This is a genomic window from Aeromonas sp. s3 (assembly GCF_040907805.1).
GTDB lineage: Bacteria > Pseudomonadota > Gammaproteobacteria > Enterobacterales > Aeromonadaceae > Aeromonas > Aeromonas dhakensis.
Window position 1 is genome coordinate 1 of the sequence record NZ_JBFOCQ010000027.1, and the last position, 54959, is coordinate 54959.

The 54959-nt window shown below is 61.6% G+C and carries 55 protein-coding genes (1 of these 55 running past the window's edge); 26 read left to right on the forward strand and 29 right to left on the reverse strand.

Annotated features, from left to right (window positions below):
• Window positions 1-411: 411 nt before the first annotated feature.
• The 3 genes from AB5Y98_RS12925 to AB5Y98_RS12935 form a co-directional block, all read right to left on the reverse strand.
• Window positions 412-1470 (reverse strand): NAD(P)H-dependent flavin oxidoreductase, encoded by a 1059-nt coding sequence (locus AB5Y98_RS12925; RefSeq protein WP_368232032.1) that lies wholly within the window; start codon window positions 1468-1470, stop codon window positions 412-414.
• Window positions 1467-1751, reverse strand: coding sequence for a Pathogenicity locus (locus AB5Y98_RS12930; protein WP_017764063.1), 285 nt, complete (start codon window positions 1749-1751; stop codon window positions 1467-1469). The genes AB5Y98_RS12925 and AB5Y98_RS12930 overlap by 4 nt, the downstream gene beginning before the upstream one ends.
• Window positions 1752-1819: 68 nt before the next feature.
• Window positions 1820-2467 (reverse strand): ribonuclease, encoded by a 648-nt coding sequence (locus AB5Y98_RS12935; RefSeq protein ID WP_368232033.1) that lies wholly within the window; start codon window positions 2465-2467, stop codon window positions 1820-1822.
• Window positions 2468-2697: 230 nt separating this feature from the next.
• On the opposite strand from AB5Y98_RS12935, the gene AB5Y98_RS12940 reads away from it, so the two are divergent.
• Both AB5Y98_RS12940 and AB5Y98_RS12945 read left to right on the forward strand, forming a co-directional pair.
• Complete coding sequence (locus AB5Y98_RS12940) at window positions 2698-3258, forward strand: carbonic anhydrase (protein ID WP_005309014.1); 561 nt, start codon at window positions 2698-2700, stop codon at window positions 3256-3258.
• A 144-nt stretch (window positions 3259-3402) separates the two neighbouring features.
• The gene (locus AB5Y98_RS12945) at window positions 3403-3696 is read left to right on the forward strand and encodes a hypothetical protein (RefSeq protein ID WP_042051319.1); all 294 of its coding nucleotides are present in this window, start codon (window positions 3403-3405) and stop codon (window positions 3694-3696) included.
• Between the two features lie 69 nt (window positions 3697-3765).
• Here AB5Y98_RS12945 and AB5Y98_RS12950 read toward each other — a convergent pair whose 3' ends face one another.
• Window positions 3766-4674 carry an S-adenosyl-l-methionine hydroxide adenosyltransferase family protein gene (locus tag AB5Y98_RS12950; RefSeq protein WP_017783810.1) on the reverse strand — a complete coding sequence of 303 codons (909 nt, stop codon included), beginning with the start codon at window positions 4672-4674 and terminating at the stop codon, window positions 3766-3768.
• A 170-nt stretch (window positions 4675-4844) separates the two neighbouring features.
• Here AB5Y98_RS12950 and AB5Y98_RS12955 point away from each other — a divergent pair, with 170 nt between their 5' ends.
• A complete protein-coding gene (locus AB5Y98_RS12955) occupies window positions 4845-5300 on the forward strand; it encodes a hypothetical protein (RefSeq protein WP_226009009.1) in 456 nt (151 codons plus the stop codon).
• 110 nt (window positions 5301-5410) lie between these two features.
• On the opposite strand, the gene AB5Y98_RS12960 is transcribed toward AB5Y98_RS12955, so the two are convergent.
• On the reverse strand, window positions 5411-6643 hold the full coding sequence (locus AB5Y98_RS12960; protein ID WP_213344588.1) for an MFS transporter: 1233 nt from the start codon (window positions 6641-6643) through the stop codon (window positions 5411-5413).
• Window positions 6644-6862: 219 nt separating this feature from the next.
• On the opposite strand from AB5Y98_RS12960, the gene AB5Y98_RS12965 reads away from it, so the two are divergent.
• The 5 genes from AB5Y98_RS12965 to AB5Y98_RS12985 all read left to right on the forward strand — a co-directional run bounded on the left by AB5Y98_RS12965 (window position 6863) and on the right by AB5Y98_RS12985 (window position 10709).
• Window positions 6863-7732, forward strand: a complete 870-nt coding sequence (locus tag AB5Y98_RS12965; protein WP_017764057.1) for a LysR family transcriptional regulator — start codon at window positions 6863-6865, stop codon at window positions 7730-7732.
• A gap of 102 nt (window positions 7733-7834) precedes the next feature.
• Window positions 7835-9082: a DEAD/DEAH box helicase gene (locus AB5Y98_RS12970; RefSeq protein ID WP_368232034.1), complete on the forward strand. Its 1248-nt coding sequence runs from the start codon at window positions 7835-7837 to the stop codon at window positions 9080-9082.
• A gap of 126 nt (window positions 9083-9208) precedes the next feature.
• Window positions 9209-9643: an N-acetyltransferase family protein gene (locus AB5Y98_RS12975; protein WP_368232035.1), complete on the forward strand. Its 435-nt coding sequence runs from the start codon at window positions 9209-9211 to the stop codon at window positions 9641-9643.
• Complete coding sequence (locus tag AB5Y98_RS12980) at window positions 9640-10281, forward strand: FMN-dependent NADH-azoreductase (protein WP_368232036.1); 642 nt, start codon at window positions 9640-9642, stop codon at window positions 10279-10281. Before AB5Y98_RS12975 ends, AB5Y98_RS12980 begins: the two co-directional genes overlap by 4 nt.
• Window positions 10278-10709 carry a carboxymuconolactone decarboxylase family protein gene (locus tag AB5Y98_RS12985; protein ID WP_211049699.1) on the forward strand — a complete coding sequence of 144 codons (432 nt, stop codon included), beginning with the start codon at window positions 10278-10280 and terminating at the stop codon, window positions 10707-10709. The genes AB5Y98_RS12980 and AB5Y98_RS12985 overlap by 4 nt, the downstream gene beginning before the upstream one ends.
• Before the next feature lie 79 nt (window positions 10710-10788).
• Here AB5Y98_RS12985 and AB5Y98_RS12990 read toward each other — a convergent pair whose 3' ends face one another.
• Together AB5Y98_RS12990 and AB5Y98_RS12995 are read right to left on the reverse strand one after the other, a co-directional pair.
• Entirely contained in the window at window positions 10789-12081 is a 1293-nt protein-coding gene (locus tag AB5Y98_RS12990; protein ID WP_206866413.1) for a lipopolysaccharide biosynthesis protein, read from the reverse strand.
• A gap of 163 nt (window positions 12082-12244) precedes the next feature.
• Window positions 12245-13006, reverse strand: a complete 762-nt coding sequence (locus AB5Y98_RS12995) for a CphA family subclass B2 metallo-beta-lactamase (RefSeq protein ID WP_017780219.1) — start codon at window positions 13004-13006, stop codon at window positions 12245-12247.
• A gap of 401 nt (window positions 13007-13407) precedes the next feature.
• Between AB5Y98_RS12995 and AB5Y98_RS13000 the strand changes: the two genes are divergently transcribed.
• A complete protein-coding gene (locus AB5Y98_RS13000) occupies window positions 13408-13983 on the forward strand; it encodes a hypothetical protein (RefSeq protein ID WP_201899685.1) in 576 nt (191 codons plus the stop codon).
• A gap of 116 nt (window positions 13984-14099) precedes the next feature.
• On the opposite strand, the gene AB5Y98_RS13005 is transcribed toward AB5Y98_RS13000, so the two are convergent.
• Together AB5Y98_RS13005 and aguA are read right to left on the reverse strand one after the other, a co-directional pair.
• Window positions 14100-15803: an amidase gene (locus tag AB5Y98_RS13005; protein WP_368232037.1), complete on the reverse strand. Its 1704-nt coding sequence runs from the start codon at window positions 15801-15803 to the stop codon at window positions 14100-14102.
• A 268-nt stretch (window positions 15804-16071) separates the two neighbouring features.
• Window positions 16072-17169, reverse strand: a complete 1098-nt coding sequence (gene aguA / locus AB5Y98_RS13010; RefSeq protein ID WP_029302001.1) for an agmatine deiminase — start codon at window positions 17167-17169, stop codon at window positions 16072-16074.
• Between the two features lie 153 nt (window positions 17170-17322).
• Between aguA and AB5Y98_RS13015 the strand changes: the two genes are divergently transcribed.
• Together AB5Y98_RS13015 and AB5Y98_RS13020 are read left to right on the forward strand one after the other, a co-directional pair.
• Complete coding sequence (locus tag AB5Y98_RS13015) at window positions 17323-18276, forward strand: LysR family transcriptional regulator (RefSeq protein WP_368232186.1); 954 nt, start codon at window positions 17323-17325, stop codon at window positions 18274-18276.
• Between the two features lie 536 nt (window positions 18277-18812).
• The gene (locus AB5Y98_RS13020) at window positions 18813-19148 is read left to right on the forward strand and encodes an endonuclease domain-containing protein (RefSeq protein WP_252602091.1); all 336 of its coding nucleotides are present in this window, start codon (window positions 18813-18815) and stop codon (window positions 19146-19148) included.
• Between the two features lie 144 nt (window positions 19149-19292).
• Here AB5Y98_RS13020 and AB5Y98_RS13025 read toward each other — a convergent pair whose 3' ends face one another.
• Window positions 19293-19859, reverse strand: coding sequence for a TetR/AcrR family transcriptional regulator (locus AB5Y98_RS13025; protein ID WP_005308958.1), 567 nt, complete (start codon window positions 19857-19859; stop codon window positions 19293-19295).
• A 188-nt stretch (window positions 19860-20047) separates the two neighbouring features.
• Between AB5Y98_RS13025 and AB5Y98_RS13030 the strand changes: the two genes are divergently transcribed.
• Together AB5Y98_RS13030 and AB5Y98_RS13035 are read left to right on the forward strand one after the other, a co-directional pair.
• The gene (locus tag AB5Y98_RS13030) at window positions 20048-21085 is read left to right on the forward strand and encodes an alkene reductase (protein ID WP_368232038.1); all 1038 of its coding nucleotides are present in this window, start codon (window positions 20048-20050) and stop codon (window positions 21083-21085) included.
• A gap of 204 nt (window positions 21086-21289) precedes the next feature.
• Window positions 21290-22213, forward strand: coding sequence for a GNAT family N-acetyltransferase (locus AB5Y98_RS13035; protein ID WP_368232039.1), 924 nt, complete (start codon window positions 21290-21292; stop codon window positions 22211-22213).
• A 94-nt stretch (window positions 22214-22307) separates the two neighbouring features.
• Here AB5Y98_RS13035 and AB5Y98_RS13040 read toward each other — a convergent pair whose 3' ends face one another.
• The 4 genes from AB5Y98_RS13040 to AB5Y98_RS13055 form a co-directional block, all read right to left on the reverse strand.
• The gene (locus tag AB5Y98_RS13040; RefSeq protein WP_336291976.1) at window positions 22308-22751 is read right to left on the reverse strand and encodes a GNAT family N-acetyltransferase; all 444 of its coding nucleotides are present in this window, start codon (window positions 22749-22751) and stop codon (window positions 22308-22310) included.
• 90 nt (window positions 22752-22841) lie between these two features.
• On the reverse strand, window positions 22842-23180 hold the full coding sequence (locus AB5Y98_RS13045) for a nuclear transport factor 2 family protein (protein WP_368232040.1): 339 nt from the start codon (window positions 23178-23180) through the stop codon (window positions 22842-22844).
• A 167-nt stretch (window positions 23181-23347) separates the two neighbouring features.
• The gene (gene prfC / locus AB5Y98_RS13050) at window positions 23348-24937 is read right to left on the reverse strand and encodes a peptide chain release factor 3 (RefSeq protein WP_368232187.1); all 1590 of its coding nucleotides are present in this window, start codon (window positions 24935-24937) and stop codon (window positions 23348-23350) included.
• Window positions 24938-25178: 241 nt separating this feature from the next.
• Window positions 25179-27041: a diguanylate cyclase gene (locus AB5Y98_RS13055; protein ID WP_368232188.1), complete on the reverse strand. Its 1863-nt coding sequence runs from the start codon at window positions 27039-27041 to the stop codon at window positions 25179-25181.
• Between the two features lie 1180 nt (window positions 27042-28221).
• Here AB5Y98_RS13055 and AB5Y98_RS13060 point away from each other — a divergent pair.
• A complete protein-coding gene (locus AB5Y98_RS13060; RefSeq protein ID WP_368232041.1) occupies window positions 28222-28422 on the forward strand; it encodes a hypothetical protein in 201 nt (66 codons plus the stop codon).
• Between the two features lie 340 nt (window positions 28423-28762).
• Here the strand turns inward: AB5Y98_RS13060 and viaA are convergent, their stop codons facing one another.
• Both viaA and AB5Y98_RS13070 read right to left on the reverse strand, forming a co-directional pair.
• Window positions 28763-30217 carry an ATPase RavA stimulator ViaA gene (gene viaA, locus AB5Y98_RS13065; RefSeq protein WP_017782180.1) on the reverse strand — a complete coding sequence of 485 codons (1455 nt, stop codon included), beginning with the start codon at window positions 30215-30217 and terminating at the stop codon, window positions 28763-28765.
• Between the two features lie 52 nt (window positions 30218-30269).
• Window positions 30270-31877 carry an ATPase RavA domain-containing protein gene (locus tag AB5Y98_RS13070; RefSeq protein WP_026140972.1) on the reverse strand — a complete coding sequence of 536 codons (1608 nt, stop codon included), beginning with the start codon at window positions 31875-31877 and terminating at the stop codon, window positions 30270-30272.
• A gap of 238 nt (window positions 31878-32115) precedes the next feature.
• Between AB5Y98_RS13070 and AB5Y98_RS13075 the strand changes: the two genes are divergently transcribed.
• Window positions 32116-32595, forward strand: a complete 480-nt coding sequence (locus AB5Y98_RS13075; RefSeq protein ID WP_368232042.1) for a DNA polymerase III subunit psi — start codon at window positions 32116-32118, stop codon at window positions 32593-32595.
• Between the two features lie 54 nt (window positions 32596-32649).
• On the forward strand, window positions 32650-33099 hold the full coding sequence (rimI, locus tag AB5Y98_RS13080) for a ribosomal protein S18-alanine N-acetyltransferase (protein ID WP_011704681.1): 450 nt from the start codon (window positions 32650-32652) through the stop codon (window positions 33097-33099).
• A 23-nt stretch (window positions 33100-33122) separates the two neighbouring features.
• Here the strand turns inward: rimI and AB5Y98_RS13085 are convergent, their stop codons facing one another.
• Window positions 33123-33668, reverse strand: a complete 546-nt coding sequence (locus AB5Y98_RS13085) for a hypothetical protein (protein ID WP_010635100.1) — start codon at window positions 33666-33668, stop codon at window positions 33123-33125.
• 186 nt (window positions 33669-33854) lie between these two features.
• On the opposite strand from AB5Y98_RS13085, the gene AB5Y98_RS13090 reads away from it, so the two are divergent.
• Window positions 33855-35645, forward strand: a complete 1791-nt coding sequence (locus AB5Y98_RS13090; RefSeq protein ID WP_368232043.1) for a long-chain fatty acid--CoA ligase — start codon at window positions 33855-33857, stop codon at window positions 35643-35645.
• 110 nt (window positions 35646-35755) lie between these two features.
• Here AB5Y98_RS13090 and AB5Y98_RS13095 read toward each other — a convergent pair whose 3' ends face one another.
• From AB5Y98_RS13095 to AB5Y98_RS13115, 5 genes are read right to left on the reverse strand one after another with little or no spacing between them, the layout of a single operon-like run.
• Complete coding sequence (locus tag AB5Y98_RS13095) at window positions 35756-37399, reverse strand: HEPN domain-containing protein (RefSeq protein ID WP_368232044.1); 1644 nt, start codon at window positions 37397-37399, stop codon at window positions 35756-35758.
• Between the two features lie 48 nt (window positions 37400-37447).
• The gene (gene gshA / locus AB5Y98_RS13100; protein WP_368232046.1) at window positions 37448-39049 is read right to left on the reverse strand and encodes a glutamate--cysteine ligase; all 1602 of its coding nucleotides are present in this window, start codon (window positions 39047-39049) and stop codon (window positions 37448-37450) included.
• Window positions 39050-39108: 59 nt separating this feature from the next.
• On the reverse strand, window positions 39109-41922 hold the full coding sequence (locus tag AB5Y98_RS13105) for a M16 family metallopeptidase (RefSeq protein WP_368232047.1): 2814 nt from the start codon (window positions 41920-41922) through the stop codon (window positions 39109-39111).
• Between the two features lie 19 nt (window positions 41923-41941).
• A complete protein-coding gene (locus AB5Y98_RS13110) occupies window positions 41942-42379 on the reverse strand; it encodes a YqaA family protein (RefSeq protein WP_017785611.1) in 438 nt (145 codons plus the stop codon).
• Window positions 42376-43350: an NADP-dependent oxidoreductase gene (locus AB5Y98_RS13115; protein ID WP_026141414.1), complete on the reverse strand. Its 975-nt coding sequence runs from the start codon at window positions 43348-43350 to the stop codon at window positions 42376-42378. Before AB5Y98_RS13115 ends, AB5Y98_RS13110 begins: the two co-directional genes overlap by 4 nt.
• Window positions 43351-43406: 56 nt before the next feature.
• On the opposite strand from AB5Y98_RS13115, the gene AB5Y98_RS13120 reads away from it, so the two are divergent.
• Window positions 43407-43574 (forward strand): hypothetical protein, encoded by a 168-nt coding sequence (locus tag AB5Y98_RS13120; protein ID WP_005308905.1) that lies wholly within the window; start codon window positions 43407-43409, stop codon window positions 43572-43574.
• Window positions 43575-43622: 48 nt separating this feature from the next.
• Here the strand turns inward: AB5Y98_RS13120 and AB5Y98_RS13125 are convergent, their stop codons facing one another.
• The gene (locus AB5Y98_RS13125; protein ID WP_026141415.1) at window positions 43623-44627 is read right to left on the reverse strand and encodes a hypothetical protein; all 1005 of its coding nucleotides are present in this window, start codon (window positions 44625-44627) and stop codon (window positions 43623-43625) included.
• A 274-nt stretch (window positions 44628-44901) separates the two neighbouring features.
• Here AB5Y98_RS13125 and AB5Y98_RS13130 point away from each other — a divergent pair, with 274 nt between their 5' ends.
• Entirely contained in the window at window positions 44902-45180 is a 279-nt protein-coding gene (locus AB5Y98_RS13130) for a hypothetical protein (RefSeq protein ID WP_017780241.1), read from the forward strand.
• Window positions 45181-45198: 18 nt separating this feature from the next.
• Window positions 45199-45546 (forward strand): hypothetical protein, encoded by a 348-nt coding sequence (locus tag AB5Y98_RS13135; protein WP_043169215.1) that lies wholly within the window; start codon window positions 45199-45201, stop codon window positions 45544-45546.
• Window positions 45547-45599: 53 nt separating this feature from the next.
• Here the strand turns inward: AB5Y98_RS13135 and AB5Y98_RS13140 are convergent, their stop codons facing one another.
• The 4 genes from AB5Y98_RS13140 to rpsF form a co-directional block, all read right to left on the reverse strand.
• The gene (locus tag AB5Y98_RS13140; protein WP_043169216.1) at window positions 45600-46340 is read right to left on the reverse strand and encodes a ferredoxin--NADP reductase; all 741 of its coding nucleotides are present in this window, start codon (window positions 46338-46340) and stop codon (window positions 45600-45602) included.
• 101 nt (window positions 46341-46441) lie between these two features.
• Window positions 46442-46888 (reverse strand): 50S ribosomal protein L9, encoded by a 447-nt coding sequence (rplI, locus tag AB5Y98_RS13145; RefSeq protein WP_005308892.1) that lies wholly within the window; start codon window positions 46886-46888, stop codon window positions 46442-46444.
• 52 nt (window positions 46889-46940) lie between these two features.
• Window positions 46941-47171: a 30S ribosomal protein S18 gene (rpsR, locus tag AB5Y98_RS13150; protein ID WP_005308890.1), complete on the reverse strand. Its 231-nt coding sequence runs from the start codon at window positions 47169-47171 to the stop codon at window positions 46941-46943.
• 30 nt (window positions 47172-47201) lie between these two features.
• On the reverse strand, window positions 47202-47588 hold the full coding sequence (rpsF, locus tag AB5Y98_RS13155) for a 30S ribosomal protein S6 (RefSeq protein WP_005308887.1): 387 nt from the start codon (window positions 47586-47588) through the stop codon (window positions 47202-47204).
• Window positions 47589-47825: 237 nt separating this feature from the next.
• Here rpsF and AB5Y98_RS13160 point away from each other — a divergent pair, with 237 nt between their 5' ends.
• Both AB5Y98_RS13160 and AB5Y98_RS13165 read left to right on the forward strand, forming a co-directional pair.
• On the forward strand, window positions 47826-49049 hold the full coding sequence (locus AB5Y98_RS13160; protein WP_026141721.1) for an Nramp family divalent metal transporter: 1224 nt from the start codon (window positions 47826-47828) through the stop codon (window positions 49047-49049).
• Between the two features lie 67 nt (window positions 49050-49116).
• Window positions 49117-50007 carry a hypothetical protein gene (locus tag AB5Y98_RS13165; protein WP_279484862.1) on the forward strand — a complete coding sequence of 297 codons (891 nt, stop codon included), beginning with the start codon at window positions 49117-49119 and terminating at the stop codon, window positions 50005-50007.
• On the opposite strand, the gene AB5Y98_RS13170 is transcribed toward AB5Y98_RS13165, so the two are convergent.
• On the reverse strand, window positions 49998-50888 hold the full coding sequence (locus AB5Y98_RS13170; protein ID WP_042008753.1) for a LysR family transcriptional regulator: 891 nt from the start codon (window positions 50886-50888) through the stop codon (window positions 49998-50000). The genes AB5Y98_RS13165 and AB5Y98_RS13170 overlap by 10 nt on opposite strands.
• Window positions 50889-51012: 124 nt before the next feature.
• On the opposite strand from AB5Y98_RS13170, the gene AB5Y98_RS13175 reads away from it, so the two are divergent.
• Genes AB5Y98_RS13175 through AB5Y98_RS13190 form a run of 4 tightly spaced genes read left to right on the forward strand, consistent with a single transcriptional unit; the run spans window position 51013 to window position 54249 of the window.
• A complete protein-coding gene (locus AB5Y98_RS13175; RefSeq protein ID WP_368232048.1) occupies window positions 51013-51684 on the forward strand; it encodes an SDR family oxidoreductase in 672 nt (223 codons plus the stop codon).
• 10 nt (window positions 51685-51694) lie between these two features.
• A complete protein-coding gene (locus AB5Y98_RS13180) occupies window positions 51695-52870 on the forward strand; it encodes an MFS transporter (RefSeq protein WP_368232049.1) in 1176 nt (391 codons plus the stop codon).
• 43 nt (window positions 52871-52913) lie between these two features.
• Window positions 52914-53366 (forward strand): VOC family protein, encoded by a 453-nt coding sequence (locus tag AB5Y98_RS13185; RefSeq protein ID WP_368232050.1) that lies wholly within the window; start codon window positions 52914-52916, stop codon window positions 53364-53366.
• A gap of 31 nt (window positions 53367-53397) precedes the next feature.
• A complete protein-coding gene (locus tag AB5Y98_RS13190) occupies window positions 53398-54249 on the forward strand; it encodes a glycine betaine ABC transporter substrate-binding protein (RefSeq protein ID WP_368232189.1) in 852 nt (283 codons plus the stop codon).
• 57 nt (window positions 54250-54306) lie between these two features.
• Here AB5Y98_RS13190 and AB5Y98_RS13195 read toward each other — a convergent pair whose 3' ends face one another.
• Window positions 54307-54959, reverse strand: the 3' portion of a protein-coding gene (locus AB5Y98_RS13195) for an EamA family transporter (protein WP_368232052.1). It continues 184 nt past the right edge of the window; only the last 653 of its 837 coding nucleotides appear in the window; its start codon lies off the right edge, out of view; it ends in the stop codon at window positions 54307-54309.

Sequence of the window (54959 nt, forward strand, 5' to 3'; positions counted from 1 at the left end):
GACATTGAAAATCAAAAATTGTTTTTGATGCTCGATGCTGTGAGTGCCCACACAGATTGCTTGATTCAAATTGTTAAAGAGCGACGCAGCTTTTGCTGCTGCGGGAGTGGCATTCTACTCAACCGCTTTCTCGAGTCAAGCCTTATTTTCAAAGGCTTTTCGAGGCCACCGACCTAGCTGTTTGCGTTGCCGCGTGCCGTGTCGATGGAGGCGCATTATAGGGAGTGAATTCGTTCTGGCAACCCCTCCCCTGCAATAAAATTGCAAAAAAGCGCACTTTTTTAGTTATTCATATCCAAGCACAGCTTTTATACAAACTTATCCACAGATAACGAGTAAAACAGGGGATCCGAGTCTTTTTCTCCCCCTCTTTTCTGACCTCCCACCCGAACCAGCGCTCGCTTTGGCTTCCTATATAGGCATAACGTCAGCCAACCCTGCTTCTTTTACCCAAAGCGAGATCAGCTCGGCAGCCGGCCAGTCACGGCAACCGGAGGCATTCTGGCCAGCCCAGAGCGGCGAGCACCCTGCATCCCCCCGCTGTTCGGCCGCACTGCGCAGCGGTGCCAGGGCGCCACTGGCATGAGGAAACGCAGGCACATCTTCGGACAGCGGCCCCAATTCTCGCATCAGCCGATTGACAATTCCCCTTGCCGGACGACCACTGTACAAGTTGGTCAGGGCCGTGTTCTGGCCCTGAGTCGACTGAATAGCCGCGCGATGCAGGGCAGAGGTTGTCGCCTCATGACAGCAAAGGAAGGCAGTTCCCATCTGGACAGCGCTGGCCCCCAGCGCCAGTGCGGCGCGAATGCCGACACCATCGACAATGCCGCCGGCGGCGATGACCGGCAGCCTCACCGCCTCGACTATCTGTGGCAACAGGGTAAAGGTGCCCTGCTGCAGGCTGAGATCGTCCTCGAGGAAATGGCCGCGATGGCCGCCGGCCTCCAGCCCCTGGGCGATGATGGCATCGGCGCCATGGTCGGCGAGCCAGCGGGCTTCTGCGACCGTGGTGGCGCTGGCAAACACCTTGGCCCCGCAGGCCTTCACCCGGGCCAGCAACTCGGGCTCGGGCAGCCCGAAGTGGAAACTGACCACGGCCGGTTTGAACTCGGCCACCATGGCGACATGTTCGGCATTGAACGGGGCCCGGCTAGGGGCGGCTGTGCCGGCAGTGTCGCGCACGCTGTATTCGTCATAGTAGGGCGCCAGCCGCTGCAACCAGCGGGCCTGGGCGGCGGGATCCGGCGCCTCCTGCCGGTGACAGAAGAAGTTGATGTTGAATGGCCCCCCGCTCGCCGCCAGCCGGCTCAGCTCTTCGCGCAAGGTGGCGAGGCTCAGCATGGCCGCGGGCAATGAGCCCAGAGCGCCGGCCCGGGTCACGGCCAGGGCCAGCACGCTGTCCTGCACACCGGCCATGGGGGCCTGAATGATGGGGTAGCGCAGCCCCAGTTCGGCAAACAGCGTCATGATGTCGTCTCTTGCCGCTCGGGAGTGACGCCGCCGACCTGGCTGCGCGCCAGCGCGATGGCCCCATCGATGGCCGCACGGGCCTGCGGACTGTTCTGCCAGCAGGTCGAGCCCAGCATGCTGGCCACCAGTTGCACGATATGGCTAGTGTCGGCCGCGGCCAATTGCGCCAGAGTGTGGTAGCCAAGCTGTTCAAGCCGCCCGATGACGGTGGGCCCCACCCCTTTCACGCCGAGCAGCAGCGCCCGTTCTTCACCCGAAAATCCTTGCTTGCTCTTCATTGATAAGACTCCTTTCCCATACCCTCATTGCACATCAGGCCCGCGAGGGGCCTGATGAAGACAAGTGGTCAACGTACGCTGCGCAGCAGGAAGTCCGGCTGGCCGCAGGAGCGCAACTCGCGCTTTTGCATCTCGTCGGAGCAGGTGACGGCATCGGTCCCCTCCTTGTTGAGGCAGATATAGACCTCCCGCAGGAAGCGGCCACCGTCGGCGCAGGCCACCGTGATGTTGTCCGGCGCCAGCCAGTCGTTGACACTGGCCAGATCCGCCTTGAGCTGGAAGCGGCTCTTGCGCAGCGGCTCGGCGGGAGACTGATAGGCGGCCGGGATCTTCACTTTCTGGCGCAGGTCGCTGGCCAGCTGATGAAAATCGTGCTGGCTCAGGCCGGAACAGGTGCCGTGCTTCTCCCATTCATGGCGATAGAGAAAGCGGCTGGGATAGAGCCCGGCAAACTCCTGCTCCATCGCCGGATCCAGCCGCTCGCGGGTACAACTGCTCGGATAGCCGCGCTGATACTGGGGCCAGAGCCCGTGCAGCACGAATCCCAGCTGGCGGGAACATTGGTCCCGGTCGGCCGGCTTGATGGCGCAGTGCTCCGGTGACCAGGAGAGCGCCATGGCGTAATAATCAAACTCGCCGGCCTCCCCTTTGGCCTGAACGGCAGAGGAGAACCAGGGGGCCAGCAGCATGCCGAGCAGCACAACAATCTTCTTCATCTTGGATATCCAGGGTTATGCAAATAGTGTCGAGCGGGCAGTTTCGCCCTCGGGAACGGCCATGCTCCCATATTTTGCCCAAAGGGAACACCCTGCCGGGGCGCCAGCCAATGTCGGGGTCAGACCAGTAAAGGGTTTCCCCTCCCGGCACCGAGGCGTAAGCTGACTCTCCGGCGGGCCCGCACGTCCGGCCTGTTTCCCGTCCGCTTTCCTCTTCAACAGGATGTAACATGATCCGCAAGAATCCCTCCGGCCATCTGCCGGTCATCGACGAGTCAGCCTATATCGACAAGACAGCCATCATCTGTGGCAAGGTGATCATCAAGGAGAACGTGTTTGTCGGCCCCTATGCGGTGATCCGCGCCGACGAGGTGGATGCCAGCGGCGACATGGAGCCCATCGTCATCGGCGCCAACTCCAACATTCAGGACGGGGTCGTCATCCACTCCAAGTCCGGCGCTGCGGTCACCATCGGCGAGTACACCTCCATCGCCCACCGCAGCATAGTCCACGGCCCGTGCGAAGTGGGTAACCGGGTGTTCATTGGCTTCAACAGCGTGCTGTTCAACTGCCACATAGGTGACGGCGCCGTGGTGCGCCACAACTCGGTGGTGGACGGCTGCGATCTGCCGCCGGAGTTCTACGTTCCCTCCACCACCCGCATCAACCAGCAGAGCGATCTGGACCACATCCCGCGGGTGTCGGTGGATGCCGCCGAGTTCTCCGAGGACGTGGCCCACACCAACATCGATCTGGTCAAGGGGTACAAGGCGCTCTCCAACGAGTTCTGAGTCCCGCGGTTGCCAGGATCCACAACGGGCGCCCAGGCGCCCGTTGTCATGACTGTAAAGAGGGTGAAAAGGGAGCGTAAAAGCCGTTGAGATAGCGGCTCGCCTGGCGTTTGATGGGCCATCTTCCCTGGATGGAGTCATCCCATGTCACGTTACACCCTCGCACTTACCCTGCTGCTTGCCAGCCTGTCGGCCCAGGCCTGCGAGCTGCCAGCCCCGCCAGCCGGTCGTCCCGACGCGCGCCCGCCGGCGTTGCCCGCTCCCCTCTATCACGCCAGCAAGCTGGGCCAGGATCCCCAGGCCACCGCCCAGGCGCTGTTCAAGAACATTCCGCCGGCCGAAGCCGACAAACGCTATGAGGTGGTGGTAAGCGTGCGCGAGCTACCGCCCCAGCCCATCCGGCTCCAACCCGCCGCCGCCCCGCTCAAGGGGCAGTAAGGCCCACCGCTGGACCGGTCATGAAAAGGGCGCCGCAGCGCCCTTGTCATTGTTGGTGCAGGCCAGTGCTTATGAGCACTTCTTCAGGCTGATATGCCAGTTGGCGCCGGATTGCACCTGATGTTGGGCGGCGAAGCTGTCCATGTTCAGTGCCACCGATACCTGCAGCAGGCTGTTGAGGTAGACCAGCGGCTGGCCTTCCGGCACATCGCCAAAGCTGCTGACATAGGGGGCCTTGCCCTCGTATTTCAGTGCATCCCCTTCGCTGATCTTGATGCAGGCGTTGTCGCCCTTGTTGATCCCCGCCTTGGTCAGCAGGCTGTCGTCGATGTTGGTCCAGACGTTGCCGTACTGCACGTCCAGGATCGGAATGGTGCCCTTGAGGGTGCCATCCTGCTCGGCCACCGCAGGCTGATAGGGGATCTTCACCACCTCGGCCGGCAGCTTGGGTCCTACCTGCTCATAGCTGATGGCTCCGGAGGCGAGGCGGGCGCCGGTGTAGGCGTAGACGTCGCGGCCGTGGAAGGTGTAGGACTTCTCGGAGCCCTTGAGGCGGTTGGTCTTCTCGTCGATCTGGCGCACGGTATCGATGCCGAAGTGCTCCGCCACCAGAGTCAGGGTGCCGTTGTCCGGGCTGACGATGTAGTGGCCGCTCTTGGTCTTGAGCACCACCGACTTGCGATCGGTACCGACCCCCGGATCCACCACGCTGACGAACACTGTCCCCTTGGGCCAGTACTGCAGGGTCTGATAGAGGCGGTAGGAGGCTTCCCAGATGTTGTAGGCCGGGATCTCGTGGGTCAGGTCATAGAGCGGCAGGGTGCGATCCACTCCGAAGGCGACCCCCTTCATGGCCGAGACGGCACCATCCTTGAGACCAAAGTCGGTCTGGATCACCAGCGCCTCGTTGGCGGTGGCAAGGCCGCTGGCCAGCAACAGGGCGAGCGCAAGCGCACGGGGGGCGGTACGAATATCCATATCTGAACTCCTGAAGGTAACGACAAAATAACCATCTAGACATCCAGAATGCCATCACAACCACATATTGCAAGCCGTATTCCCCGGATGGGGGGTGCCGAAAGCCCTCGCCAGCCGGTCGCGGCGGGTGTATGGATAAGGCAGAGTCGCGACCGCTACAAGGAGACCCCATGACCCGCAACCAGACCGCCATCCTGCTCAGCCTGGGGGAGCACAGCAGCCAGCTGCTGCTGACCCGGGCCGACGGTACCTCCTTCACCCGCACCTTGGGCTTCGGCCTCGAAGCCATGACGCCGGGCCCGTTTCGCCGGGATCCGCCGAGCGCGCTGGAACTGGAGCAGGCCATCATGGTGGTGGAGGACGTGCTGATGCCGCTGGCCGCCGAGGTGCCGCCCCATGAGGTGGTGACCCTGCAGGCGCCGCTGCCGCTGGCCGAAGTGCTCGGCAGCCGTGAACTGAGCCGGGAGAGCCTGGAGCAGCTGTTTGGCCAGTTTGCCGCCATGGTGGAGGGTGACCCGCTGGCCGCCGCCAACTTGCCCAAGACCCGGCGCTTTGCAGCAGCCCTGTTGATCCTGCGCGAATGGATGCACCATCTGTCAGCCGAGCGGGTGGTGCTGGCCGACTGAGTCACACCAGCCTGCCCAAGACCCGGCACTTTGCCGCCGCCCTCTTGATCCTGCGCGAATGGATGCACCATCTGTCAGCCGAGCGAGTAGTGCTGGCCGACTGAGTTACGCTAGCCGGCAGCCGGCTCGAAGCGGGTGCGCCAGGCCGCCCAGGCCAGCCCCAGGCTGATCAGCACGCTGCCGACGGTGAGCAGATCCACCGCCGCCTGCACGCCGGCCCCGTCGCTGACCCAGCCCAGTAGCACCGGCACCCAGTTCGCCACATAGGCGATCACGTAGAAGAGCGACACCAGCCGGGCGTGGCTGGCGGCCGGTGCGATGCGGTTGACCAGGGTCGCACTGCCGACGAACACCGCCCCCTGGGCGTAACCGGCCACCAGCAAACCGACCACCGCCAGCCACCACGACTGGGCATGCACGGCGCCGGCAAATAGCAGCATGCAGAGCGCCAGCGCCAGGGCGCCGCTTTGCAGGGTGTGACGGGCATCGAGCCGACGGGCCCAGAGCTGGCAAAGGCCGGAGAGCACCATGTAGGCCGCGATGAGATAGCCGAACAGGCCCAGATCCCGCAGCCCCAGCAACTGGCTCGCCACCTTGGGGCCGATGGCCAGCAGGCTGGCCGCCACCGCCCAGGCGGTAAACAGCGCCAGTGCACAGATGAAGAAAGCCGCCCCGGTGGCCTTGAGCCCCTCCCCCAGCGATCCCCTGCCCTGCTGGGCTGCCGCAGCAGGCGCCCCTTGCGCGCTGGCGGGCCAGCTCAATGCCACCCCCGCCATGGCACAGGCCGCCAACCCCATGATGAGCAGGAAGGGCAGCCGGGTCGGATAGCACTCCAGCTGCAGCGCCAACCCGCTGAACACCGGGCCGAGCGCCAGCCCGGCGGTGAAGGAGAGGGTCGCGCTGAGGGCGGCCCGCTTGCCGCCATCGCGCGGGCCGAAGCGCAGCAGAGCCACGTTGGCGGCGCCGGTCAGGGCGCCGGTGCCGATCCCGGCCAGCACCCGCGCCAGCAAGAGCGACCAGAAGGAGTCCGCGAGAGCAAACAGCAGGGCGCCCCCCAGTACCGCCAGCAGGGCCGGCAGGATCATGGCGCGCAGGTCGCTCACCCTGCCCGCCAGATTGCCCACCCCGAACAGGGAGATCAGCACCCCGCCCGCATAGCCGCCATAGATGAGGGTGAGGCTGACATCGCTCAGGGCCAGCGCCTGCTGATAATGGGGATAGAGGGGAGTGGGCACGCTGCTGTTGAGCAGCGCCGACATCAGCGCCAGCGGCAGAAACAGCAGGATGGCGCGATGGGAGGTAGCCGCCGCAGAAGGGGCAGCGGCGCAAAGAGATGATGACATGCAAGGCTCCGATGAGGGCGGGCAAGGCCGCTGACGAGAGGCGCCATGATAGCGCCCGTCGTGGCCCCTCGACAGCGACACAAATGCATCAGCCTGCTTCAATAATGCATGTCAGTGGCATCTATCTGCATGTCGACAAGGGCACTCTCGCCTTGTGCTCCCGCCGGCACTGGCTTCTAATGGGCACGCCCCGCCGGGGCACTTTGAGTGGGAGGCTCGATGATCAACTGGGACGACGCGCGGTTTTTTCTGGCACTGGCACGGCAGGGTACCCTGCGTGGCGCTGCCGGTGTACTGGGGGTCGATCAGGCCACCGTGGGGCGCCGCATCACGGCGCTGGAGCAGAACCTCGGCTCCAAACTCTTTATCCGCACCCCCAAGCTCTATGATCTCAGCCCCCTCGGCGAGGCCATGCTGGCGGATGCCAGCGCCATGGAGCAGGCCATCAAGGCCATCGAACGCAAGGCGAGCGCCGGCGATCAGAGCCTGTGCGGCGAGGTGCGCATCGCCACCACCGATACCCTGGCCCAAGCCTTCGTGTTGCCCGCCCTCACCCTGCTGCGCGAGCGCCACCCCGGCATCCGGCTCAGCCTGCAGACCGCGGTCAGCGTCAGCGACATCGCCTACCGGGAGGCCGATCTCGCCATCCGCGGGCTGCGCCCGGACAACGACGAGCTGGTGATCAAGCGCCTCACCACCATAGAGATGGGGCTCTATGCCTCTCGCGACTATCTGGCCCGCCACGGCACGCCCAAGAGCGGCCACGCCCTCAGCCAGCACGCCCTGCTGCTGTTTGCCAGGGAGCTGGTCTCCCGCCACTGGCACAGCCTGTGCGGGGAGCCGCTGCACGAGCCCAACGTGGTGCTGCAGTGCAACGCCCAGCTGCTGTTGCTGGCGGCGGCTCGCCAGGGGCTCGGCATCGCCCTGCTCTCCACCTTTCTGGCGGACAAGGAGCCGGAACTGGTGCGCGTGCTGCCCACCCTGTGCGATCCGGTCGACATCTGGCTGGTGCTCCACCCCGACCTGCAAAAAGCCAGCCGGGTGCGCGCCGTGGTGGACGCACTGGAAGAGGTGTTTCACTGCCGCTGAGCCGGCTGCGCCTTCTGCCCGCGGCCCCGCATCTGTTACCATGCCGGCCATCAAGACTGTTTCCAGCGCGGCGTGGCCGCGCCCATCCCGACGGGTACCCTTATGTCCATTGCCTCCTTCGCCGATCTGGCGCTCTCCCCCCGCCTGCAGCAGACCCTGACCGAGCTTGGCTACATCGCGCCGACCCCGGTGCAGGCCAGCGCCATCCCGCTCATTCTGGCGGGGCGCGATCTGATGGCGGGTGCCCAGACCGGCACCGGCAAGACCGCCGCCTTCGTGCTGCCGCTGCTGGAGCAGTTGCTGCAACACCCGACGAGCGATGCCCCCCGCCCCATCCGCGCCCTGGTGCTGGTGCCGACCCGCGAGCTGGCGGTGCAGGTGCATGAGAGCGTCACGCGCTACGCCAAGGGTACCGACCTCACCAGCACGCTGGTCTACGGCGGGGTGAGCATAGCCGCACAGGTGGAGGCGTTGAAAGCCGGGGTGGATATCCTGATCGCTACCCCGGGCCGGCTGCTCGACCACCTGCGGCAAGGGGCCTTAAGTCTGGCGGCGCTGCGCCATCTGGTGTTTGACGAGGCGGACCGCATGCTCGACATGGGCTTTATGGACGAGATCAAGGCGCTGCTGAAGCAAATCCCGGCGGATCGTCAGACCCTGCTCTTTTCGGCCACCTGCGATGACAACCTGTTTGCCTTGAGCAAAGTGCTGCTGCGCGACCCGGCGCTGATTGAAGTGGCCCCACGCAACACCACGGCGGCCGAGGTGGAGCAGCGGGTCTATACGGTGGATGGCGATCGCAAGCTGGCGCTGGTCGAACACATGCTCAAGGTGAAGGGCTGGGCGCCGGCGCTGATCTTCAGCCGCACCCGCCAGGGGGCCGACAAGCTGGCCCAGCAGCTCGGCAAGGCGGGTATCAATGCGCTGGCCTTCCACGGTGACCTGTCACAAGGGGCGCGGGAGAAGGTGCTGCTGGAGTTTCGCGCCGGCACCCTGCAGGCACTGGTGGCCACCGATGTGGCGGCCCGCGGCCTCGATATCACGGATCTCAACTACGTGATCAATATGGAATTCCCGTTTGTGGCGGAGGATTACGTGCACCGCATCGGCCGCACCGGTCGCGCCGGCAACAAGGGGCTCGCCATCACACTGTTCAGCCCGGAAGATGCGCCGCTGCTGGAGAAGGTGGAGGCCGTGCTGGACACCCGTTTGCCCCAGCAGTGGTTCCCGGGCTTTGAGCCGGATCTCACCCGCTTCGACCCCGAGCCGCGCCGCAGCAGCAAGGCGGCCCAAAAGCAGCGCGCCCGAAAGCAGGCGCTCGCTGGCAACAAGAGCAAGGCCCGCCGCTGATCCGGTGAGGGAGCCCAGGCTCCCTCCGCACGGCCACATGGCCTACTCATTTACACCGTTTTTGGCCCTGTGAGCGGGTCCATGACGGGCATACAGTGCCTCATCACCCCAGCATGGACACCAGATGTGGCACACACTCTCCACCCCCTCGACGACGAAGCGGCCTTTGCCGCCAGCTTCGCCCTGATGCAGCAGCTGCGCCCCCACCTCAGCTGCCCGGAGCGCTATGTGGCGCAGCTCACCAGGCAGACGCAACAAGGCTATCGCCTGCTGGCCGCGCGGGACGCCGAACGCATCGTCGGCCTGGCCGGCTATCGCCTGCAGGAGAACCTCATCTACGGGCGCTTTGTCTATATCGACGATCTCGTCGTCAGTCCCGACCTGCAGCGCAGCGGCCTGGGGGCGCAGCTTCTGGACGCCGTGCGCGCCGAAGCCCTGCGGCTGGGGTGCGATCACCTGGTGCTCGATACCGGCCTGCACAATGCGCTGGCCCAGCGCTTCTACTTTCGCTGCGGGTTGCTCTCCCGCGGGATGCACTTTTGCGAGGATCTGCGCCCATGAACCAGGTACTGCTGATCAATGCCAGCGCCCAGGGAGCTGCCTCTCACGCCAACCGGTTGGCGCTGGATCTGGTGGCCTGTCTGCGGCAAGCGCACCCGGCCCTCGCGCTGGTCGAACGCCCTGTTGGCACTGACCCCCTGCCGGCCCTGAGCCAGGCCTATGTGCAGGCGCTGACCACGGTCACCCCCTTTGACGCCCCCGAGCTGGCCCTCTCCGAGACGCTGATCCGGGAGCTGGAGCAGAGCGATGCCCTGCTCATCGCCACCCCGCTGCACAACTTCACCCTGCCGGCCGCCCTCAAGCTGTGGATTGACTATGTGCTGCGCATCCATCGCACCTTCCAGTCGAGTGCCGAGGGCAAGCTGGGGCTGCTGGCCGACCGTCCCGTCTACGTCCTGGTGGGATCGGGCGGCTTTCATCAGGGCCCGCGAGCCGGGCAACCCGATTTCCTGACCCCCTACCTGCGCCACGCGCTCAACACCCTGGGGCTGTTCAACATCCATTTCTTCTATCTGCAGGGGCTGGTGTTCGGTGACGAGGCAGTGTGCCAGACCATAGACACCAACCGCGCGCTGCTGGCGCAGCAGCCCCTGTTTAGCCGGCTTGCCGATCCACACCACCTTGGAGTACTGCCATGACTCAGCCACGACTTCCCTTTTCCACCCTGTCAGCCGAGGCCTATCAAGGGCTGCGCGCCACCAGCGACGCCCTGGCCGCAGGCCCCCTCGGCGCCCCCTTGCTGGAGCTGGTCTATCTGCGCATCTCGCAGATCAACGGCTGCGCCTTCTGCCTAGGGATGCACGCCAAGGTGCTGCGCGAGTGCGAGGTGTCGCAGCAAAAACTCGATTGTCTGGCGGGATGGCGGGTCAGCGACCTGTTCAGCGAACGCGAGCGCGCCGCCCTGGCCTGGGCCGAGACGCTCACTTATGTCCATGAGGCAGGCGCACCGGACGAGCTCTACGCACCGCTCAAGTCCCACTTTTCCGATCGCGAGATCTCGGACCTGACTCTGGCGGCCGCCCTGATAAATGCCTTCAACCGGCTGGCCGTTGGCATGCTGCTGTAACCCGCAGACGGCGCTTAGCCTGTATTCGCGACCCAATAAAAAACGCCCAAGCGGGCGTTTTTTATTGGCTGGCCGGCGGCTACCCGTGGCTGGCAAGCACAGGTGGCAAGGCCCGCAGGATGCGCTGCTCGGCCAGGGTGGAGAGCACAAACATCACCAGATAACCAAGGCCCAGCGCCACGATAATGGCCACCACGTTGGTGGTGAAGCGGGCTACCAGGTAGTAGGCCGCCACCAGCGCCACTATGCCCACCGCGCGGATCAGCAGGCTCTGGGTAAAGTGGCCGTGGGCCTTGATGTAGGCGAGCTGGTAGCCGTTGAGCATCATGAAGATGAAGAAGAGGGAGAAGTGCAGCAGCACCGGCACGGCCCCCAGATAGTCGGCAGGGAACAGCAGTGACACCAGCGGCTTGCCCGCCAGCAGCATCACCAAGAAAAAGACCAGGCTGACGATGGCACTGAGGCGGAAGATCCAGCGCCGGATCAGGCGGATCTGGCGGTGATCACCGCTGCGCAGATTGACTGCCAGCTCCGGCAGCACGAAGCGATAGATGGGGAAGACGAATAGCAGCGTCATGTAGGTGAAGATGGGGCGCACCACCACCTGAAAATCCCCCAGCTCGTCGAGGCTGAAGTGGCGGATGGTGAGCAGTACCGTGATGTAGATCATCAGGATGCTGGCCCCCGCCTCGAGGGACGCGGTAAAGCTCTTCTTCACATAGCTGCGCATCTCGGGGCCAAGCTCGACCCTGGCCAGCGGCCGGGTGGCGATGGCCCTACGCCGGTGCAGATACATGTAGCCGGCGATGGCGAGCGAGGAGAAGGTCAGCCCGTAGAAGAGCGAAGCAAGCGCATCAAGGCCAAGTGCGAAATAACAGGCCATAAACAGCAGACCATTGGCCAGCGGCTCCAGCCAGGTGACCCGGTTGGAGATCCCGTACATCCGGTACATGGCCACCAGATTGGTGAAGTAGACCTTGAGCCCCAGCCCGAAGATGACCCCCACCAGTTGCAGATATTCAGCCCGGATATGGAGCCCGTGCTTGATGTAGGGGATCACCAGCCCCCAGGTGAGCAGCACCATGCCGATGAGGAAGTAGCGGAAGATATTGATGATGTCCCGATCGTTCCTGGTCTGGGAGTAGCTCACCACCATGGAGGAGCGAAAGCCGGTCATCAGGATCAAGGAGAGGGAGATCAAATCCACCACGCTGTTGAACAGCGCCAAGTCCCCCTTGGCCACCCACTGCGCCAGCCACACCTTGAAGGCGAAGCCGATGATGATGCTGGCAAGGGACGCCCACATGCCGGTGATGAAAGCCTGCTTGAGGCGGCCAAGTGAATCGGGTTGTTCGTCTTGAATTGCGTGCATCACGAAAGGCCCGCTAACTGCATGAAGAGAGGCCCATCTTATGAAAGGGGGCCGCCCTTGAACAGCCCGAAACAGGGGGACAAGGACGTTCCCCTGCCAGAAACGCCCGGCCGGGCGCCTTCTTTAATGCATCCAGCGCATCATCCGGCTGCCACCGGGCGGCTTATGACTGGGGTGCAGCCTTGATCAGCGCCTCGTAGTGATCAATCAGCTCCGGCCCGTGCAGCGGTGAGTCGTGACCGCCCACCACCGTCTTGATCGGCAGCTTCATCGCTTTCAGCCGCTCAAGGGTCTGTGGATAGGCCTTCACATCGGCAAAGCTCAGGTTGCCCAGCTTCTCCTTGAGGATGCAGTTGCCATAGAGCACCTGCTCATCGGGGAAGTAGACAAAGATACCGTCCGGCGTGTGGGCCGGGCCCGCGTAGAAGGCGCGCAGCTTGCCCTCTTGCAGCGTGAAGTCGCCCTCGTGCACCACGTTCGGCAGCACCAGCGGCAGATCCGGGTACTCCGGCAACCCCTTGCGGGTAAAGGCGACAATCTCGGCCCAGTCGCTCTTCATCAGATCCCGGGTCTGGCGCGTCGCCACCACCTTGGCCCCGATGGACTTCCAGTAGGCGTTACCGCCTGCCCGGTCGGTGTGGTAGTTGGTGTTGATCACCTCCAGCACCGGCTGGCGGCTGACCCGTTTGATCAGCTTGTGCAGCTCGCGGGCGGTATCCGGCGTCCAGGTCGCCCCCACCACAGTCACCCCCTTGGCCCCGAAATAGACCATGGAGTTCTCTTTGACGTAGTAGTTGTCCTCCACCATATAGACAGGGCCGCTCACCTGCGTCAGCGACATCCCTGCCGCCCGCACGCTGCCACCCCAGAAACTCGCCATCAGCACCAGGGCCCCGGCCAGCCCGCACTTTATCCAACCTTTCATCATCTTGCTCCCTCGAACCAACCGCCCCCTTGCCACCCCTGTGACAAGCCGGGCCCATTTATCAGTGGGCAGAAAATACGGGGGATTTGTGAAGGGAAAATGGGCTTGTGTGAAGAGAAGGTGAAGTCTGGGGGAAATCGGCAGCAAACCACGACAAGCATGGGGATTTGCAGTGGGGGGAGGGAAATGGTCCGACTATGCCGTCGGCTCCTTGATGTGGGGACGATTAGCGCAGCGTAATCGTCCGTTTGCCGCGCTCGTCCGAATACTCTTAGCTATTGGTACATAACCTTATTTCTGCGAAGTTCAGCACACACCATGACTTCATACGAGACTCACCAAGCAGTAAACTAAGTCCACTTTGATGATGCAGCCCTGTTTACCTTAAGTGGAGTATTAATATGTTCAACGGAGTTCGGGTTTTCGATACTGTTTTAGATGGAAAGAACACAAGAGATATGGTCTCAAGAAACTCAGCTGATTTTTGGAGACCTTTCTGTAAATCTGCAGGATGGAACTTTAATTATGAACGAATCCATTCATTAGATGATCTTAAATACTTTTTTTCAAAGAAAATCAAAGAAGACATCATTATATTTTCAGGGCATGGTAATGAAAATGGATTCTATTTTTCAAATGGAGATTGCCTTGATGGAAAATCAAATAGTTTTATTCCAGTAAAAAACCATGGGAAAGTAATAATATTCTCCTCATGCCTCATTGGGAAAAGCGAGTGTACCTCACAATCCTTAAAATCATTTTTCTCCGCAGAAGCTCTCTTTTCATATCGAAATCTTATGTTAGATAGATTTTGCTTCCTAAATGAATCTATATTGCTCACCTCGATAGAACATAAGCTCAACAGGGGGAAAAGTAGCTTTACAGGAAATGATTTCATTGAGTTTCAAATACAGACTAACTTTATGAAAAACATGAATGAAAAACATGTAAAACTGCATCCAATGGTTATGTTTTAAACCTTCACACCATCTATTAATAAGTTTTTTAAAATGATAAAAAAACCCACCTGTAATACAGGTGGGTTTTTACACCGTTCATCATCGGTCACGTCAGAATATTTAACTCACAACAATCAAGCCAGCGGCGGCGTGCGTGGCGGCACCATCCGCTTGCTGCCAGTGGACTCGAAGGCCGAGGCGAAGCGCAGCAGTTTGTTGTCGTCATAGGCGCGACCGGCGAAGGTCAGCCCTACCGGCATACCGATATCGGCCATCACCCCCATGGGGACGGTGACGGTCGGCACGCCGAGGTGGCGAATGGCGAGGTTGCCGTTGGCAACCCAGATGCCGTTGCTCCAGGCGATATCGGCGGAGGCCGGGTTCACATCCGCATCAGCCGGGGCGACATCGGCGACGGTGGGGAACAGCACGGCGTCGAGCTTGAGCCCGTCCATCCAGTCTTCCAGATCCAGCTTGCGGGTCTTTTCCAGACCGCGCAGGCCGTCCGGCACCGAGGCAATCTCGTCGAAACGCTTGAGGCCGCGCTTGGCCATGTTGACGTACTCGTCCATGCCCGCCGCCAGGTCCCCCTCGCGGTTTGGCAGGGTGCCCGGATCGTGGGGGAAGATCTTCGGCCCATCGACATCGGCCAATTTATTCAGCTTGGGATCGCCGTTGGCGCGCAGGAAGTCGTCGAACGCCCAGCCGGAGAGCTCCCACAGCTCGTCGTTGAGAAACTCCGGGCTCACGATGCCGCGATTGAACACGGTCGGCGCGCCGGGTCGGTCCCCTTCGCAGTTGGAGACCAGCGGGAAGTCCACTTCGATGACCTCGGCGCCAGCGGCTTCCAGCGCCTGACGGGCCTGCTCCCACAGGGCAATCACGGCCTCACGGGTATGGATGCGCTGACCGGTCGGGCCGCCGATACCGGGGTTTTCGCTGGTGCCGGCCAGTTCATCCTTGTTGATAAACATGCGCGGCACGCCGAGGCGCTTGCCCTTGAGGGCATCGGCCTTGGCAGCCAGCTCCAGATAGGAAGCCGGACGCACTTCGGAGGCCTTGGGCAGTTGCACCCAGGGCTGCATGCGCCAGAGATCGCCACGGGTATCGGCATCGTCAGCCACTACCACATCCAGCACTTCCAAGAGATCAGCCATGGTGCGGGCATAAGGCACCACCACATCCATGGTCGGAGTCAGCGGCCAGTTGCCGCGCACCGAGATGACACCACGGGACGGAGTGTAGGCACACAGACCGTTGTTGGAAGCGGGGCCACGGCCGCTCGACCAGGTCTCTTCGGCCAGGCCAAAAGCGGAGAAGCTGGCGGCGGTGGCGGTACCGGCACCGTTGGAGGAGCCGGAGGCAAAGGGCGCGGTCAGGTAGTCGGCATTGTAGGGGCTCTCGGCACGGCCATAGACGCCGCGCTGCATGCCACCATTGGCCATCGGCGGCATATTGGTTTTGCCAAGGCAGATGGCACCGGCGGCGCGCAGCCGCTCAACGGTAAAGGCATCGCGCTGGGCCACCAGATCCTTGAAGGCCGGGCTGCCGGAGGCGGCGGTCAGCCCCTTGACCAGATAGCTGTCTTTGGCGGTGTAGGGGATGCCGTCGAGCGGCCCCAGAGTTTCGCCACGGGCGCGGCGAGCATCGGAAGCCTCGGCCTCTTTCAGTGCATCGGGGTTGGGGACTACCAAAGCGTTGAGCTTGGTGTTGGTCTCGGGGCCGTTGTAGGCCTCGATCCGGGCCAGATAGGCCTTGACCAGTTCGACCGCTGTGGTGCGGCCTGCTTCGAGCGCACCGCGCAGCTCGGCAATGGAAACCTCGGTCACTTCGATCATTTTGATCTCCTGTAAAGGGTGACTGTTTGTCATGATGATCGCCGCATCAGCGCCGGCGACCATCACGTCATCAAGAGAGAAAACCCCACGGCGTGGGGTTTTGAATACTCACCGGAACCGGTTTACGACCCGTCGCGAGAGGCCGTCAGCAAGGTGAAGAGCAGCGCAGGAACCGGAGCGTATAAACATACATGAACCCTCGGTTTCACATAAGCGAGCAGCACATGAGCCTTGATCACGGCCTCGCAGCAGGATCGTCATCCGGTTCTTATTTGCCGGACGGGATCTGTTGTGTAATGCAGTGGATATTGCCACCGCCCAGCAGGATCTCGCGAGCCGGTACGCCGACGACCTTATGCTCCGGGAAGATCTCTTCCAGAATGCGCTGGGCTTCGCCATCGGTGGCGGCATCCAGCAGCGGGTAGACGATGCGATCGTTGGTGATGAGGAAGTTCACGTAGGAGCCGGCCAAACGACCTTCTGCCTCGCGCGGCACACCGGTACCGCTCTCGACGCCGGCAGACTCTTCCTGGGTGCAGTAGAGCGGGCCCGGCTGGGGCAGCTTCCACACTTTCAGCTTGCGACCCTTGGCATCGACCGCCGCTTCCAGCACCTTGAGGGCGGCCACGGAGCGGGCGTACTGGGGATCGTTCTGGTCATCAGTCCAGTGCAGGGCCACTTCGCCCGGACGCACGAAGCAGCACATGTTGTCGATGTGGCCGTCGGTCTCGTCCATGTAGACGCCTTCGTCCAACCAGATAAAGCTCTTCACGCCCAGATAGTCGCGCAGGTGAGCTTCGATCTGCGCTTTGCTCAGGTGCGGATTGCGGTTTTCGTTGAGCAGGCACTCGGCGGTGGTCAGGCAGGTGCCTTCGCCGTCGACGTGGATGGAGCCCCCTTCCAGAATGAGCGGCGCGTCGTAGCGATCCATGCCGTGCTGTGCCAGCATCTGGGCCGCCACTTGCTCGTCTTGATCCCACGGGTAGTAGAGACCACCCTTGTGGCCGCCCCAGGCGTTGAAGCCCCAATCCACCCCACGGCACTCGCCGGCCGCGTTGGTGACGATGGTGGGGCCGCTGTCGCGGGCCCAGCAGTCATCGCTGTTCATTTCGACCAAGGTGACATGGGCGGGCATGATGGCGCGAGCCTGCTCCATAAACTGGGCCGGCACCCCCATAAAGACCGGGGTGGCTTGCCCAATGGCATCCGCCACCTTGGCGAAGGTGGCTTGCGCGAAGCGACCGGCCTCACGCCAGTTGTCCGGGCGAAACGGCCAGATCATCCAGACGGCCTGCTGGTGTGCCCACTCGGCGGGCATGGTGAAGCCGTCGGCGGCCGGCGTGGTGTTCATGGTCTTGATGCTCATCGCAAGGCTCCTTGCATGGATTGAGACCCCGCAGGCGTGAAAACGCGGCGCGGGGATCCTGGAAAAATAACAGTGGTCGCAGTGTAAGAAGTTGCGCTCACATCCATCAAATGAATAGGATGGATTGTCCCATAAGCCTGGCAAATAATCTTGATGAAACTGCACCAGCTCGACCTCAATCTGCTGCTCGCCTTTGATGCCCTGATGGCGCAGGGCAGCGTCACCCGCGCCGCCGAAACCCTCTTTATCAGCCAGCCCGCCATGAGCCATGCGCTCAATCGCCTGCGCACCTTCTTTGGCGATCCGCTCTTGGTGCGCACCCCGCAGGGGATGCTGCCAACCCCGCGCGCCCAGCGGCTGCATCTTGGCGTGCAGCAGGCGCTGCGGCTGCTGGAGCAGCAGCTCAGCGACGAGGAGGTGTTCGAACCAAGCCAGTCGAAGCGCCGCTTCGTGCTCTGCACCACGGATTACGTGGAGTGTGTGCTGATCCCGCCGCTTATCCAGCGCCTCAAACGGCTGGCGCCCGGGGTCACCATCGAGATCCGCATCCTGCGCGACACCCTGCCGGAGGCGGAGCTGGCGAGCGGCGAGATAGACCTGGTGCTGGGCTTTGACGAATACATGCAGGTGCCGGGGTATCTCGGCAAGGAGACCTGGCTCACCGAGCCGCTGGCCGGACTGGTGCGCGCCGACCTGCCGATGGCCGCCCCGGCGCTCGCAGAGAGTGGGTATGACTCGGCGCTGCCGGTCGAGCGCATCAGCTTGGCGCAGCTGATTGAAATGCCCCACGTGTTCCACTCGCCCCTTGGCACCTCGGAGGCGAGCCTGGATCGCTATCTGAAGACGCTGGGGTTCAGTCGCACCATCTCGGTCAACAGCCAGAGCTATATGTCCGCCGCCGCCATCGTCAGCCAGAGCGATCACCTGCTGGTGCTGCCCAGCATGGTGGCCGAGCTGCTCGCCAGCCACTGGCCGCTGAAAAGCCTGCCGCTGCCCGAAGATGTGCCGGATTATCACCTCAACTGCGTCTGGCACCCGGTGCATGCGCAGCAACCGGCGTTGATCTGGTTGAAGGCGCTGATGAAGGAGTTGGTGAATCCGGCGTGAGCCTGCTGGGTGTGACCTCCCCCTCATCCCCAACCCTTCTCCCGCAAGGGGAGAAGGGAGCTAGACCTAGACGCTCTGGTGTGGCTCAAGCATCTGATGAAGGAGCTGGTGAAGCCGGAATAACCCGGCTGGGTGTGCCCTTCACCTCATCCCCAACCCTTCTCCCGCAAGGGGAGAAGGGAGCTGGTTCCGTGCCAATGGCGACATTGCTGACAACCTGCCTGCCTCCTTGCCGGGGCGAAGCATATCCATCCCACAACGATCGACTCATCAGTTCATCAGTTCATCAGTTCATCAGTTCATCAGTTCATCAGTTCATCAGTTCATCAGTTCATCAGTTCATCAGTTCATCAGTTCATCAGTTCATTGTCACAAAACTCCACTCAAGCCCGAGATGATCGACAAGATGACCACTGTCACTCGATCTGTCCCCTCTCCCTCTGGGAGAGGGTCAGGGTGAGGGGACGCCACCCACTCAGTCACCAGACAGGAGAATGGCTATATCTATTAGGGTCAAATAGCTCTGGATAGGCACCATGAGAACCCATCCGTTTGCCAAGCGCATGAGGCGAGAAGCCACCCTTGCCGAACAGAAGCTGTGGCTGCAATTGCGCGACCGCCGTCTGGTCGGGGTGAAATTCCGTCGCCAGATGCCCATCGGGCCCTACATTGTCGATTTCATCTCTCTTGAGCAGAGGCTGATCATCGAGGTCGATGGAGCGCAGCACAACGAACCGGCAGGGCGGCAATATGATGGCGCAAGAACGGCCTACCTCAATCAGCAGGGCTTTCGGGTGATCAGGGTGTGGAATAACGATGTGTTGAGTCGGATGGAGGCCGTACTGGAACTTCTTTTGCTCTCATTGCGCTGAGCAGAGCTCTCCCCCTCATCCCCAACCCTTCTCCCATTCTTTTGTAAATAAGCGGGAGAAGGGCGCAATCAACCCGGCTGCGTGTGACATCCCCATAAACAACCATGGCTCCCGCGGGAGCCATGGTTGTTTATAGGAGAGGCATTACGCCCGCAGGGCCGTCATCAGCTGGGTGACCACGCCACCCAACAGGACGGGGTCGGGGCGGCACTGGGCGAAGGTGACCAGGCCCTGGATGTTGATGAGCAAAAAGGCAGTCAGGGTCGGGATGTCGCGCCCGGCCGCCAACTCGCCGCGCTCGAGGGCCAGGCTCAGCACCGCCGCCAGATCCGCATCCAGCTCGCCATAGATGGCCTTGAGCTTCAGATGCAGCTCTTCGTCCTGCTCCGCCAGCTCCATCAGGGTGCGGGTCACCAGACAGGTGCCGCAGAGGGCGTCGTTCACCACCTGCTCGAGGTAGGCCTGCACCCCCGCCAGCGGGCTCGCGGCGGCGAAGAAGCTGCGCCGCAGGGCGCTCTTCTCCTGCACATAGTGGTCGACCGCCGCCAGCAGCAGGCCGCGCTTGTTGCCAAACGCCGCGTAGAGGCTGCCCGGATGCAACCCGGTCGCCGCCACCAGCTCCTGCATGGTGGTCTTGGCGTAACCCTTGGCCCGAAATGCCTCCATGGCATTTCGCAAGACGTCGTCCCGGTTGAACTCGGCGCTGCGCATGGTTTCTCCGTTGAAAAAGCGGATTCACCGGCCTTGGGCCGGTGGGGGGAAATAAGAGGGCGGCAAGTTTACCCCAGCGGGACGGCAACACCAACCCATGTTGAATGCTCGTTCAAAAAAGACTTGCACACAAAACAAAAAACGTCTTGAATGCACGTTCAAGAATCACTCCCTCAGGACAGACGATCATGAATACCCTGTTTCAGCCCTATCGCCTCAACGACACCCTCACCCTCGCCAACCGTTTCATGATGGCTCCCCTCACCCGCTGCATGGCAGGCCCGGGCCTGGTGCCGACCGAGCAGATGGCCGCCTATTATGCGCGCCGCGCCGACATCGGCCTCATCATCTCCGAAGCCACCATCATCCGGCCGGACGGTCAGGGCTACCCCAATACTCCTGGGCTCTACAGCGCCGAGCAGATCGCCGGCTGGAAGAAAGTGACCGGCGCCGTACATGCCAAGGGCGGCAAGATCTTCGCCCAGCTGTGGCACGTGGGTCGTCTCTCCCACCCCTTCTTCCACCACGCCGAAGTGCTGGCCCCCTCTGCCGTCGCCCATGAGGGCACGGTGCCGCGCATGCGCGAGCTGGTCTATCAGGTGCCACGTGCCCTGACCGAGCGCGAAATCGCCCAACTGGTCGAGGATTACGCCCAGGCCGCCGCCAACGCCATCGAGGCGGGCTTTGACGGGGTGGAGATCCACGGTGCCAACGGCTACCTCATCGATCAGTTCCTGCACCACGCCAGCAACCTGCGCACCGACAACTACGGTGGCAGCCCGGAGAACATGAGCCGCTTCGCGCTGGAGGTGGTGGATGCCATCAATGCCCGCATCGGCGGGGATCGGGTGGGCCTGCGCCTCTCCCCCGGCGCCTATGTGCACCTCGAAGGGGATGCCCGGGATCGCGCCGTGTTCGACCACCTGCTGGCCGAGCTGAACCAGCGCAACCTGGCCTATGTGCACCTCGGCATCTTCGATGACAGCCTCACCTTCGACTACCTGGACGGCCGTGCCTCCGACTACCTGCGCGCCCGCTACGACGGCCATCTGGTGGGGGTGGGCAACTACAGCGCCGAGACCGCAGCCGAGGCCATCGAGGCCGATCGCTTCGACCTGGTCGCCATCGGTCGCCCGCTCATCGCCAACCCGGACTACCTCGCCAAGGTGAAACAGGGCGACGCCCTGGTGCCCTATGCCGACACCATGCTGGCCGAGCTGGTCTAACGCTCGCCGGCACCTTGCCTGACCAAGGATGGGATCCGCGCTCTCGCGCGGGTTTCCAATGTTTGGGCCCCTCTCGGGCCCTTTTTTGTGCCCGCTCGTCATGCCCACCAGTTCCGTGATCCCTCGCTGGCCTAATAAAAAGTTGCTAGTAACAACTAGTTGGCTATATTGGTTGTTGATGACAACCAAATAGGAAGCCCTGATATGGATCCCCGCCCCCTGCGCGCCCTGTCGCGCGATCTGGTTCGCGAACTCGGCATGCTCTCCCAACAGTGCGGCGAACTGGCGCTCAGCCCGCTCGAAGCCCATCTGCTGATCGAGCTGGAGAGCGGCCCCGCCACCAATCAGCAACTGGCGGAGCGGCTGCGCATCGACAAGTCCAACGCCAGCCGCCCGCTGGCCCGCCTGGCCGAGCGCGAGCTCATCAGCTGGCATCCCCATCCGTCCGATGGTCGCAGCAAGGAGGCGCGCCTCACCATCGCCGGTCAGGCCCAGCTGCTGGATCTGCATCAGGAGATGGACAGCGCCATGGAGGAGACCCTGGCCCAGCTCACCCTCGCCGAGCGCGAGCAGCTGTGGGAAGGCCTGCGCCTCTATCGCAGCGCCCTCTCCCGTGCCCGTCGCCAGCAGGGCTATCGCATTCGCCCCATCACCCCGGCCGATAACCCTGCCATCGCTGCCGTGGTGCGCGCCGTCTCCGCCGAATACGGCCTCACCGCCGACAAGGGCTACGGCGTAGCGGATCCCAATCTCGACTTTCTCCATGAAACCTACCTGGGTGAGCGCAGCCGCTACTGGGTGATCGAGGGACCCGATGGCTCCATTCTGGGCGGGGGCGGCATAGCGCCGCTGGCGGGGGAAGAGGGGCAAGTCTGCGAGCTGCAGAAGATGTACTTCATGCCCTCCCTGCGCGGGCTGGGACTGGGGCGACGGCTGGTACTGCAGGCGCTGGACGAGGCGCGCGTGCTCGGCTATCAGCGCTGCTACCTGGAGACCACCGCCGTGCTGCGTGAGGCCACCGCGCTCTACGAATCCCTAGGCTTCGAACACCTGCCGGGCCCGCTTGGCTGCACCGGCCACGATGCCTGCGAGATCTGCATGGTGCTGGCGCTCATGCCAACAGAGTAAATGTGAGTTCCTATCCCCCCTCATCCCAACCCTTCTCCCTCAAGGGGAGAAGGGTGTCAGCAATAACTAATGGTGGATGGGCCCTCTATCTCACCTAAACCCGTTGGGTGTAGTGATCAAAAGCGATGACCTTTTGATATCCCTCTGATTCGTACAGCGATTTTGCTGGGTGATTGGAGATGGATGTTGCCAGTTTTACGGTTAATGCGTCTGTCTCTTTGGCAAAGCTGGCTACTCGTTTTAACAGAGCTCTTGCCACCCCCTGCTGGCGAGCTGACTCGGCGACAAAGAGATCGTTGAGATACCACATCCGCTTCATGGCAACGGATGAAAAGGCAGGATAGAGCTGAGCAAATCCCATGGCTTCCCCCATCTCATTGCGAGCAAGAAAGATCACTGAATCTGCGTTGGTGAGGCGCTCAGCAATAAACCCGGCTGCGGCACCATGATCCGGTTCCTGCCCATAAAATTGACGGTAGGCATCAAATAGATAGCTAGTTTCTTCAAGATCGGCCGGGGTAGCCTGGAAAATGTACATGCAATGTCCTTATTGCTGTTCATGCTGGAATCTTCGTGGCGAAGAGGGGCCGTATATTGGCACCATATGGTAAACAACTGACTATTGGGGTCAGGAAGGAAAATAAAACCAGGCCGTTTTGATAAGGCCGGCCTCCACCTCGAACACCGCCATGCTTTCGATGGGCTCGGGGGAGAGGCCATAGATCAACTCGTGATCGAACACCTTGTTGCCAATGACGGTGCGCGCCAGCAGCTCGGCCCGCAGGGCCGGGTTGTTGAAACGATGTTCGGCATAGAAGGTTCTGAGCGCCTCCTTGCCCACTGTGCTCGGGCTCTCCGTCGGCATCCGGTACCCCTTGAACGCCTCGGAGAAGCAGGCCAGAAAGGCCTCGAGATCGTGGGCGTTGTAAGCGTTAAATTGTGCCTCGACGGGCAGTTCGACCGACATGCATCACTCCCTGAATCATGTGTGAGCCTCCTTTATAGGGGGCATTGCTCCCCTTGTCGACGGGTGACGGCGGCGCTCCCCCCATCCGCACCCTGTTCGCCATGCAAAAAGAGACCCCGCCGAAGCGGGGTCTCTTTTTATCCTGTCTGCCTGTCGGCAAGCGCTTGTCAGTGCTCGCGGGTCTGGCGGAACTGGACGTCGGCGTGACGCTCCTGGGCCAGGCGCAGGTTGACCATGGTCGGCGCGATATAGGTGAGGTTGTCACCGCCATCCAGGGCCAGGTTGACCTCGTTCTTGCGCTTGAACTCCTCGAACTTCTTGACGTCTGTCCCTTCCACCCAGCGGGCGGTGGCGACGTTGACCGCCTCGTAGATGGCCTCGACGTTGTACTCGCTCTTCAGGCGCGACACTACCACGTCGAACTGCAGCACACCGACCGCACCGACGATGAGATCGTTGCTGATGAGCGGACGGAACACCTGCACCGCCCCCTCTTCGGAGAGCTGCACCAGCCCCTTGAGCAGCTGCTTCTGCTTGAGCGGATCGCGCAAGCGGATGCGGCGGAACAGTTCCGGTGCGAAGTTCGGGATGCCGGTGAACTTGAGATCTTCACCCTGGGTGAAGGTGTCGCCGATCTGGATGGTGCCGTGGTTGTGCAGACCGATGATGTCACCTGCGAAGGCGTCTTCCGCCTGCTCACGGTCACCGGCCATGAAGGTCACGGCATCGGAGATGTTCACGTCCTTGCCGATGCGCACGTGGCGCATCTTCATGCCCTTGGAGTAGGTGCCGGAGACGATGCGCATAAAGGCGATACGGTCGCGGTGTTTCGGATCCATGTTCGCCTGGATCTTGAACACGAAGCCGGAGAACTTCTCCTCGGTCGCCACCACTTCGCGGCTCTCGGCCTTGCGCGGCATGGGGGCCGGCGCCCAGTCGGTCAGGCCGTCCAGCATGTGGTCGACACCGAAGTTGCCGAGTGCGGTACCGAAGAAGACCGGGGTCATCTCGCCGGCGATGAAGGCGTCGTGATCGAACTCGGGGGAGGCGCCCTGCACCAGCTCCAGTTCACCGCGCAGCTGGGCCGCCAGATCGTCGCCGATGGCCGCGTCCAGCTCGGGGTTGTTCAGCCCCTTCACCACCCGCTTCTCCTGGATGGTGTGGCCCTGACCGCTCTGATACAGATAGGTCTCGTCCTTGTAGAGGTGGTAGACACCCTTGAAGGATTTGCCGCAACCGATGGGCCAGGTGATGGGGGCGCACATGATGTTGAGCTCACGCTCCACCTCGTCCATGACCTCCATGGGATCGCGCACTTCGCGGTCCAGCTTGTTCATGAAGGTGAGGATGGGGGTGTCGCGCAGCCGGGTCACTTCCATCAGCTTGCGGGTCCGGTCTTCAACACCCTTGGCGGCGTCGATGACCATCAGGCAACAGTCGACCGCCGTCAGGGTACGGTAGGTATCTTCGGAGAAGTCCTCGTGACCCGGGGTGTCGAGCAGGTTGACCAAGCAGTCGGCATAGGGGAACTGCATCACCGAGGTGGTGATGGAGATACCACGCTGCTTCTCCATCTCCATCCAGTCGGATTTGGCGTGCAGACCCGAGCCGCGGCCCTTGACGGTACCGGCGCGCTGAATGGCCTGTCCGAACAGCAGGACTTTTTCGGTGATGGTGGTTTTACCCGCATCCGGGTGCGAGATGATCGCAAAAGTGCGTCTCTTGGAGACTTCACTCAGAAATTCAGCTGACATAATTCAACGTTCTTCTATTGGGCGGCGGCCTTGGCCACCGTGGGAATAATTCCGGGATGCCGCATTGACTCACGGTCCGGCATGGATACGCAACGGGCCACTCGGGCGGGCATCAGACCCGCCGGTGGAGAGAGGAAGAGGGTTGCGTTACATGGGTCTTCTCACCTGAGCCAAAGCAAAATTGCGCGACATTATACCCGCGCGAGTGAAAAATACCCAGCCCGGCTTTGCAGGGTGGTGCACCCTATTCGGCCCGCATCACCTGGTTGCGGCCGGCCTGCTTGGCCCGGTACATGGCCTCGTCGGCCCGCTGCACCAGCCCCCCCAGGCTCTCGTCGAGAGGGCCTTGCTGGGCACAACCGATGCTGACGTTGACAAAGCGCCCCTCCGGCATCCCCTCGATACGCAGCTGGGAGACGCGATGACGGATCCGCTCCGCTACCTCCATCGCCTCGTCCAGACAGGTATCGGGCAGCAGCACCAGAAACTCTTCGCCGCCGTTGCGCCCCACTCTGTCCAGCGAACGCAGCTGGGCGGCGATGCACTTGGCCACGGCGGCCAGCACCAGATCCCCCACGTGGTGGCCCAGCTGGTCATTGACCAGCTTGAAGTGATCGATGTCCAGCAGCAGCACCGAGAAGGGCTTGCCCTGCTCCCGCGCCTGTCTGAACCAGTTCTGGCCCTTGTTCTGGATCTGGCGGCGGTTGTGCAGCCCGGTCAGATCGTCGGTCATGGCGAGCCGGCGCATCTGGCGGGAGCGATTGAACTGGTGCAGCGCCAGCATGCCCATCACCAGCAACAGCAGGGCCACCACCACGTACTGCCAGTGGCGCCGCTCCTGCAGCTGCTTGAGCTTGGCCTCCTGCAGCAGCTGCTTGGTCTTGAGGGCCTGATTCTCCAGCTCCTTGCGGGCCAGGTCGAACTCGAAGCGCATCTGCAACGAGCGCTGCTCCCTGAGCACCCGTTCCAGCGAGTGCTTGGTCTCGACAAACAGCTTGAGGTTGCTGAGGGCGGCGCTGATCTGCCCCTGCTGCTCCAGGATCCGCGCCCGCACCTCGTAAACCCGCGCCAGGAACCGCTGGTTCTTCTCCTTGACGAAGATGGGTTCGGCGTGGGCCAGATAGTAGAGCGCCTTGGTCGGGTTGCCCTGCGCCGCCTCCGCCATCCCCATCACCAGTTGCCAGTGACCCAGAGTCACGCTGTCGGAGGTCTCGCGCCCCTGCAAAATGGCGTCAGCCTGGCGCAACTTGCTCACCGCCTCGGTCACCTTGCCCTGATTGAGCAGTATGGTGGCGATCTCGATCCGGACCCAGGCCAGCAGCCCCTCTTTCTGCTGAGAACGATAGAACTGCTCGGCCATCTTCATCAGCGGCAGCGCCCGGTCATACTCCCCCATCTCGGAGTAGAGCAGCCCCTGCTGGGAGCGGATCCTCACCAGCGGCTCCTGGGCGCGCAGGGCACTGTAGTCATGGGCCAGCTCTTCGAAATACCCCTCGGCCCGCTCATAGAGCCCCATCCGCCGATAGGCGTTGGCGATCTGGGCCAGCACCTCCCGCGCCTTGCCATCCAACCCCAGCGACTCGAAGCGCTTGTGCGCCTCGATGAGCTCCATCAGCCCCTCCGCCAGCTCCCCCTGATAGGCGTACATGTCGCCGCGCAAGCTGAGGATGTCCGCCTCCTGCACCCGATCGCCGAGCCGGCGGGCCAGCACCAGCGCCTGCTGGTAGCCCTCCTTGGCCTGCTCCATGTTGCCGAGCATCTGCTGATGAAAGGCGCGGCAGGCCAGCAGACCTGTCTCGGTGATCCTGTCCTTGCGGGCCCGGGCACCGGCCAGTTCCTGGTCGGCAAAGTTCACCACGGCACGGTACTCGTCGTCCCACTCGGAAGGCATGGCCCAGCACTGCAGCCGCACGATGCGCCCCTGCACGTCGGGGGGATAGGCCTCCTTGCTCGCCACCAGGGCGGCGATGCGCAGCCGGAACATGCGATCGGGCTGGAACCCCTCCTCCAGCAGCTGCAACTCGCGGGAGAGCTGGGGCTCGGTCAGCGGCGCCCGGGCCGCCCAGGCGAGGGGCGTACACAATCCCGTCAACAGGATCAGGGTCATGATGCGTTTCATGCCGGTTCGGTTTCCCCTCAGGTGGTGCTAGTACACGAATATGCTCACTCCCCCCATCATATCTCGCCTTGCAGCAACACACAGCAACCATGGAAAAAGAGAGGAGATAGGCCAGATCCGGCAGGCTCTCACGCTGACCGAACGCGCCCCTTTACAGATGGAAAATCAGCATCGACTATAGGCGCCATCCAACACAGGGAAGCGCAGGTTGATGACATATCAGGAGCTGCAGGCGGCCTACGACAAGCTGCTGCAGGAGAACGAACGGCTCAGGCGGGTCGCCGACGATGCGCGGGAGAAGCTGGATGGAGTATATGACAGCGAAACCAACCATCAGCGGTTAATTATCCTCCTACATAACATGACAAAATGGCACGTCGAATGTAGACCAGGGTACACTTGCCCCTTAAGTTTTTGGGCACATAGGAAAGCGGCCAATTAGGTATGGAGACACTCCAGCGACTTTGATTCAACCTTTCCAAAGGCTATCCCCTGTATAACCCCCTTTTTTATCGTAAATTATCTCGGTGTCGAGTTAGAGTTTTCATTCGCAGAATGAGCTCAATCACTTCTTGACTAAAATAAATTCAAATAACATATCGAAAATCCATTTTTTCAATGACTGATACAAATTTCCGCTTCGCTACCACTGTTTCCTGCCGCAAAGCGGGAAAATATCATACAAAGATGAAGCAACTAGGGTTCTATCTTCCAAGAATACAAGTCTATGGAAAAATAAAACCCGAATAACATGGCTGTATTTATGATAAAAAGGACTGGCTTGCTGAAAACTAGTTTCGAGGTAACACGAACATTGATTGAAAAAGAGACAGACTGGTTTAAATAGCTATCTATCTAAAAATCAATCAACATAATTATAGCGATGTAGTGAGAGGAATCATGACGCACGTGATCTCGGCAAATAATGAAGCTGAATGCCCACAACTTACCAATCAGAAAGTACTATGTACAACGGTAACTTAGGATTAGAAATAGGTGGTTTTATGGCTATTTCAGAAAAAGCACCAATGTAACGCTATCACGAAATTCCTTTAGAGAGTTTAAGATTGCCAATACATCTTAATTGTTGTAACTTAAATTAGTTGTTTCCCTCAGGAATCAACGTCAGAATCAACCACTAATTAAAGTTACTTTGCGAAAAAATAAAATGAAAAATCAAATTAAATCAATTAAAGACTTGGTGGAAATGCATGAGGCTGGAGCTGTTCGTGATAGTGAATTTATCACACGCCTGTTTACTCTTACCGGTGAAATGCGAACAAGGTATTCAAAAGATAATGCAACATTGGCGAATCCGTCACGCATGGGGGTCGCAAGAAAGTCACAACGTTCTATTTCATTAATATAAAGCATATATCATTTCGCCAACACTCTTGAATTAAGAGAAACTGAACCCCTTGGCGCATGCTATAAAAATAAAAGACAGAGGAGGAGCTATGCCTTCTTCTGTCTATCACATGTCAGTTAGTGTAAAGACCCCAGGCTAATTTATTTAGCTTTCTTTTGTCAGGTGAAATAATTGCCTAGAGGTTTTGATATTATTTCATTGGACATATAAAAACAATGTCACCCCCATCATTCACCTCATTACCAAATATATTTTTAACACCCCAAATTTTTCATATCACATATGAAAAACACACTGTGGTAAATTGCGATAACTATCTAAGAAGATAAAGGAATAACATCTAGTTGCGCTGCCAGCGGCGCAACAGGCGACCGCGCAGGCCGCAGTCGAGTAGCCAGCTGTTGTCAAACACCCGCAGCAGCGCCGGTTTGGCGTGGCGGGACATGGCCACCGCGTGGAAGCGGGTCTGCTGCTTGCGCTGGCGGTTCATCCGATCCAGCAGGCTGTGGGGCAGGCTCTGGGCGATAAAGTCGGAGACCACCAGCACGTCCGCTTTGGCAAAGGCGGGGTCATCCAGCTTGATCAGGGCCTTCTCGAGGCAGGGCACCAGATCGGTACCGCCGTGAAAACTCATGGAGAGGAAGCGCTCCGCCTTGTCGAGCCCGGTGTCGGCGGTGATCTCCAGAGTCGCCACCTCGGTGGAGAAGAGCATCAGGTAGCAGCCCCGCTTCTCGTCCATCGCCACCTTGAGCAGCGCCAGAAACAGCGCCTTGGCGCACTCCTCCGGGTAGCCCCCCATGGAGCCAGAAGTGTCGATGCAGACGATGAAGGGCCCCCGCTGCTGCAGCTGCCGCCCGCCAAGCTCAGGGGTGCGCAGCATGATGCGCTGGCGCGGCAGGGTGCCGCGCGACTGGTAGCTGAGCAGGCGCCGCTCCAGATAGCGGCGGTAGAACTCCAGCTCCAGCTCCGGCAGCGCCAGCATCACCGCCTCGCTCGGCAAGAGGCGCATCAGATCGCTGGCGGGGTGGATGCCCACCAGATCGTCCGGCACGTCGTCGGTCTGCACCTCCTCCAGCTCGTGCACCTGCACCGGCGGCACCGGCGAGTCGTTGGCCCGGTTGTCCTGCTCGCTGCGTCCCAGCAGGTTGGCGATCTCCGCCAGCAGTGGCTCGCGCTGCAGCATGCGGGCGTACTGCTTGACCAGCACCAGGCTGCGCTTGTGCCAGCTCCCCTGCGCCAAATCCCAGAGCCCGCCGGCGGAGATCTGGTTGGGATCGAGCGCATCGGCCAGGGTACGGCTCGCCAGCAGCTGATCTTCGATCTCCTGGCGCTGCTTCTCCCGCTCCGCCTCGGCGATCTGCTGCTGCAGCTGCAGCAGGCTGCCCACCAGGCTGGTGCGCCACTTCTCGATCAGCAGCTGGCGCTGGCTGTCGGTGGGGTGAGCCATCAGCTGGCGCACCAGGCTGCGCGCCTCGCCGGCGAAGGGACTGTACTGCTCAAGTCCGTCCAGCAGCGCCGGCAGGCGCCCCATCAGCTCGGCCAACGGCAACCCCTTGTGGGCCTGATAGAGGCGATACTCCTGCTCCAGCGCCACCGGCACCGGCTTGTGGCGCATCTCCTCCCCCAGCTGATCGCTCCAGCGGCGGATGCGCTTTTGCAGCAATTTGCCCTGCAGCGGGGAGCGTTTGATGAACTCGGAGATCTTGGGGGTGGAGGCCAGCAAGAGCGCCATCTCGCCCGCCAGCTCCCCCTCGCCCATGAGCAGCCCCAAATCCATCATGCCGATCTCAAGCATGGCGGCCTCCGATGGTCTGGCTCACGGCCGCCCCCTTCGCGCTCGCCATGGCTCAGGCGTCCAGCTGCGGCAGCCGGTCGTGCCACTGGCTGATGTCGGTGCGCAGCTGATCCAGATCCCGGTTCAGCACGAAGAAGCTGTCCTCCACCTGCTGCAACCAGTGACGACCGATGAAGAGGTGCTGCTGATGGCGCTCGAACAGATTGCGCTGGCGCTTGAGCTCCTGCGCCAGCACGCCGGCTTCTGCCAGCAGCTCGGTCAGGGCCGCCTGCCAGGGGGTGATCACCACCTCGGGAATGGGGGTGCGCTCCACCAGCACCAGCGGGATCTGCTGGCGTTGCAGATCCAGCACGTGCAGCCGCAGCTCGTCGTCCAGCACCAGCTCGTAGTGACCCTCCTTGGGGTTGCCAAGCGGCCAGCCCACCAGCGACTCGCCGGTGGGGTGCCAGTGGGAGAGCAGGGTGCGGTCGAACACCAGCGTCTCCACCAGCCGCTCCGGATCGTCGCCATCCAGCGCCGCCGGGGTGAGCAGATGGAAGTGCACCAGCTTGCCGAACGGGCGGGCGTTGGCCAGCGGGATCTGGATGCCGCGAGCGCGGCGCCCGAACCACTGCTGGCGCTTTCTGGCCTTGCAGCACAGGCGCTGGGCCACGCTCTGTTTGAGCTGCTTGAACTTGTCCCGCAGCCCCATCAGCTGACGAGTCATGGTCAGCTGCTGATAGCCGTAGAGGCGGGAGAATTCGGTCATCATCTCCAGCAGGGCGGTACGCGAGGCCTCGTCATGCCAGAGGCAATCCTTGAACAGCAGCAGATCGAGCGGGGCCACCTCGTCGCGGCCGTTGAAAAACGCGCTCGCCTTGATGAGCCGCACTGCCTTCTTCCAGCGCCGATCCGACACGTAACAGCTGTGGGCCAGCTGGCTGTCGAGCTGCTGGCGCAACTGATAGATGAGCTCGAAGCAGTCGTCCGGCAGCCGGACCCGGTCGATCTGCTCCTGCCACTCCAGATACTCGTCGCCGTGGATCTGCACCGAGGGCGGCAGATTCTGGTGGGACTGGCCGTCACTGGCCAGCATGGCCTGGAAGTTGGCCTTCTCCTGCACCCGGTCCATCCAGATCCGCACCAGCATACGGTCGTAAAGCGCCTCCAGCCCGCTGTCGGGGGCCGGCAGCTCGTTGGAGGCGGTCACCAGCAGTCGCATCGGGATGGGGTGCTGGCTGTCGCCGTTGCGAAACTGCCGCTCGTTGATGGCGGTGAGCAACGTGTTGAGGATGGCGGGGCCCGCCTTCCAGATCTCGTCGAGAAACACAACCTCGGCCTCCGGCAGGTAGCCGGCGGTGAGGCGCAGGTACTTGCCATCCTCCTTCAGCGCCTGGATAGAGAGGGGTCCGAACACCTCCTCCGGCGTGCTGAAACGGGTCATCAGGTACTCGAAGTGGCGCGCCTCATGAAACGCCAGCTTGAGGCGCCGCGCAATCAGGCTCTTGGCGATGCCGGGCGGGCCCAGCAGAAACACGCTCTCGCCGGACAGGGCCGCCAGCAGACCGAGCCGCAGGGCATCCTGGCGCTCGTAAAGCCCCTCGCCGAGGGCCGACAGCAGGCGTGGCAGCCGTTCGTGAATGGGGGCGAGACGAAGATTCTGTGATGCTAAAGGTGGCATAGGCGCACTTCCGATACTGGGGTTGTCTGGAACCGGCACACCCGCGACGCGATCGAAGGTTCCCTGTCCTGCTTGTTGTATTGTCGGGAGGCCACCTCTGGCTAGCACCGGTCGGTTGCCGGGCACCGGAGCGCCTCTCCTGGCTAAAACATACCGCAAAAGATGCAGCAAAACGCGTTCGAGTGTACCCTGCGCAGAGCTTTTTTCATCAATGCAGATCAAGACTGAGTCATCGCCCATGCAAGATCCAGTGCAGCAGACCACGGCGCGGGAACCCGTCCCCGAGCAACCCGACCAGGCATCCGCTCGCCTGCGGCAACACCTGCTGGCCAGGATGGGCATCCCTAGCTGGCAACTGCGCCGGCCGGCCCTGCTGGCGGGCCATCAGGCTGCGCCCGCGCCGGCCAATGAGACCCAAGCAAATCAGCAGGAGGCGGCCCCCGCCCCGGCCGTGCCGAGCGAGCCGCCGAGCGGCAAGCTCTGGATCCTGGCGAGCCGGCTGCCCGCCCCCGGTCTGCTGGCGGATCTCTGCCAGCTCCTCGGCATCGGCAGCGACGAGGTCAGCCTGCTGAGCAGCCTGCCCGCCGGCCACACCCCGCCCCTGCTCTGGCTGGAGGCGGCCGATCCCGCCTGGCCAGAGGCCCTGATCTGCCCGCTCACCCCCAGCCCGGCCCAGAAACGGGCCCTGTGGCAGCAGCTCAAGGGGCGCCTCGGCTGACCAGCCGTGCTCCCCGCTTCCCTCTTCGTTCAGCCGCCCCGACCCGGAGCCACCATGGTGCAATTTCGTCCCCTGCTCGAGACCGACTTCGAGCTCATCTACCCCATAGAACAGGCTGCCCACAAGGAGCCCTGGAGCCAGGCCAACCTGCTCTCCTGCTTCGGGCCACGCTATCTCAACGGCCTGCTGCTGGTCGACGGCCAGCCGGCCGGCTTCTACATCTCGGATCTGGTGGCAGGCGACAGCTCGCTGATGAACATCTGCGTGCACCCCGACTTTCAGGGCAAGGGGCTGGGGCGGGCGCTGCTCAGGGAGTACCTCACCCGCAGCAAGGCCAACAAGGCCGAGGCCTGGTTCCTCGAGGTGCGGGCCGGCAACAGCACCGCCATCAGCCTCTACGAGAGCGAGGGGTTTGCCGAGTACTGCCGGCGCGCCGACTACTACGGCACCGGTCAGGATCGGGAAGATGCCGTGCTGATGTCCCGCCTGTTCGACTTCGGCTAAGCCGCCACGCTACATCTGCAGCACTAGAGCAGCGGCGCGTTGTCGAGGGCCGGATCCTGCAGGCTTTGGGTGGTGTGCAGCACTGCCTCGAAGCCGGCGGCGGAGAGCGGCATGAAGAAGCCGCGCTGCCAGGTCACCCCGGGCATCCAGATCTGCTGGATATCCACCACTATCTTGATGGGCTTGAGCGGCTCGCCCGGCTGCTGCACATAGATGCCGGGCGGGGTCGCCACCTGCGGGAAGCGGCGCAGTATCTGCTCGCTGCCATCCCCGGCATTCGGGTTGAGACGCACCTTGACCAGCCGGGCCAGCACAGGCGCCATCTCCTCTGTCTGCCACAGGGTGGTATCCAGCAGTTTGCAGCGCCGGCATTTGGCGCGTTCGATCACGTAGAGCAGCGGATAGCCCTTCTGCAGGGCCAGCTGCTGCGCCTGGGCGTAGCCTTCGGCGCCGCTCAGCCAGGGGTTGTCCTCCTCGCCACCCGTACCTCCCAGCGTAAACCAGAGGCCGCCGGCCCCCGCCAGCAACAGCAATACCCCGGTCACCACCCCCTTGATACCGACACTCATTATGCTCCCTCCCTGAATGGCTCCACACGTCAGCCACCATCATGCCTCAAGCGCCCCCTAATTGACGACTTTGTGATCCAAGACAAATGGCGAACACTTGTAAGCTGTAATCTTAGAGTTTAAACTCCAGCGCGATTTTTCAGTGCCCCTTAGGGCGTACAACTGTTACTTGAGGATGTCTGACTGATGCCGAAACACCACCTGGTTCGACTGATGCGGGAACGTATCGCCCGGCTTGGCAACAAGGCCGCCCTGCGCGTACAACAGGATGGCCAGTGGCGTGCCATCGGCTGGCGTACCCTGGGGCAGGCCATGGACTACTGCGCCCAGGCGCTGATCCGCGCCGGCCACCAGCCTACCGAGATGGTCGGCATCTATGCCCGCAACATGCCGGAGTGGACCCAGGCCGATCTCGGCATCCTGGCCGCCCGCGGCGTCAGCGTCCCCATCTATCCCACCAGCACGCTCGATCAGCTGCGCTACATCGTCAAAGATGCCGGCATCAAGGTAATGTTCGTCGGTGAACAGCCCCAGTTCGACCAGGCGCTGCAACTCATTGAAAGCGGCGAGATCCAGCAGCTCATCGCCCTCGACGGCAGCGTCAACCTGCACGGCTGCCCGCAGGCGAGCCACTTCCAGGAGTTCCTCTCTTCCGGCAATCACCAGCCCAGCGAACAGGGGCTGCGCGAGCGTGAGAGCCAGTACCGGATGGACGACCTGCTGACCCTGATCTACACCTCGGGCACCACGGGCGAGCCCAAGGGGGTGATGCTCGATTTCGCCAACATCGCCGCCTGCTTCGAGATGCACAACAGCCGCCTCGATCTGAACGAGCAGGACGTGTCGCTCTGCATGCTGCCGCTCAGCCATGTGTTCGAGCGCGCCTGGACCTACTACGTGCTCTATTGCGGCGCCGAGAACGTCTACATCCGCGATCCGCAGAAGGTAATGGATGTCATCGGCGAGGTGCAGCCGACCGTGATGTGCGCCGTACCGCGCCTCTACGAGAAGGCCTACGCCATGATCCAGGCTCGCGTCGCCCAGGCGCCGCGCCTGCGCCAGGCCCTGTTCGGCTGGGCCACCCGGGTCGGCAAGCAGATGGTCGCCACCCGCCAGGCGGGTAAAGCCGCCTCTCCCCTGCTCTACGGCCAGCTCTGGCTCGCCGAGCGGCTGGTGTTTCGCAAGCTGCGCGCCCGTTTCGGCGGCCGCACCCGCTTCCTGCCGGTGGCCGGCGCCCGCCTCGCCGACGAGGTGAACTTCTTCTTCCAGGCCATGGGGCTCAACCTCAAGTACGGTTACGGCATGACCGAGACCACCGCCACCGTCTGCTGCTACGAAGACAGCCAGTTCAAGCTGGGCTCCATCGGCACGGCGCTCAGCGGCATCGAAGTGAAGCTGGGTGAGAACAACGAGCTGCTGGTGCGCTCCCCCACCGTGATGCGCGGCTACTACAACAAGCCCGAGGCCACCGCCGAGGTGATGACCGAGGATGGCTTCCTGCGCACCGGCGATGCCGGCGAGCTCGACGGCGAAGGCAACATCTACTTCACCGAGCGCCTCAAGGAGCTGATGAAGACCTCCAACGGCAAGTACGTGGCACCGCAACTGGTGGAGGGGACCCTCGGCAAGGATCGCTTCATCGAACAGATTGCCATCGTCGCCGATGCCCGCCACTTCGTCTCCGCGCTGATCGTGCCCTGCTTCGAGTCGCTGGAGGAGTACGCCCGCTCCATCAACCTGCAGTACCAGTGCAAGACCGAACTGCTGCGCCACTCCAAGGTGGTGGAGTTCTTCGAGGCGCGCATTCAGGATCTGCAAAAGGAGCTGGCCAAGTTCGAGCAGGTGAAGAAGTTCACTCTGTTGCCGAGCGCCTTCTCCATGGAGCTGGGGGAGCTGACCCCCACCATGAAGCTGCGCCGCAAGATCATCGAGTCCAAGTACCAGAGCGAGATCGAGGCCATGTATAACCATGTCTGAGTACAACCACGTCTGAGACCGCTCGGGTTGAGGGAAATAAAAAAGCCGCTTCAAGAGCGGCTTTTTGCTGTGACTTTATGTAAATATATATACATAAACTCAGAAAAGCATTATAGATAGACCAGCGTGGCGTTGTTAGCAAAATAATGTGAATTATCATCAACCAAATACACAGTACCTTTATATTCAGTATTGGTCACTTCAACACCTTTTTCTGAATAATACATTTCTGCAGCCTCAACTATATAGTTGAGATTACATTTCAACATAATTTCAAATATCCTTAATGACACTTCTTCATCAAAACGCCAAACACCGTTTTGGGAAACAAAGACTGGCGATGATACTCTTCGCACTTTACTGAACTCATCCGATGCTGAGCTAGTAACTTTTATCTCAAAGCAATCACCAATAGCCTTCCTTAAATAATAATCATCAAGGGAAGCATTCCTTGCAATTTCATTTACAGTTCCACGTATCAATCTGTAGTATTCTGCTTCATTAAAACCGAGGTCTTTAAAAAATAGATAAGACAAAAGAATAAGAATTCTATTTCTTATAGTGAAGTTAACAAAGTGATCTTTTGTATTATTTATCTCACTCACATCAGAGTGTGCAACATAATCCCTAAGCTTTTTAATTTTTATAAAATTCTGTTCATTCAAACCACACCATTTAATGAAATTATCAGATAGTTCGTCAACCATCTTCATATACCTAACTTTAAATGATGGTTGATTCATTACGATTTTTATATTGCTTTGCTCCTTATAAAACTCATCCTGTAATTCAGATGGCAATAGACTTTTTAAATTATATAGTTCATCATTAAGTTTGCTAATCAATTTTGACTTTTTATTTCTAATTCCATATTCCCCCTCTAAATAAGAGTCTAACAGAGATACGATACCTAAGATGTTATACTCCCAATAACCTTCATACATCAGCATTCCACGGAATCGTGACCATATAGAGTTATTGAAATCCATTACAAATAGATTCTTGAAGGCTAGCTCCCATTGCTCATTACTTAAGGATTTTAAATCCAATAAGCATGATTCATTCTTCAATAATTTATTATGTACAGAAAAGGGAATGTAAATTTCTGCACAAGAGTCGTTACCAACTAAATTGGCATTTAGCCTCCTAATATTTAAAGGATGCATTAGCAGTATGGAGAAAAAACCTAGTAACTGCATCAGATAACTCTTGGCATCTTCAATTAATATGGGGGTGTTATCAAAGGATAGTTTTATAAAATGACAATCAACAGCTAAGTAGGCACGAGTAGATTCAGAATCTCTTTTTAAGCTTGAAGTCCAATCATCAGACACAGTAATGTGCTCTAGTGATACGAGAAAATTTGATCTAGGCCTAGTAATAATAAATTGTTTTTCATCTATTTCATTTCCCCATGATGAATTGTCCATAGCGACAGACAAACCATCTATGTAGACTTCTAATGCAGCAATTTCACTGGATGGATTTATTTCTTGAGTTGATAAAAATTCAGCAAAAACCGAACCGAAATCAACTTCACATTGACATAAGAAAACAGAGTTACCATTGATTTCACACTCAAGTACATCTATCTTTTTGCCTTGCTTTAAAAGATCACGAAGAGTCCACCAATCATCATGCACATTAAATATAATTTGTTTCCCACCGCCATAACTAAGCGTTCCATGATACTTTTTCTCTTTAATTATTATTACCGCACTAACTGTCACTTCATCCAAACAAGAAATCAACATAGTTAAATATCCAACCCACAAAAAAGGCCGCTTCATGCGGCCTTGGTTTCAATTTAATTTACCATTACTAGAACCAAAATAGTCGGCCAGGAAGTCGTCGAACGACAGGCTGTCGCTGCGCTCCCGCTCCCGCTGCTTGGCCAGCGACTCACGTGCCTCGCCGGCAAAGTAGGCTTCGTCCCAGTACTGCAGCTCGCCGGCCAGCATCTCTTCCCGGTAGCGGCTCGCCAGCTCGTCGGCGAAGGCGCCGTTGTCCTTGCCGCTCTCCAGCAGCTGCTTGAGCAGGCGGGCGGAGTAGGTGAGCTCAGGGTTGAGCAGCTTCTCGCAGTGCATCGCCAGGGTCTCGCGGTAGCGGTTGCGGCCGCAGCAGCGATCCAGCAGCGCGGCGACCTCGGCCAGCTCGTCAAACAGCTTGAGGCCGAACTCCTTGAGGCCGATGGGGTTGCCCTGCTCGTCCTCCAGCTCGAGGCCGGGACGGCGCCCCTCCAGCACAACCTTGGTCTGGTTGCGGCGATTGCGGGCGATCTCTTCGTCACCCAGCACCGGGGACGGGCGCAGCAGGCACCAGACCAGGAACAGGTCGAAGAAGCGGATCTGATCCACCTCGATGCCATACGGGGTGAAGGGGTTGACGTCCACGGTGCGCAACTCGATGTATTCGATGCCACGCTGCTCCAGCGCATCGGACGGCTTCTCGCCGCTGCGCGGGGTGCGCTTGGGCCGGATCGGGGCGTACAGCTCGTTCTCCAGCTGCAGCACGTTGTCGTTGAGCTGGCGGTACTCGCCGTTCACCTTGACACCGATCCTGGCGAAGTCGGGATCATGGGTGTTGATGGCGCGGCGCAGGCTGCTCACATAGGCCGGCAGGTTGTCGTGGCTTATCTTGAGCCCCGCCTGGGCGCTGTTGGTGTAACCCAGATCCGACAGCCGCAGGGCGGTGGCGTAGGGCAGGTAGAGGGTGCCCTTGCCGGTCTTCTGGAACGGCAGGTTGCTCTTGCGCCCCTTGAGGAAGGATTCGCAGATGGCCGGCGAGGCGCCGAACAGGTAGGGCACCAGCCAGCCGAAGCGGTAGACGTTGCGGATAAGCCCCATGTACTTGTCGGAGATGAAGCGCTGGCTGCAGCACCCCTCGCACACTAGCTCCTGCCACTCGCACCAGAAGCTGTCCGGCATGGAGAAGTTGAAGTGCACCCCGGCGATCACCTGCATCAGGCTGCCGTAGCGGTTCTTCAGCCCCTGCCGGTAGAGAGTCTTCATCCGGCCGATGTTGGAGCTGCCGTACTGGGCCAGCCGGATGTTCTCCTCGTCGCCGACGAAGCAGGGCATGGAGAGCGGCCAGATCCGCTCATCACCCAGGTGATGAATGGTGTGACGGTGGATGTCGCCAAGCTGTTCCAGCAGGCTGTCGATGGAGTCGGTGGCCGGCGTGATGAACTCCAGCAGGCTCTCCGAGTAGTCGGTGGTGATGTTGGCATGGGTCAGTGCCGAGCCCAGACTTCTGGGGTGATCGGTCTGGGCCAGGGTCCCCTGTGGGGTGATGCGCAGACATTCACGTTCGATCCCGCGCCGGATCCCCTTGAGGGCGGTCAGCCGTTCCGGCGAACCCAGGGCGGTCAACAACTCGGTGAGTGACAAGCTTGTCGTAGTCATATTCACGGCTCATGTGTGGCCGCCCCACAGGGGGGCGGCACTATTTTTATGTAGCGCCCTCAGGGCAGCTGCAGCGGATAGATGGGAAGATGAAGCTCCTGCAGGGGTTTTTCAAGCTTTTGCTTGTCCCCCACCACCACAATCACCATCTCGGCCGGGTCAAGCCAGCGTGCCGCACTGGCCTTGAGCGTCTCGGCCGACACCGTCTTGATCAGGTTGTTCTGGGCCTGCACATAGTCCGGTTTCAGGTCATACATGATCATCTGCAGCAGGAAGCCCGCCTTCTGGCCGAGCGTCTCGTAAGAGAGCGCATCCTGCTGGGAGACGGCGCTGCGCATATAGGCGAGCTCGACCGGAGTCGGGCCACTCTTGCGGTAGTTGTCCATCTCCTTGAGGAACTGGCGGATGGCATCCACGGTCGCATCGGCCCGCACGTTGGCGCCGGTGGCGAAGGTACCCACCTCCCGGTTGGCGGAGAAGCCCGAGCTGGCCCCATAGGTATAGCCCTTGTCTTCCCGCAGGTTGAGGTTGATGCGGCTGTTGAAGTTGCCGCCCAGGTTGAAGTTCATCAGCCCGGCGGTGAAGTAGTCACCCGTGGTATCGAACGGCATGGCGCGGCGGCCGATGCGGATCACCGACTGGGGCGCACCCGGCTTGTCCACCAGATAGATGCCCGGCTTGGCCTGCTCGCCTTCGGGCTTGAGACTGCCAAGAGAGGGTGCAGCCCCCTTCCACTGGGTCAGGAAGCCGAGTTGCTCCTCCACCTGGGACTGGGTCACGTCACCCACTACCACCACCTTGGCGTTGGTCGGGTTGTAGTAGTTCTGGTAGAAGCGCTTCACGTCCGCCAGGGTCAGCTTCTCCACGTCGGCCAGCACGCCGTCACCCGGCTGACCGAGGCGGTTCTGCTTGCCGTAGATCAGCTCGCGGAAGGCCTGGCCGGCCAGCCACTCCGGCTGCTGCTCGCTCTGTTTCATCCCTTGCAACATCTGCGCCTTGACCCGCTCGAAGTCGGCCTCGCGCATGCCGGGCCGCTCATACACCTCGCGCACCAGCGCCAGGGTCTGCGGCAGCTTGTCGGCCAGGCTGCTGATGGTGACCAGGTTGTTGTACTGGGCGCTGGAGACGCTGACGCTGGAACCGAGCTTTTGCAGCTCGTCGCTGAGCTGGGCCTCGGTCAGACGCACCGAGCCCTGCCCCATCATGCTGGCGGTGAGGCTGGCCAGCCCCAACTCACCCTTGCCTTCGGCCCGCATGCCGCCCGGCAGGGCAACCATGATGGAAACCGCAGGGATTTCATCGCTCTGGGTGCCGATGATCTCGATCCCCTTGTCGAGCTTGCCGTGCCAGATGGCCGGCACCTTGACGCTCACCGCATCGGCCGCCTTGGGCTGCACGCTGCGATCGAAGTCGTCTTTCACCGGCCGCTCGGCCAGCACCTTGTCATGCTTGGCGTAATCCGGCAGCTCGCGCTTGGCCGGAGTGAAGTTGGGCTTGGCGGCCTGCCAGTCGTGCTTGCCCTTGGGCACCACGCTCAGCACCACCGCCGGCTTGTTCAGGATGAACTTGTCGTAGGCGGCCTTGACCTGCTCCGGCGTCACCTTGCCGATGGCGTCCAGGCTCTTGAACACATAGTTGGGATCCTGGGCGAACACCTGGCCCATGGCGAGCTGGCTCACCTTGCCGGAGACGCTGTCCAGACCCCAGATGGCCGAGGCACGATAGCTGTTGATCGCCTTCTCCAGATCCTCCGGCTTGAGGCCGCGACCGGCGAACTCGCCGATCACCTTGTCCACCTCGCTCTTGAGGGTCTTCAGGCTGCCATCCACCGCCGGGTTGGGATAGGCGTAGACGGTGAGGGTGCAGGCCAGCTCCTCGCAGTAGTGGGAGGCCCCCGCATCGATCGCCTTGCCACTCTTGACCAGCGACTGGTAGAGCATGGAGCTGGCGGAGCCGCCCAGCACGTCGGCGAACATGTCGAGGGCCGGCTCCTGCGCATCGCCAAGCGACACGGTCGGGTAGCTGATGTAGAGCAGCGGCAGGTGCACCTTGTCCTCGAGCGTCACGTAACGGGTCTCCGGCAGGGTCACCGGCTCGGGGGTCGGCTCGGCCACCTCGGGTCCACGCGGGATCGGGCCGAAGTACTTCTCAATCCAGGCCAGCGCCTGCTTGGTGTCGAAGTCGCCGCCCAGGGTCAGGGTGGCGTTGTTGGGGCCGTACCAGCGCAGGAAGAACTGCTTGAGGTCGTTGACGTCGACCCGGTCGAGATCCTCCACATAGCCGATAGGCTGCCAGGAGTAGGGATGGGTGCGCGGGTAGAGCGCCTCGCCCACCTTCTCGCTCACCAGGCCGTAAGGCTGGTTGTCGATGCGCTGGGCCCGCTCGTTCTTGACGGTGGCACGCTGGATCTCGAACTTCTTCTGGCTCACCGCATCGAGCAAGAAGCCCATGCGGTCGGCCTCCAGCCACAGCACCTTCTCCAGCTGGTTGGCCGGCACTGTCTCGTAGTAGTTGGTGCGGTCCTTGTTGGTGGTGCCGTTCATGTCGCCACCGGCCTCGTTGATGATCCGCATGTGCTCCTGATCCCCCACGTGCTTGGAGCCCTGGAACATCATGTGCTCGAAGAAGTGGGCGAATCCGGACTTGCCCACCTGCTCGCGGGCCGAGCCCACGTGATAGGTGACGTCCAGGTGCACCAGGGGATCGGATCGGTCGGGCGCCAGAATGACGGTCAGGCCGTTGTCCAGCTTGTACATCTGATAGGGAATGCCGAGCTTGCCCTCTTCCTTGACCTGTTCCGACACCAAGGTGGGTGCCGCCAGCACGGGCAGAGAGAGGCCCAGAAGCATGCTTAATGGAATGAGTTTGTTCACGGTTACCTCGTGAGTGAAGCTAGAAGATCTGCCTGGCCAGCAGAAAGACCAGGGCATAACGCAATAATTTGCCGAGCCCGATGAGAATGAGAGAGCGCCAGAAGGAGAGGCGCAGCCAGCCGGCCAGCAGACAGAGACCATCGCCGACCACAGGCGTCCAGGCCAGCAGCAGACACCAGTGGCCATGTTGTTTGAGCCAGCCGAGGGCTTTTTGTTCCCCACGGCCTTGAAAATCTTCCGGTTTTTTCTTGAAGGTGGCGAGCCAGCCGAGCCACCAGGTGGTCATGGAGCCGAGGGTATTGCCCAGCGTCGCCCACAGCAGCAGGCTGGCCATGCTCCACTCCCCCTTGGTCGCCATGGCCCCCAGCAGCACTTCCGAGCTGCCGGGCAGCAGGGTGGCGGAGGTGAAGGCGCTCAGAAACAGCCAGCCAAGCCCCAGCTCGGTGATGCCATTCATCCGGCCAGCTCATCCGCGGCGGGCATGCGCAGCAGCAGCTTGCCGCGCACGTGGCCCTGCTCGATGGCCTGATGGGCCAGGGCCCCTTCCGCCAGCGGGAATTCGCCGGAGACGGTGATCTGCACCTCCCCCTGACGCAGCAGGATCAGCATCTGGCTCAACTGCTGGCGGTCAGGATGTACCAGCATGCCAAGCACCTCGATGGCGCTGCCGGCCGCGGCATCCTTGATCTGCTGGGCGGTGATGGTGGGTACCGTCACCAGCCGGCCGCCCGGCTTGACGCAGGCCAGCGCCGCCTGGCCACTCTCGCCCCCCACCAGATCCAGCACCAGATCGACCGGACCGTCGGCCACCACCTGGGCGGCCCAGTCCGCATCGTGGTAATCCACCATCTTGCTGGCCCCCAGCGCGTGCAGGAAGCTGTGGTTGTCACCGCTCGCCATCGCCACCACCTCGGCGCCATAGGCGCTGGCAAACTGCACCGCCAGATGGCCGACGCCGCCGGCACCGGCCAGGATCAGCACCCGTTGCCCCGCCTTGAGGGCGCCGTGCTCGAACAACCCCTGCCAGGCGGTGAGGCCGGCCAGCGGCAGCGCCGCCCCCTGTCTGAGGCCAATATCCTCCAGCCTGACCAGCTCCTCCTCGCGGGCCACCACGGACTCGCCGTAGCCGCCGGCGGTGAGGGGAAAGCCCACCATGCCGCATACCCTGTCCCCCTCGGCCAGCGAACTGACACCAGGGCCGACCTTCTCGACCACGCCGGCCACGTCATAGCCCGGCGTCCAGGGCAGCTTCTCCTTGTTTTGCGCCGCCGCCCAGCCGAGGCCGGCCCGAGTCTTGGCATCGATGGGGTTGACCCCCGCAAAGCAGATGCGCACCCGCACTTCGCCCTCGGCAGGTACCTTGTCCTGGGAAGGGTTGAGCCTGAGTACCGAGGGGGCGCCGAATGCGGTAATCTGTAGCTGCGTCATTGCACAATCCATCCTGTTGATTGATCAAGGGTCAACAGAATAACAGCGAGGACACCATGGCTCGAATGTTTCTTATTCCTCTGTTGCTGGCCCTGGGGTGGTGGGCGTTTCTGCTCTACTTCCGCATCCCGCTCAAGCAGGGGGCCAAGGGGTTTTACTGGATCATCGGCATCGGTGGCGGACTGGCCGCCTTCCTCAGCCTGATGATGGTGCTGACCCACTAGCACAGCGCCCACGCGCAATAAAAAGGCCACCCCGAGGTGGCCTGATGATCAACTTCCTTGCGAACTGAGATGGTAGTGGCGGTTGCTGCCCTGTCCCAGCACGCCCTGGGCCAGCAGATGCTGGAACACCCGATCCACCTCCTCCAGCGACAGCGACAGCGCCTGGGCGACGCTACGCTTGCTGCACTTGAGCTCGCCGCTCTCCAGCGCGCTGCGCACCTGCTCCACCACCTCAGGCTCGGGCTCCGGCCGGCCGGGCAACTGCTGTGCCATGGCAGCGGCCTCCGCCTGCTGCAGCACGATCTGTTCCCGCTCGCGGTCCCGCTGCCACAGCCAGCTGCGGCGAAAGCGGTTCTCCTCGCCGATCAGACTGACGAAGAAGGCGCCGAACACGTCGAGCAGCACCGAGAGGAAGCAGACCAGCAGAAACTGCACCTGGCTGATGCTCATGCCCACCCCGTCCGCCAGGCTGCTCATCAGCCCCAGCATGGAGGATTGTTCGTTGACGGGCTTGGCGTCGCGCTCCTGGCGCAGCTCGTCCTGGCGCAGCCTGAGCTTGGTGTTGGCCTGCTGCAGGCCGCTGACGCCGCTGGAGATGCGCGCCATCTCGATATACTTGCGGGCCGCCTCCTCGTTGAGCTGGATCTGCCGCTCTATGCTGGCGATCTGCTCGTCGAAGCGGGCGATCTCCCGCTCATGGCGCGCCTGCTGGTTGAGGATGGTGTTGGTGGCGCTGTTGATGCCGCCTATGCTGCCGCCGATGGAGATGGCGGCCAGCACGCTGTAGAACAGCAGCGACCAGAAGGCCCCGCCCAGATCGCGACGCGCCTTGCACTCGCCGTATTCATACCAGACGTAGAACTTGCCCAGTTCGAAGATGATGGCCAGGCCACCGAACAGCCACTTCATCAGGGGATTCTCGTCGATGGAGAGAAACAGCAGCAGAGAGAAGACGATGGAGGCCAGAATGGCCAAGCCGGTAAAACTGTACACCGTGGTCAGTGCGAACCACCCCTTGGGGTAGCGCAGCACGGCAGAAGCCTGTGTGGTCATGAGAAAGCGGGCGCGATATGCAGGAAAAGTTGGCTGCCGATTATAGTCAGCAGACTCCTCGAGAGAAGGACAATCACCATAATTGCACCAGATCCTTGGTCAGTTGCCCAGAGTGCGACCAAAACGGACAAATCGACCGCAAAAAGTCGATACACTCACTGCCGACTCTCGTAGCATGGGAGATTGAGCCTGATTCTGCCCGGATTCAGCAAGACTGGCATACACTGACCCGCAACAACCAACCACCGAGGCCACAATGAACCGAACGACTAGCTTGTTACTGCCCCTGCTTCTGGTTGCCGGCGCCGCGCTGGCAGCACCGCAGTATGAGGAGGAAGGTGGTACGGCATTTTCCGTCGATGCACTAACCTTCAACCTGGACTGGGATGACAAGCAATTTGGCTGGTCATCGACCAACTGCTTCGAGCCGGGAGTGAACGATGGCACCCAGACGCCATGCCGGGAAAGCAGGGTCAGCTTCGACGATGAAGAGCACCGCAATGATCCCCCCGGCAGCAACCAGATGCCCGCCACCCAGGGCACCGGCCAGTAACCAAGGAGAACTTTCGTCATGACTCATTCAACCATGTTCAACAAAGGCGCCCTGCTGCTCTCCCTGTTGCTGGCCAACGGGGTTGCCTTTGCCGCCCCGCCCCACTCCAAGGATGGCGATGGCATCCGGCTTTCCACCGACAACATCAAGCTGAACGTCGACTGGGATGACAAGGAGTACGACTGGTGGCAAAACAACTGCCTGGATCTCGGCATCGGTGACAGCCGCATCAAGCTCAACTGCGACAAGATCGACGGCAAGTACCGGGATCACTACAACCGCAGCATCCATAGCGGCAACAACCCGGGGCAGGGACATGACAAGTTCAAAGAGAAGGACAAGGGCCACGGCAACAAGAAGCACTGATCTGACTGCCGGCGTGCATGAACAAGGGGCCCATGGCCCCTTGTTCGCTTTTCCTACCAGTAATTCTCCGCACTGATGTTGCCGGGGGCCCGCCGCAGGTTCTTGGCCAACCCCAATGACAACAGGGTCTGCTGGGTCTCCTTCACCATGGCCGGGTTGCCGCAGATCAGCACCTGGCTCAGCGCGGGAGCAAATTCCAGCCCCACTCGCGCCTGCAGGCGACCATCGGCGATGGCCGCCGGGATCCGCCCCTCCATCGCCTCGGGCCAGCTTTCACGGCTGACGAAGGGGACGTAGCGAAAACGCTCGCCATGACGCTCGGCAAAGCTCGCTATCAGATCCCGATAGCTCAGCTCCTCCCCCTTGCGGACCCCGTGTACCAGCACCAGATTCTCGAAACGGGCAAAGGCTTCCCCGTCCGCCAGCATGGAGAGGAAGGGGCCGATGGCGGTCCCGGTGGAGAGCAGCCAGAGATCGCGCCCGGCCGGCACCTCGTCCAGGGTGAGAAAACCGGTCGCCAGGGATTGCACCAGCAGGCTGTCGCCCGCCCGCAGGGAACCCAGGGTCGGAGTCAGCTCCCCATCGGGGATCTCGACGAAATAGAACTCGTGGTAGGGAGTCGAAGGCGGATTGACGAAGGAGTAGGCCCGCTGGACGCGGCGTTCGCCCTGCTCGAGGGCCAGTTTGGTGAATTGCCCCGCCTTGTAGGGGGCCAGCTCGGCCGCCACACGCAGGGAGAACAGGGTGGGTGTCCACTCGATGCGTTCAAGGACGCGACCTTCGACCCAGGCCATAGGGATCTCCTCCAGAGGAACAGGTCTTTACTCTACCCCCGGGCCTGAAAATAAAAAACCCGCGCAAGTGCGCGGGTTTTTTCTGCAAAAGCGAATCGCAATTACAGGGCAACAACCTGGATCTGTACGGTTGCTTTAACATCAGCGTGCAGCTGAACAGCAACTTCGTAGTCACCGGTGTTACGCAGAACGTTGCCCATGCGGACTTCGCTCTTGGCAACGGCTACGCCGGCAGCAGTGATGGCTTCAGCCACGTCACGGGTACCGATGGAACCGAACAGCTTGCCTTCGTCGCCAGACTTGGAAGCGATAACCACGGTAGCCAGTTCGGCCAGCTTGGCAGCACGCTCTTCAGCAGCAGCTTTGTTGGCAGCCAGTTTGGCTTCCAGCTCAGCGCGACGAGCACCGAAAGCTTCGATGTTGGCCTTGGTGGCCATAACAGCTTTGCCTTGCGGGATCAGGAAGTTACGGGCGTAACCAGCTTTCACGGAAACTTGGTCACCCAGACCGCCCAGTTTGGCGATTTTGTCGAGCAGGATAACTTGCATTACCTTTCCTCTATAAATTTCGTTGAGTTAGGCTTAAGTGCCGGACCGATTCTTACTTGTTGTGCAGATCGGTGTACGGCAGCAGAGCCAGGTAACGAGCACGCTTGATGGCGCGTGCCAGCTGACGCTGATACTTGGCGCGGGTACCGGTGATACGGCTCGGTACGATCTTGCCAGATTCAGTGATGTAGTTTTTCAGAGTAACGATATCTTTGTAGTCGATCTCGGTAACGTTCTCGGCGGTGAAGCGGCAGAACTTACGACGACGGAAATAACGTGCCATGGCCTTTATCCTCTAGTCAGTGATCCAGAATTACTCTTCGGAAGCAGCTTCAGTAGCTTCTTCGCGGCGCTCGTCGTCACGACGGGTGAAGCGCTCTTCCTTGGCCTTGGCCATCGGAGAAACTTCAGTCACGGCGTGCTTGGTGCGCATGATCATGTTGCGGATAACGGCATCGTTGAAGCGGAAGTTGGTTTCCAGCTCATCGATAACGGCTTGCTCTGCTTCTACGTTCATCAGAACGTAGTGGGCTTTGTGCAGTTTGTCGATCGGGTAAGCCAGCTGACGACGGCCCCAATCTTCCAGGCGATGAATGGTACCACCGGAGGTGGTGATGGCGCCGGTGTAACGCTCGATCATGCCAGGTACTTGCTCGCTCTGGTCCGGATGAACCATGAAGACGATTTCGTAATGACGCATTTTAGCTCCTTACGGATTAATTCAGCCTCCGCCCAGGTGCAGCCAGACCTCGGAGGCAAGGAACATAATGGTGTTTAGACGCTGCTTTTCTAGGGCGGCGTATTGTACGAAATCCCATCCCTCACTGCAACCAGCCACCGCCGATGTTTTTATCTATGGAAACAATACAAAACATCAATTGATAATAATTATCATTTAGATCTATTCTATCTCCATGCACTTATGGAGGCTGATACCATGCAACCCGCGCTGACCACGGCCATCCCGGCCCGCAAATTCAAACTGACCCTGCTCGGGCCGGCCTTTATCGCCGCCATCGGCTACATAGATCCGGGCAACTTCGCCACCAACATTCAGGCCGGCTCCACCTTTGGCTACCAGCTGCTATGGGTCGTGGTGTGGGCCAACTTGATGGCCATGCTGGTGCAGACTCTCTCGGCCAAGCTCGGCATCGTCACCGGCAAGAACCTGGCGGAACACATTCGCGACCGACTGCCCAAGCCGGCGGTCTGGGCCTACTGGGTGCAGGCGGAGATCATCGCCATGGCCACCGATCTGGCCGAATTCATCGGGGCCGCGGTCGGCTTCAAGCTGCTGCTCGGGGTCACCCTGCTGGAAGGGGCCGGCATCACCGCCGTGGTCACCTGGGGGATCCTGATGCTGCAGTCCCGCGGCCAGAAACCGCTGGAGTTCGTGGTGGGCGGCCTGCTGCTGTTCGTGGCGGCGGCCTACATCGTCGAGCTGGTGTTCTCTCGCCCCCACCTGCCGAGCCTGCTGGAAGGGGCCCTCTTCCCCGGCCTGCCCAACAGCGACGCCGTCTATCTGGCGGCCGGGGTGCTCGGTGCCACCGTGATGCCGCACGTTATCTACCTGCATTCGGCACTGACCCAGCACACCCAGGATCAGGGCTCGGTCCCCCAGCGGCTGCACACCACCCGGGTCGACGTGGCCATCGCCATGACCATCGCCGGCTTCGTCAACCTGGCCATGATGGCCATGGCCGCGGCCGCCTTCCACAGCTCCGGCAACCAGCAGGTGGCCGAACTGGAGTCCGCCTACCAGACCCTGACCCCGCTGCTGGGCCAGGCAGCTGCCACCCTGTTCGGCCTCTCGCTGGTTGCCTCCGGTATCAGCTCCACCGTGGTGGGCACGCTGGCCGGGCAAGTGGTGATGCAGGGCTTCGTGCGCTTCACCATCCCGCTCTGGCTGCGCCGTGCCATCACCATGGCCCCCGCCTTCGTGGTGATCGCCATGGGGCTCAACACCACCGAGATTCTGGTGTTGAGCCAGGTGGTGCTGAGCTTCGGCATCGCGCTGGCGCTCATCCCGCTGCTGATGCTGACCGGCGATCGCGCCCTGATGGGGCAATATCGCAACCACCCGGTGACTCAGGCGCTCGGCCGCCTCATCGTCGCCCTGGTGATCGGGCTCAACGCCTACCTGCTGGTCGCCATGATCTAGCACTCATCATCCTGCCTCCGGACCGGCTCATTAACCGAGGTTAATGAGCCGGTCTGCGCTTTGACGTATGCTGGCGGCTCTCTTCCTCTTCGATCTGCGGGAGCCATCCATGTCACATACCCGAGCCAGCTTCGTACTGGGCCACCATCAGGAGCAGGCCAGCGTCATCTGCTGCCAGAGCGGCGACACCAGCCTGCTGGTCACCGACCTCACCCCCTTTCATCCCCAGAGCCACCTCTGGCCCGATCAGCCGGGTGACGTGGGCACAGTGCGCTGGGAGGGTGGCGAAGCGGCCGTCGGCCCCTGCCGCATGGGGGCCATCAGTCCGGATGGGGAGCTGTTCGTCGACCAGGCGATCCCGGTCAAGCGGGGCGCGGAAGGGTGGCGTTTCGTGGTGGTGCACCCGCTGGCTGGCCACTGTGCGCTACCGGTGGGCAGTCAGGTGACGCTGCAAGTGGATGCCGAGGCCCGTCACGCCCTGAGCCTGGGCCACAGCGGCTGCCACCTGGCGGCACTGGCGCTCAACCGGGCGCTGATGCCTTACTGGCGCAAGGAGGTGAGCGAGCGGGACGCGCTGGAGCAGCCGGATTTCGATCGTCTCGCCATCCAGACCTCGCGGGTCGAGCCCAATGGCTCGCGCGAGCAGTACCGGATCGGCAAGAGCCTGCGCAAGAAGGGGGTCAACAGTGAGGCCCTGCTGGCGGATCTGGCGCAGATTGAAGCGCATATCAATCGCCAGCTGGCCGACTGGCTGGCAACCGGAGGCGAGATCCGCCGCAGCCGGGCCGGCGAGTCGATCATCGACTCCCGTTACTGGCACTGCCCGCTGGAAGGGCGGGAAGTGACCATTCCCTGCGGCGGCACCCATGTGGCCACGCTGGCCGAGCTGGGACGGATCGAGACCAGCCTCACCGCCGATGCAGAAGGGTTTGTCATGATGACCCGGGTCTACCCCTGAGGGCGTCCGAACTCGGCGACCAGCGCGTCGATCAGGGCGCGCACCCGGCGCGGCTGATGCCGCCCGGAAGGGTAGACGATCTGCAGCCGTGATGCCGGGGCTGCGAACTCGGGCAGGATCTCCACCAGGCGGCCACGGCTCAGATCCTCCCCCACATCCCAGCGGGACTTGAGGCAGATCCCCTCCCCCTGCAGACACCACTGGCGCACCAGATAACCGTTGTTACTGATGCGCCGCCCCTGCACCATCACCCGCTTCACCACGCCCTCGACCTGAAAAGACCACCAGCGCTCCGGATGTTCTCCGAAACGCATCAGCAGGCAGTCATGATCGGCAAGCTCTTCCGGATGGCGGGGCTCCCCCTTGCGCGCCAAGTAGGCGGGTGAGGCACAGACGATCCGGCGGTTCTCCCCCAGCGAGAGGGTGCGCAGTGTGCTGTCGGCCAGCTCTCCGTAGCGCAGGGCCAGATCGATCCCCTGCCCCACCAGATCCAGATAGCCGTCGGTCAGGTTGAGATCCAGCGTGATCCCTGGGTGTTGCGCCATGAAGCGATCGAGCAGCGGCACCAGCCGGCTGATCCCCAGATCATGAGGGGCGCTGATGCGCAGCAACCCGTTCATTTCATCCCCACCATCGCGCAGACGGCGCTTGAGCCCCTCGGCCTGGGCCAGCAGATGGCGCCCCTCCTCCAGCAACAGGCGCCCCTCTTCGGTAAGGCTGATGGAGCGAGTGGTTCTGCTGAGCAGGGTCGTGCCGTAGTAGCGCTCCAGGGAGGCCAGCCGCTCCGAGACGGTTGCCGGGGAGAAGCCCAGCTCACGCCCCGCGGCGGCCAGCCCCCCTTTTTCCACTATGACCAGGAACAGATTGAGGTTCTCGAGCATGATTGTATTGATAATCCGAATTATGTTTTAGATTTTGCGGCAATTATCAAAATACACCGTCACATCTATCTTCTCCAGCAGACACAGGCGCGGATCCCCCGCCGTCTCAGAGAGGAACATTGCCATGGCATTTCATCAACACACCCTGTCCCTTGTCATCGGTGGCCACACAGGTATCGGCCGCGCCGTCGCCGATGCCCTGCGCCAGCGCCCCGGTCAGGTCATCGTCGCCAGCCGCAAGAGCGGCCTGGATATCACGGACCAGACCTCGATCGATAACCTCTTGACCGATCTGGGCCAGCTGGATCACCTGGTCATCACCGCCGGTTCCCAGGCGCCTGGTGGGTCGCTGCTCGAGCTGGATCTCTCGGCGGCCAAGGCGGCCTTCGACACCAAGTTCTGGGGCACTCTGGCGGTCATTCGTAGCCTGGCCCCGTATATGGCTCCCGGCGGCACCATCACCCTCACCACAGGGTTCCTGGCCCGCAAAACGGTGCCCGGCACCCTGGTCAAGACCACCATGAATGCCGCGCTCGAGGCCGCCGCCAGGCTGCTCGCCCGTGAGCTGGCCCCCATCAGGGTCAATGTGGTCAGCCCGGGGCTGACCGATACCGAGGCCTACGCCGCCATGGCGCCCGAGGCGCGAGAGGCCATGCTGGGCCGGGCAGCCGCCAGCCTGCCGGCCGGTCGGTACGGCCGCGCCGAAGATCTTGCCGCCGGCTATCTGCTGGCCATCGACAACCCCTTCATGACCGGCGCCACCATAGATATCGATGGCGGCGCCCTGATCAACTGAGGAGATGAGCATGAAAGAGCCCAACACGCTCCCGGCCCGGATCTGGATCCTGACCCTGAGTGCCTTTGCCATCGGCACCGCGGAGTTCCTGATCGCCGGCATCCTGCCCCAGGTGGCTGAATCGCTGGGGGTCACCACGGGCCAGGCGGGCAACCTCATCACCGCCTATGCCCTGGCCATCGTCTTTGGCGGCCCGCTGCTCACCCTCTGGCTGGCCCGCTTCGAGAAACGTCGCGTCCTGCTGGCACTGATGGTGCTGTTTGTGGTCGCCAACCTGATCGCGACCTTCAGCACCGACTACGTCACCCTGATCGTGAGCCGCATCCTGGCCGGCCTGACCCAGGGCCCCTTCTATGGCATAGGTGCCGTGGTCGCCACCCGCATGGTGAGCGACAAGATGGCGGGCCGCGCCGTCGGCCAGATGTTTGCGGGCCTGACCCTGGCCAACGTGCTGGGCGTGCCGGCGGGTGCCTGGATAGGCAACGCCTTCGACTGGCATACCACCTTCCTGGTGGTCGCCGGGCTGGGTCTGCTCTCCATGCTGGCCATCGCCCTCGTCATCGAGCGCCAACCCAGGGAGAGCGCCACCTCCATCAGCCAGCAGCTCGCCGCCTTCCGCAGTTGGAACCTGCTGGCCAGCCTGCTCTTTACCGTACTGGGCTGGGCCGGCTTCATGACCCTCTATGGCTACATAGCGCCGCTGGCAGAAGAGGTGGCTGGCTTCGAACGTTCCGCCATCACAGGCGTGCTGGTGGTCGTCGGGCTGGGCCTGGTGCTGGGCAACAACATCGGCGGGCACAGCGCCGACCGCAATCTGCGGCGCTCCCTGCTGGTGTGGCCACTGCTGACCATTCTGGCCCTGCTGCTGGTCGGCGTGCTGGAGCACTACCCATGGCCTTTCCTGATCGCCACCTTCCTGTTTGGTGTGGCCACCTTCGCCAATCTGCCCGCCATGCAGATGCGGGTGATGAAATATGGCCGGCAGGCCCCGGAGCTGGCGGCCACCGCCAACATCTCGGCATTCAACATCGCCAACGCCTTGGGCGGAGTGATCGGTGGTGCCGTCGTCGACAGTCAGCTGGGACCGGCTGCCCTCCCCTTCTTCGCGGCGCTGGTACCGGCCCTGGGGCTGCTGTTCATCCTGACCCAGGAGCGAAGAGGGCGGCCAAGGGCCCTGGCCTGCTAGGCGACGACCCCTTCACCCGCATTCCGAGCCGACAGGAGGCCATATGACCATACATGCCATCGACCACGTCACGCTTCGCACGGATCAGCTGGAGCAGACCATAGCGTTTTATCGCGATGCCATTGGCCTGCAGGAAGGAGGGCGGCCCCCCTTTCCTTTTCCGGGTTGCTGGCTCTACGCAGGAGGGCGCCCCCTGCTGCACATCGTCGCCAACAACACCCAGGGCGAGGGACTGACCGACTATCTGGGGAGACGGGAGACGGAGCAAGGCAGCGGCTGCATCGATCACATCTCGCTGAGTGCCTCGGATCCTGTAGAGACGCAGGCTCGCCTGCTGCGACTGGAGGTGCCCTTCGTCAGCCGGGTCATCCCGGAGCGCAACGAGCTGCAGCTCTTTCTGAGGGATAACAACGGGGTGCCGGTCGAGTTGCTCTTCACCCAGACGGACATCGACCAGCACGACAACCCGCCGACCGGGGGAGATAGGGATGAGTAACAGACGACATTTCATCAAAAGCGCGATTGCCATGGGCACCCTGGCAGTGGCGGGGCGGGCCTTGGCCAGTCCTCGCTCTCCCTCAGGCCTGGGCGCGGGCCCCCAGCTCAGGCTCGGCATCACGGATCTCTCATTCCACCGCATGACCGGGGCCCTGGTGACCGCCGTTCTGGAGCAGCGGGGCTACCGGGTCACCCGCAGCCACGCCCCCCATGAAGCCAATTTTGAACGGCTCGCCAGCGGCGAGATCGATCTGCTGGCCTCCGCCTGGCTGCCTGCCAGCCACGGCATCTACAAAGCCGAGATCGAGAAGCGGGTGGCCGTGCGTGAGCTGGGGCTGCACTACCAGCCCTATGCCCTGTGGGGCGTCCCTGAGTATGTTCCCGTCGATCAGGTGGCCGAGGTCGCCGACCTGCTGCGCCCCGAGGTGAGACGGCGCATGACCCCGCAGCTCCAGGGGATCGGGCCGGGGGCTGGCATCAGCCGCTTCTCGCGGGAGATCATGCAGGCGTACGGGCTCGAGCAGGCGGGTTACCGCTTCCTGAACGGGACACAGGAGCAGTGTCTGGCCGCCTTTGAGCAGGCCGTGGCCGAGCAACGCTGGGCCATAGTGCCCCTGTGGCGCCCCCAGTTCCTGCATGCCATCCATCCCATCCGTGAGTTGAAAGAACCCGGGGGGCTGCTGGGCGGGGTCGACAGGGCCGTGCAGCTGATACGGGAGGATCGCCTGGACAGACTGGACGACGCCACCCTCACAGCGCTGGACAAGCTGCGCTTTGGCAACGAGCTGATAGAGCGCCTCGACTATCGGGTCAGCCGGCTCGGCGAGCCCCTCGACCGGGTCGCCCGGGAAGCCATTGCCGCCTTGCAGCAACCAGCCTGATGTCGCCGCCGCCGGCATCCAGGTCGGGGGCGGCCGTCAGCACCGAGGGGCACGCCTCTAGCCGAGGCGGATCAGCAGGATCCCGCCCAGGATAATCAGGGCGGCCAGCAGCCTGACCCGCCCCAGCGTCTCCCCCAGCCAGCCCCAGGAGAGCAGTACCGCAAACAGCACGCTGCTCTCGCGCAGGGCCGCCACCAGGCCGATGGGCGCCCTGGTCATGGCCCAGATGACGATACCGTAGGCCAACAGCGACAGGGCGCCACCGATGGCGCCGCTGCGCCACGCCGCAGGCCCCAGCTCGCGCCAGGCGGTGCGGCTCTGCCAGCGCATCAGCAGCGGCATCATCAGCGCGGTGAGGGTGAACAGCCAGAGGGTGTAACGCACCGGCTCGCCGGCCGAGCGAGCCCCCGCCCCATCGGACAGGGTATAGGAGGCAGTAAACAGCGCCGTGACAAGCACCGCCTGCAGCGCGGCCGGTGCCAGCCGCAGGCCGCCGCGCCACGCCATCAGCAGCACGCCGCTCACCAGCACTACGGCTCCCGTCACCGCCACCATTCCCGGTACTTCACCCAGCAGCAGGGCACCGAACAGCAGGGTCACCAGCGGGGCACTGCCCCGGGCCAGCGGATAGATCTGGCCGAACTCACCCAGCCGGTAGGCCCGACCGAGAAACAGGCAGTAGCCGCAGTGCAGCAGGGTGGAGAGTGCCA

Coding starts and splice junctions, on each gene's coding strand:
- AB5Y98_RS12925 (WP_368232032.1), bottom strand. CDS start 1,470: ATGACGCTGTTTGCCGAACTGGGGCTGCGCTACCCCATCATTCAGGCC.
- AB5Y98_RS12930 (WP_017764063.1), bottom strand. CDS start 1,751: ATGAAGAGCAAGCAAGGATTTTCGGGTGAAGAACGGGCGCTGCTGCTC.
- AB5Y98_RS12935 (WP_368232033.1), bottom strand. CDS start 2,467: ATGAAGAAGATTGTTGTGCTGCTCGGCATGCTGCTGGCCCCCTGGTTC.
- AB5Y98_RS12940 (WP_005309014.1), top strand. CDS start 2,698: ATGATCCGCAAGAATCCCTCCGGCCATCTGCCGGTCATCGACGAGTCA.
- AB5Y98_RS12945 (WP_042051319.1), top strand. CDS start 3,403: ATGTCACGTTACACCCTCGCACTTACCCTGCTGCTTGCCAGCCTGTCG.
- AB5Y98_RS12950 (WP_017783810.1), bottom strand. CDS start 4,674: ATGGATATTCGTACCGCCCCCCGTGCGCTTGCGCTCGCCCTGTTGCTG.
- AB5Y98_RS12955 (WP_226009009.1), top strand. CDS start 4,845: ATGACCCGCAACCAGACCGCCATCCTGCTCAGCCTGGGGGAGCACAGC.
- AB5Y98_RS12960 (WP_213344588.1), bottom strand. CDS start 6,643: ATGTCATCATCTCTTTGCGCCGCTGCCCCTTCTGCGGCGGCTACCTCC.
- AB5Y98_RS12965 (WP_017764057.1), top strand. CDS start 6,863: ATGATCAACTGGGACGACGCGCGGTTTTTTCTGGCACTGGCACGGCAG.
- AB5Y98_RS12970 (WP_368232034.1), top strand. CDS start 7,835: ATGTCCATTGCCTCCTTCGCCGATCTGGCGCTCTCCCCCCGCCTGCAG.
- AB5Y98_RS12980 (WP_368232036.1), top strand. CDS start 9,640: ATGAACCAGGTACTGCTGATCAATGCCAGCGCCCAGGGAGCTGCCTCT.
- AB5Y98_RS12985 (WP_211049699.1), top strand. CDS start 10,278: ATGACTCAGCCACGACTTCCCTTTTCCACCCTGTCAGCCGAGGCCTAT.
- AB5Y98_RS12990 (WP_206866413.1), bottom strand. CDS start 12,081: ATGCACGCAATTCAAGACGAACAACCCGATTCACTTGGCCGCCTCAAG.
- AB5Y98_RS12995 (WP_017780219.1), bottom strand. CDS start 13,006: ATGAAAGGTTGGATAAAGTGCGGGCTGGCCGGGGCCCTGGTGCTGATG.
- AB5Y98_RS13000 (WP_201899685.1), top strand. CDS start 13,408: ATGTTCAACGGAGTTCGGGTTTTCGATACTGTTTTAGATGGAAAGAAC.
- AB5Y98_RS13005 (WP_368232037.1), bottom strand. CDS start 15,803: ATGATCGAAGTGACCGAGGTTTCCATTGCCGAGCTGCGCGGTGCGCTC.
- aguA (WP_029302001.1), bottom strand. CDS start 17,169: ATGAGCATCAAGACCATGAACACCACGCCGGCCGCCGACGGCTTCACC.
- AB5Y98_RS13015 (WP_368232186.1), top strand. CDS start 17,323: ATGAAACTGCACCAGCTCGACCTCAATCTGCTGCTCGCCTTTGATGCC.
- AB5Y98_RS13020 (WP_252602091.1), top strand. CDS start 18,813: ATGAGAACCCATCCGTTTGCCAAGCGCATGAGGCGAGAAGCCACCCTT.
- AB5Y98_RS13025 (WP_005308958.1), bottom strand. CDS start 19,859: ATGCGCAGCGCCGAGTTCAACCGGGACGACGTCTTGCGAAATGCCATG.
- AB5Y98_RS13030 (WP_368232038.1), top strand. CDS start 20,048: ATGAATACCCTGTTTCAGCCCTATCGCCTCAACGACACCCTCACCCTC.
- AB5Y98_RS13035 (WP_368232039.1), top strand. CDS start 21,290: ATGGATCCCCGCCCCCTGCGCGCCCTGTCGCGCGATCTGGTTCGCGAA.
- AB5Y98_RS13040 (WP_336291976.1), bottom strand. CDS start 22,751: ATGTACATTTTCCAGGCTACCCCGGCCGATCTTGAAGAAACTAGCTAT.
- AB5Y98_RS13045 (WP_368232040.1), bottom strand. CDS start 23,180: ATGTCGGTCGAACTGCCCGTCGAGGCACAATTTAACGCTTACAACGCC.
- AB5Y98_RS13055 (WP_368232188.1), bottom strand. CDS start 27,041: ATGACCCTGATCCTGTTGACGGGATTGTGTACGCCCCTCGCCTGGGCG.
- AB5Y98_RS13060 (WP_368232041.1), top strand. CDS start 28,222: ATGAAAAATCAAATTAAATCAATTAAAGACTTGGTGGAAATGCATGAG.
- viaA (WP_017782180.1), bottom strand. CDS start 30,217: ATGCTTGAGATCGGCATGATGGATTTGGGGCTGCTCATGGGCGAGGGG.
- AB5Y98_RS13070 (WP_026140972.1), bottom strand. CDS start 31,877: ATGCCACCTTTAGCATCACAGAATCTTCGTCTCGCCCCCATTCACGAA.
- AB5Y98_RS13075 (WP_368232042.1), top strand. CDS start 32,116: ATGCAAGATCCAGTGCAGCAGACCACGGCGCGGGAACCCGTCCCCGAG.
- rimI (WP_011704681.1), top strand. CDS start 32,650: ATGGTGCAATTTCGTCCCCTGCTCGAGACCGACTTCGAGCTCATCTAC.
- AB5Y98_RS13085 (WP_010635100.1), bottom strand. CDS start 33,668: ATGAGTGTCGGTATCAAGGGGGTGGTGACCGGGGTATTGCTGTTGCTG.
- AB5Y98_RS13090 (WP_368232043.1), top strand. CDS start 33,855: ATGCCGAAACACCACCTGGTTCGACTGATGCGGGAACGTATCGCCCGG.
- AB5Y98_RS13095 (WP_368232044.1), bottom strand. CDS start 37,399: ATGTTGATTTCTTGTTTGGATGAAGTGACAGTTAGTGCGGTAATAATA.
- gshA (WP_368232046.1), bottom strand. CDS start 39,049: ATGACTACGACAAGCTTGTCACTCACCGAGTTGTTGACCGCCCTGGGT.
- AB5Y98_RS13110 (WP_017785611.1), bottom strand. CDS start 42,379: ATGAATGGCATCACCGAGCTGGGGCTTGGCTGGCTGTTTCTGAGCGCC.
- AB5Y98_RS13115 (WP_026141414.1), bottom strand. CDS start 43,350: ATGACGCAGCTACAGATTACCGCATTCGGCGCCCCCTCGGTACTCAGG.
- AB5Y98_RS13120 (WP_005308905.1), top strand. CDS start 43,407: ATGGCTCGAATGTTTCTTATTCCTCTGTTGCTGGCCCTGGGGTGGTGG.
- AB5Y98_RS13125 (WP_026141415.1), bottom strand. CDS start 44,627: ATGACCACACAGGCTTCTGCCGTGCTGCGCTACCCCAAGGGGTGGTTC.
- AB5Y98_RS13135 (WP_043169215.1), top strand. CDS start 45,199: ATGACTCATTCAACCATGTTCAACAAAGGCGCCCTGCTGCTCTCCCTG.
- AB5Y98_RS13140 (WP_043169216.1), bottom strand. CDS start 46,340: ATGGCCTGGGTCGAAGGTCGCGTCCTTGAACGCATCGAGTGGACACCC.
- rplI (WP_005308892.1), bottom strand. CDS start 46,888: ATGCAAGTTATCCTGCTCGACAAAATCGCCAAACTGGGCGGTCTGGGT.
- rpsR (WP_005308890.1), bottom strand. CDS start 47,171: ATGGCACGTTATTTCCGTCGTCGTAAGTTCTGCCGCTTCACCGCCGAG.
- rpsF (WP_005308887.1), bottom strand. CDS start 47,588: ATGCGTCATTACGAAATCGTCTTCATGGTTCATCCGGACCAGAGCGAG.
- AB5Y98_RS13160 (WP_026141721.1), top strand. CDS start 47,826: ATGCAACCCGCGCTGACCACGGCCATCCCGGCCCGCAAATTCAAACTG.
- AB5Y98_RS13165 (WP_279484862.1), top strand. CDS start 49,117: ATGCTGGCGGCTCTCTTCCTCTTCGATCTGCGGGAGCCATCCATGTCA.
- AB5Y98_RS13170 (WP_042008753.1), bottom strand. CDS start 50,888: ATGCTCGAGAACCTCAATCTGTTCCTGGTCATAGTGGAAAAAGGGGGG.
- AB5Y98_RS13175 (WP_368232048.1), top strand. CDS start 51,013: ATGGCATTTCATCAACACACCCTGTCCCTTGTCATCGGTGGCCACACA.
- AB5Y98_RS13180 (WP_368232049.1), top strand. CDS start 51,695: ATGAAAGAGCCCAACACGCTCCCGGCCCGGATCTGGATCCTGACCCTG.
- AB5Y98_RS13185 (WP_368232050.1), top strand. CDS start 52,914: ATGACCATACATGCCATCGACCACGTCACGCTTCGCACGGATCAGCTG.
- AB5Y98_RS13190 (WP_368232189.1), top strand. CDS start 53,398: ATGGGCACCCTGGCAGTGGCGGGGCGGGCCTTGGCCAGTCCTCGCTCT.